Here is a 44,197-nt window from a genome sequence, read left to right as displayed (position 1 = left end):
TTCAACGGGCTATTTTGGTGCGCTAAAATTAGCTGAAATATTGAGTTTTCAAGGAGCAAAATGTGTTTTTGCAGTATTTTTCATGTGGGAAGTTTTAGTTACTAAAAAATCGTTTGTAGCACACCATAACTGTAAGCAACCAAAGCATGATTCCCTACATCAAGAATTATACTTATTAACAACTTGGCTACTCTTGCCAAAATCTTTTATTGTGATATAATAAACGTAAGAGGACAACCGCCCACAAGGTGGTTTGACCGATTAAATGGTGAAAGAATCTCTCCCCTTGAAACCGGGCATAGTTTTAGGGGAGGGATTTCTTTTTATATGGAAATCTTTACTAAATCATCGATTTGATGAAGGTTAGTAACGCCAACAGAAACATTCCAAAAGCCATTAAGTCTTTAAAATCGAAACACTTCATGGGCATCACCTCCTTGCATACAGATGACGATCAAGCCACCCCGCAACACGGTTATCCACGCTGATTATAGCACATATTTACGCATTTGAAAAGCATTTGTTTGAAAATCGCTTTTTCAAATCAAAATTTATTTCACTTAATTTTATTAGGAATATAATCTAAACATAAAAAAGACATCTCTCACAGCATCATCAAACACTGTGAAAGATGTCTAATTTTTTAAGCTAATTCAAATGAACCGCTAATTATGCACGGGAGATGTAGTCGCCGGTGCGGGTATCGATAGCCAGTACGTCGCCTTCGTTGATGAACAGAGGAACTTTTACAACATAACCGGTATCCATGGTAGCGTTCTTGGAACCGCCGGTAGCAGTATCGCCTTTGATGCCGGGTTCGGTTTCAACTACGGTCAGTTCTACGGTGTTCGGCAGGTCAACGCCCAGTACGCGGCCTTCGTAGATCATGATCTTAACGTCCATGTTTTCTTTCAGGAAGTTCAGAGCATTGCCCAGAGTTTCCTTGCTCAGTTCGGTTTGTTCAAAAGTTTCGTTATCCATGAATACGTACATTCCGTCGGATTCATACAGGTATTGCATTTCGCGGCGGTCGATACGAGCTTTCGGCATACGTTCGCCAGCGTTGAAGGTACGTTCAACTACAGCGCCGGTGCACAGGTTACGCATTTTAGCGCGAACGAAAGCAGCACCTTTACCGGGTTTTACGTGTTGGAATTCAACAACTTGCCATGCGTCGCCGTCGATGGTTACAGTTACATTAGTTTTAAATTCGTTGGTAGAAATCATTGGAAGCCCTCCTATAAGTTTTAAAAGTTTTTAAACATGTTCAATAAGCTGCTTTTTGACGCCATTCAGGGCATGCGCCCCCTCCTCCGTCAAAACAACAGTATCTTCTATACGAACCCCGCCTTTGCCGGGAATGTATATACCGGGTTCAATGGTAAAAATCATACCGGTTCGCAGCACTGTATCGCCACGTTTGTTGATGTTAGGCATTTCGTGGATTTCCAAACCCACGCCATGACCTGTGCCATGTACGTAGTAATCGCCATAGCCACAATCGGTAATCACCTTGCGCACCACTGCATCCAGCTCCGCCCCGGTCATTCCCGGGCGTGCTGCCTTCATGCCTTTCAGCTGCGCTTCTTCTACAACAGTGTAGATTTCCCTTTGCCAAGAATTTGCCATACCCAAAACGATGGTACGTGTCATATCGCTGTGATAGCCTTTGAACACAGCACCAAAATCAAAGGTGATGAAATCGCCAACTTCCACTACCTTATCGGAAGCCATACCATGTGGCAGCGCACTGCGTGCACCGCTGGCAACAATGGTATCAAAGGAAGTTTTTTCACTGCCCAAAGAGCGCATATAGTATTCCAAGCGCCCTGCCAGATTTCGCTCCGTGCGACCGGGACGGATATCCTCCAAAAGACGCATGAAAGCCTCGTCGGCAATAGCAGCGGCTTTTACCAAAAGATCCAGTTCCTTCTTATCCTTGATCATACGGATAGCGCTCAAATCCATGCTCTCCATGGGCACTTCCCCCAGAAGTTCATTTAGCGCCACGTAGTCAGTATAGCTATAGGCTGCACCATCAAAGCCCACCACATTAGCGGAAGACTTTAGCGCTAGCTCCGCAGCAGCCTGCCAAATGCTGTTGGCATTGACGGGAATATACTCCAATACCTTGAAGTACTTCATTTCCTCTTTCGCCTGCTGGGTATAGCGGCCATCAGTAATGAGCACGCCTTGCTTCCTGTCTAGATAAAACAAGCTGGAATCACCGGTAAAGCCGGTGAGATAGCGGATTGTGGTAACATCTTTTATAATGACACAATCAATATACAGCTTGGCCATAAGTTCCAAAACTCTGTTAATACGCGTCATCAATCTGCCTCTCTTCCACAAATAGCTGAATATACCTTATAATTTTACCACTCATTGGCAAAACTATCAACAATTTCTACACTAAAAGGCATATTTTCTATAATATCCATAGTGTCGAAATATGTATCAGGGGTAACATAGAACTTGATCAGTCCGGCACTGCCATCCATAGTGCTCACCATGGCAAGGTGTTCGTAGCCTTCCATAATCCAGTTCACATCAGCAATATGCTCAGGTTCAACCTGGGCGTAGATCATACTGTGGGGTTCGAGGGAATTATCGTTCATTATTTGACAACCTTTCTGCGTAATAAGCTAAACTGCATCAACTCCACATCACTGTGGGCGGAAAATTTTTGCTGTGCGTGGGGAGCAACCTCAATGGGCATTCCCTCCTCATCCAGCATTGCGGATAAAACATAGGGCATTACTTCGCCATCAGGCATCAACAGCTCCAAAGGCTCGCCTGCCTTAACATTGTTGCGCTGTTCAAAATAAGCGCGTTTGGCTTCTTTGTCGTAACCAGTCACAATGCCTACAAAGTCATGGGTCTGCTCGTATTTAGAGCTGCTGTAGACTTGGGCGTTGGCATCGGGCTTGCTTACGGCAAAGCCTGTGGTGTATTGGCGGTGGGAAACTTTATTCAGCTCCGTAATCCACTCCTGCGGTACGGAATAATGCTCCCTATCTGCCCAACAAGCATCAATAGCCTTGCGGTATACGCTGACTACTGTTGCCACGTAATGAACGCTCTTCATGCGGCCTTCAATCTTCAAGCTGCACACGCCTGCATCCATCAACTGGGGCAGATATTCGATGAGGCACAAATCCTTGGAGTTCATCACGTAGGTTCCGTGCTCATCTTCCTCCAAATCAAAGTATTCACCGGGACGTTTTTGCTCGCCCAGCTTATACATATTATATTCCCAACGGCACGCTTGGGTGCATGCGCCCCTGTTGCCGTCACGACCTGTTAAATAGCTGCTCAAAAGGCAGCGGCCGGAATAAGAAATGCACATAGCGCCATGGACAAAAGTTTCCAGCTCTACATCGCATTTAGCACTAATAGCAGCAATCTCTGCCAAGGACAGCTCCCTTGCCAGAACTACGCGTTCAGCGCCCAAATCCTGCCACGCCTGCACAGAAGCGTAGTTAGTGGTGTTGGCCTGGGTGCTTACGTGCAGCGCCATCTTAGGCACAACGCGACGGGCAGTAACCCACACGCCCAAATCGCTGATTAGGAGCGCATCGACTTTAGCTGCTTCCAAGCCACGCAGGTAGTCGGGCAGTTTGTCGATGTCTTCGTTATGGGCAAAAATATTCACGGTAACATAGACCTTTTTGCCCAAGGAATGGGCATACTCGGCAATTTCGGCAATTTCCGGCAAATCGAAATTATTGGCAAAAGCACGCAGGCCGAACATCTTGCCACCTAAATAGATAGCGTCCGCACCATAAAGAAGTGCCATTTTGCCCTTTTCCATACTGCCGGCCGGTGCCAAAAGTTCCGGTTTATGTGATAATGTACTCATTAGCTTCCTCCGTTACACGGCTCAGCCTATATCCTTGATCGCCTGCAGATGCTCGCTGTAGGTACGGGTGAAACGGTGGTGTCCGTCCTTTTCCGCCACAAAGTACAAGTAATCAGTCTGCTCAGGCTGCAGCACCGCCTTCAACGCGCTCAGTCCGGGGCTGCCGATCGGTCCGGGAGGCATACCCGGATTTTGGTAAGTGTTATAGGGATTTTGAATCTCGGTATCTGCAAAAGTAATGATTTCCTTCTGCTCACCTAAAATATATTGAATGGTAGTATCTGACTGAATGGGCATACCGATAGCCAAGCGCTTGAGGAAAACACCGGCGATACGGGGCTGTTCTTCCGGAAAAACTGTTTCCAGTTCCACCATAGCCGCCATGTTCACCAAATCGCGGATGCTCATCTTTTGCTCCGCTGCCGCCTTATCTAAGCCTGCGTTCTTCAGCTCCACGTCGAACTGATGCACCATCATGGCCAGCAGCTTATCCTCCCCCACGCCTACAGGGAAGTCGTAGGTAGCAGGAAAAGCGAAACCTTCCGCCTTATAGATAACGTTGCTGTTATCGGTCTGCATATAGTCATAGGGTGCGTAATTTTTGGCAGCGGCGCAGAACTTCGCTGCACTGCCCAAGCCTTCCGCCTCCAGTTTTTTACCAATCTTAGCAATGGTATAGCCTTCAGGCACGGTAAAACGCAGCTGCTTAATGCGACCTTTCGCCATTACGTCCACAATCTGACCGTTGCTCAAGCCGCCTTTGATTTGGTACGGGCCAGCCTGCAGCTTATGAGCCAGGCCTTTAAAGCGCGCCTCCAAACGGAACGCCGCAGGGTCTTTTACAAGCTGCTTTTCGTGGAGCAATTGGGCAATGTCCGCAGTGGTCATCCCTTCTTTGACGATGATCAAATGAGAGCCTGCAGCCGCGAAATCGGCGTTGTTCCCCCGCACGCTCATCATCAACATAAAGCACACCGTAGGCACTGCCACCAAAGCAGGCAGCACATAATACCATTTAGCCTTCAGCCATTGAATTAGCTTTTCTGTATCCATCAACCTACATAAAAAACACCGGACCGCAGCCCGGTGCATTTTTTATTCCTCTTCTTCGCAGTATTGGTCGTACAGGGCAGCGACTGCGTCGTATTCCTCATCGGTGGGACCTACATAAACAGCTTCACCGTTTTCGTCGAAGTCAATGCGGGCGATGATTGCAACATCGTCATCGTCTTCTTCGTCATGGTGATGGCATTCGCATTCTTCGTCTTCGCAGCAGTCATCATCGATGCCTACCAGAATAGCGAAGTTCTTGCCATTGTAAGGAATAATCATTTCTTCCATAAAATAGCTTTCATTGCCTTCTTCGTCGGTCAACACAACTACATCAACTTCTTCTGCTTCTTCTTGCATAGCAGCCAATTCTTCGTTTTTAATATCCTTTTCAGTCATTTGCGCACCTCCAAGTGAATTTTTACATACTCATGTTATTTTATAATAAAAATCATGCTTCTGTCAATTTTTTAGGGGCGAATCCTTAAAATTTTCTTCCTAAATTTGGCGGAAGCTTTTGCTGTCCAAGTAGTTTTGCAAAATAACCACAGCAGCCATCATATCAATGACCTTTTTGCGCTTGTTGCGACGCATATCTGCATCTACAAGAACCTTTTCGGCAGCTACGGTAGAAAGGCGTTCATCCCACAGCACTACCTTCACAGCAGGAAACATTTCTTCCAGCTTGTGCGCCATTGCTTCGCAGGCTTGGGCACGTTCGCCGATGGTACCGTTCATATTTTTGGGATAGCCTACTACCAAGGTGTCTACTTCATGTTCCTTGATCAGTTCGCCAATGCGGGCGTAGTCGCGTTCCTCCGTAGTACGGCGGATAGTCTCTACACCATTGGCAATCATGCCCAGCAAATCACTGACAGCAATGCCGATAGTACGTGTGCCCACGTCCAGGGACATTTTTCTCATGCACATGCTCCTTATTTCTTAATCTGCTGCAGGTAGTTGATAACCATTGCCTCGATCAGCTCATAGCGCTCGTGGCGGCGCAGTTTGGTACGAGCATCATCGTAGCTGGTGATATAGGTGGGGTCGCCGCTGAGCAGATAGCCTGCCAGTTGATCAACAGGGTTATAGCCCTTGGCTTCCAGTGCAGCGTATACTTCTTTTATAGTTTCAGCAACATCCAACTTTTCCGGTTGGCGCTTGAACATCATGGTTTCTTGAGATACTTCTGTCATAATAACACACCCCCTTCAAGTGTATATGGTAATTGTAACATATAATGGGGGAAATTGCTACAGGTTGTCCTTTACTACATCCTTTTTACCATAAAGAGTTTTAAATCGGTCGGGCACACTGTTATACGTAGAAGCTGTTATATCGTTTTCAGCTTCATAAATACTTGGCACTTGAATCTTCATAATTCCCAACATCAGATTAAATAACAAATCATTGGTAAATACCTTCTGTCAAGCAGCCTGCAAGTTCAATATTACATCTTTATTTTCGTCAGCATATTCTTTGCTTAAATATATAAAAAGCGGTATTCTCGCCATCGGCCAAGTAAATTTACTTGCATCATGTCCTAATTTTTCATCAACAGCCTCTGCATGATCAGATAAATAAACCAAGCCCTTAAAATTAGGTATTTTATTTACCTTATCGAATAATAATTGCAAGACCTTATCCGTATAAGCAATACTATTATCGTAAGCATTTACACTTCCTGTATTGCTAAAAACTGAAAAATCTTGCGGATATCTTTGTTCATATGCGCCATGACTTCCCATCAAGTGTATGACTATCAATGTTTTAGAAGCTACTTGAATTTTATCCAATGGCTCCAAAAGTTTAATGTCGTAATAATTGGTTACTGTTGTCTCACCTACATTATGGTTAATCCAGTCTTGCTGATTGGCTTCCGTTGCAATTACTGTTATAGGCGTATCCCAGGCACTATACTTTACCTGATTGCTTAACCATACTGTTTCAAAGCCACTTGTTTCCGCAATCTCCAACAAAGAAACTGCCTCAGCAAGGTTTAATCCATTATATTGATTTTTTGCAGTCAATGCATAAGTAAGTACCGGAACAGTATGTGCATGACAAGAGTATGCATTTTGAAACAAGAAAAAATTTTCTTTACCAATTACACTATCAAGCCAAGGAGTAGTCTTACGCTCATAACCATAAGCACTCATATGATTTTTGTTTTGAGATTCACCTATGACTAAAACGTATACACCATCATTGGAATCTTTTATGTTTTTCAATCCATTTATTAATTGCTTGCGTTGTTCCTTTTTATTCTTAAAGTCATCATATTTAGAAATATTTTGTCTAGCATGAGTAAACACATTCACTACAACATTGTCTCTAGTACGATAGCAACAATAAATGCTCAAAATGGCCATAAAAATGGCAAGTGGAATATAATATTTTTTCTCAGCTTTCAACTCTAATTTGTTAAGTGTTTTATAAATTGATATAGCAACCCCAAACAGGACTATTGTGCAAGCTAATCCCGCAAAAGAAAAATGGTCCTGTATATATTCGTTGGCTTCTCCCATATTGGTTTGCAAAATTGCCAACAAAGCATCTGAGGCAAACCATGCTTTTATAGAAAAGTAATAGTTCCAATATAGCAAAGGTAAAGCAATAACCATACCACAAAGCACTGTATCGGCTATATCGTTTTTGAAAATAACACTAACGATAAGTATCGCACAAGCGAAACATCCTGCAAAAGAAATATACTTTATAGTCGCTAGTCTTGCTGTAGCTGGATTAGCCAAAAGATTGACAATAAGCACAGATACTTCTACAAAAAATATTGCTAGAAATGCTTTGATAAAGTTCCTTTTTACAAAAACATAATCGCTAATCAAAGTAATTAATAAGCTCAAAAGCACTAAGCTTTTAGTATCTCGAAGTGACCAGTTTCCTGTAAAAACCGTAGCAAGGACGTATAGAAACACCAACCACACTAATACTTTAAAAATAATTTTTCCTATGCTATTTATAAGATCTTTGTTCATCGCTATAACCTCCAAAACCATGGAATATTATAGCGGAGTGTCCCCCCCAGTCAAGCAAAAGTGCATCGAGCCCTTTTGCCTGGCAGTGCAAAAAGCACTGCGCGTTCTAAGCGACACGTTTTAAGTAGTAACATTTTATATACTCTTGGCCATATAGAAGCACCTCTTGGAAAACTCATGCAGGATTTCCAATGCTCTGCACCGAATAATATGCATAACGAATTGTTGGCAGACCGTATGCGCGAACTGAAAGGAGGCGGAAAGCCCATGGGTGCTGCATTAGATTTAATTAGAGCCCGTGCAGAAGCACGCGGAAAAATCATTGGTGAGGTCAAAGGTCGTTCTGCAGGAATAGCAGAGGGAAAAATCGAGGCCAATCTTGAAACTGCAACCAATCTCAAACGTATGAAGATCATGGATGACGAAGCCATTGCTAAGGCTACATCCCTTCCTTTAGAACAGGTTAAAGCCATCGCAGTATAAAAGTACTAAGACTTATTCACACACATCTACTAAACAACAATCCCCTTCTCCACCGCAATCACGCAGTGTTGAAGGGGATTTTCATTCTTAATATAAACTTTATTTAGTCTTCGGGCAGAACCACGTTGAGAACGATTGCTACCAAAGCAGCAGGTACGATACCACTGCCACCGAAAATCAGTTTTACAGCAGCAGGTACGTGAGCCAAAACGCCAGGGTTGGCGCCCATGCCGTAGCCTACGCCCAACGCAACAGAAACAATGGTCAAGCGACGAGGAGTAAGTTTTTCTCTGGTAATCAATTGAATACCGCTAACAACGATACTGGAGAACATCATTACTGCTGCGCCACCCAAAACAGATTGAGGCATAATGGAAACCAGCGCGCCCAGCTTAGGAATCAGACCACACAGAATCAAGAACAGTGCGCCCATAGCCAAAGCAAAACGGTTAACAATCTTGGTCATAGCAACCAAGCCTACATTCTGGCTGAAGGAAGTGTTAGGCAGCACGCCGAACAAAGCTGCCACAGAAGAACCTACACCGTCACACATAACACCGCCGGAAAGTTCTTTATCAGTAGCTTCGCGATCCATACCGCCTTCCATTACACCGCTAATATCACCAACAGTTTCAACAGCAGTTACAATGAACATAATCATTACCGGAAGAATGGCGCGAATATCAAAAATAATATCCACAGGCATAAACTCCGGCACAGCAAACCAACCTGCATTAGCAACCTTTTCCCAATGGAGCACCCAAGATTTGGTGTATTCCACGCCGTTAGGGCCTACTGCCGTAGTAGGCAGAACCATACCCATAACAAAGGCAGCAATATAACCTGCGATAATACCGAACAAAATAGAAGAAGAACTCAAGAAACCTTTAACGCCATGCTTGCAGAACAAAATAACTACAAGGACAAAAAGTCCCAAGAGCAAGTTTTCCATGCTGCCGAAGTCCTTAGTCTTAAAGCCACCGCCAAAAGAGTTAATGCCTACGCCGATTAAAGACAGACCAATGGACAGTACGACCGTACCTGTTACGACAGGAGGGAAGAATCTGCGCAAAGGCTTGAGGAAAAATCCCAATACAGTTTCAAAAAGGCCGCCAAGCAGTGACGCACCCATAATCGCGCCATAAGCTGCAATACCGCTACCCATAGTAGCGACAATGCTGCTGAAAACGCCGATGAAACCGGAGCTGGTACCCATGATAATAGGCACCTTGCCACCTACAGGACCAACAGCGTACAATTGCAGCAAAGTAATCAAGCCTGCCATAATCATGGCATTCTGCAACAGGCTTACCTGCAGTTGTTCAAAGCCTGCACCGCCCATAATACCGCAAGCACCACCAATAATCAAAAGTGGTGTCAGATTGCCTACAAACATGGCCAACACGTGCTGCAAGCCCAAAGGAATAGCTTGCTCCAAAGGCAGGCGACCTTCAAATTTATAGGCGTTCTCAGATAAAGATACATATTTTGCCATCAAACACACCTCTAGCTAAAAATAAAAATAGATATTCTTATTTTACCCTATTTAACAGGCTAATGTAAAGATTTTTTTGCAAGAAAAACGCTTTTCCTGTGAAGAATGTCTACTGCGTACTGAACAAAACTGTTTAAAGCAGAAACATCATTCGGAAAAGCGTTGTTATACTATTTTATTTTTGCGCACGCACTTGAATCAACTGCGCCGCGATGCTTACAGCTATCTCCGCCGGAGTTTCGCTACCGATAGCAATGCCGATGGGCGTAGTCACCCGTGCCAATTGAGCAGCAGTAAAGCCTTCTGCTGTCAGCAGTTCCCGCGCCAGCTTTGCTTTCCCCTTGCTGCCCATGATGCCGATATAGCCTGCATCCGTCTGCAAAAGGAAACGTTCGCATTGAGCATCATAGACGTGCCCACGAGTCATTACCACAGCATAATCTGCCACCGTAGGCGCACACGCCTGCTGCAATTTTTGGAAATCCACTGCCTGCACCTGCTCCGCCATGGGGAAAACTGCAGGGTCTGCAAATTCTTCACGGTCATCAAAAACTACGCAGCGAAAGCCCAAATGGCATAAGAGAGGCACCAGCTCCCGCGCCACGTGTCCTGCGCCGAAGACGTAAACAAGTCCGTCGTAACCATACTGCTCGCCGTAGTAAGTGCAGCCATCAAGTTCCACTTTACCGCGATGACCGTCCAAAGGCAGCTTTTGTGCCACCTGCAATGTACCTGCACCCATGGGTAACAACAGCCACCAAGGCTGCCTGCTTCCTACAGCCTGCAGAACACGCTCCGCCAACGCCAAAGTTTCTGCACCGCCCTGCAGGTAGCAGAACTGAACTAGGCAGCTACCGCCGCAAGCCAAGCCTGCTGCAGGAGTCAGATCGTATACTTTGGCAAAATTTTGCGGCGCAGGCTCTGCCAAGGTTTTTTGCGCCAATTGAATCGCTTCGTATTCCATAGCACCGCCGCCAATGGTGCCGGATAAATAGCCGTCCTTGCCTACCAGCATATAGGCACCACTGTTACGGGGCGTGGAGCCTTCGCTTTCCAGCAAAGCAACAAGATAAATATCTGCACCTTGCAATGCATAGGCCTTGATCTGTTGAAATAAATTCTTCATCATTTAGCACCCATAACGTACGCACATACTAATTCCAAAACACTACCTGCAATGCAGCGCGCCTTATCACTAATAGTAAAACAGTTTGCCAGTTCTTCCTTACGCGGGTCAATATCCGCAATCTTAAAGCCTTTGGTTACAGGATAGCCTTCACGAATCATACCGCGGAGAATACCTGTCAATGTAGCGTTTACATCGACTACTGCTCCTTGTGCAGTAGTGATTTGGGCAATAACCTCGCCTTTTTCCACTACGCTGCCAATATCGCGTACCACATGGAGCACACCTGCGCAGGGAGCATGGAGTACGCGTTCTTTGCTATAACCGCCAATGTTACCGGGAACACCGCTGTTGGGTGCGGCGCTGCCTTGGCGGATAATCCTGCCCAAATTATGACCGCGCTTGGTCTCCACAATAGCGTGACAATCTACACCGGCAGTAAACCCAGGACCTAATGCCACAGTTAAAGGCGCCATTTCCATATTCGTCCCAAGATTTTTCTTAGCAATAATCGCATCTATTAAAATGTCAGGCTGATATTCTGCTACGCAGGCAGCATCTTCATCTACCAGCACAGGCACCTTGCCTGCTGCCATTACAGCCTCTACTTCCGCCAGTGACTGCACCAATGCAGCAGTCATGCCTTCCACCGTAGCACTGCCTTGGTAAACCGCTTCGCTGAGAGCCACCTGACGACGTATTGCCGCAGGATGGGCGCACTCCAACACTAAAGGAGTTAAACCTGCACCCCACAGGCGGTGTATTACTCCCGTAGCAAGATCGCCGCCACCGCGGACGATAATCTTCACATTCTTCATATAAATCCTCTACATCTCTACCTCTGCCACACGTTCGATGGTAAAGCGTGCCAGCTGTGCCAGCAAAGGGTCCGCTTCTTCCACAGGTACGCGCCACGCCAAGCCGCAGCCGGAGCTGATTGCCTGAGGCGTAGGGATAAGCCTGCCTGCCAAGCCCTGCTCCGCACAGGCGGATTCTACTGCTAAAGCAGCCTCCGTAGTGGCAAAGGTTAAAACTATATATTTTCGCTTCTGTCTCATTTTCTCCGCATTAAGGTTTAACTACGGAAGCAGCGTTGAGCATTTTTTCACAAATGACATACATATTAGTTACGCCTCCTACAGCAAGCTTTTCTGCCAAGTCATAATGGTTCAAGCAGGTACCGCAGGTGAGGATTTCTACGCCTTGAGCTTCCAAGGATTTCAAATCTTCTAAAGCAGGAGAGCCTTCGCAGGTCCAATGGGCGCCACCGTTATAGCAGAGAATAGTTTCCGGCAGAATATCCTGCTGTGTTAAAGCGAAGATAAAGCCCTTCATTAACAGTTTGCCCAGTACAGGATCGCCTTCGCCCATACATTCGCTGGTAATAGCTACAAGCTTGTGGGAACGAGCGTCTACCAAGCAAGTTTCCTCTTGCGCTTCTTCCTCTACTGCAGGAGCATCGCCTACAGTCATTTCTACTCTATACTTGCCTTCTTCTACCTTAGCGCTGCTAACGCCGTAGCCTTTTTGTTGCGCCATTTTAGTCAAGTTTTGTACAGCGATTTCGTTATCGACGAAAATTTCTACTTGGCCTGCACCTTGCATACCTTTAATAGCGTTTTTAGTTTTTACAACAGGAATCGGGCAAGCATCGCCCATAGCATTTACAGTAATCATGATTATTCCTCCTTATAATTCTCCCCCTGGCAGCAAGCAACACAGTTGCGCAGCTGACTGAGGGAGCTTAAATTATCTTACATAAATTTCTTTTTCTTTTTTGTCTACTACCGTACCGATGATTTGTGCAGGAAGCCCTGCCGCCTGCAGCTGTGCTTCCGCTTGTTCTGCGCATTCCGGCGCCACTGCCACCAGCAATCCACCACTGGTTTGCGGGTCGTACAGCACTTCCTCCATAGCAAAGGGAACATTAGTAAATTCCACTTTGTCCTGCACATAGTTGCGGTTGCGTTGCGCCGCAGCCGTCAGCAGGAACTCGTCTGCGTAAGCCAACGCTTCGGGAAACACAGGGATTTGCTTTTGCTCCAAATTGCAGGACACCTTACCGTCCAGCATTTCATGGAGATGTGCTAACAGGCCGAAACCGGTAACGTCGGTACAGGCGTGCACATCGTACTGCTGCAGAATTTCTGCTGCGTACTTGTTCAACGTAGTCATGGACTTAATAGCTGCAGCCATAGCTTCGACAGAAGCTTCCCCTACGCGGTTAGCGCAGCAAATCAAGCCTACGCCCAAGCGTTTCGTCAAAATCAGCTTATCACCAACGCAAGGAGTGTTGTTTTTATACATCTTTTTGGGGTTGACCACGCCGGTGACGCTCAAGCCGTACTTCACATCGCTATCTGCAATGGAGTGTCCGCCTGCAAGACAGCCACCTGCTTCGTGAACCTTCTCCGCACCGCCACGCATGATTTCACCCAAAATGTTTAAATCCATGGTTTCAGGGAAGCAGACAATATTCAGCGCTGTCTTCACGGTACCGCCCATAGCGTAAATATCGCTGAGAGCGTTGGTTGCCGCCACTTGGCCGAAGATGTAGGGATCTTCCAACATGGGCGGGAAGAAGTCCAAAGTCTGGACAAAGGCGATATCATCGGTCAATTTGTACACAGCAGCATCATCATGGCTGTCATACCCAACTAACAAGTCAGGGTCAGCTGTACCTTTAGGCAAACGCTCCAGCACATGGCTCAAAATGCCTGCCCCCAGTTTTGCCGTGCAACCGCCACCCTTGCAAAACAATTTAGTTTCCGTATGCATCATTTCACCTCTTTATATCCTGCTACCATAACGTAGCCAAATATTTTCTTTGCCTATGCCCTGCTCTATCAACAGAGCACGTAGCCTCTCCAATTTTTCAGGAGCAGCTAGCTCGCATTTATTCAACGCCACGTAAAAAGCACGGGAGCCAACGTCCTTACGGCCGCCTCTCTCATTTGCGATTAACGCAGACATTTTAAACTCATCCATCAGCATATTGCAGGAGCCTGCAAAAATATTCCCCCCCAACTGCCAGCGGAAGCACACTTCATCTAAAGCGCGTCCCAAAGCGTCCATGCCTGCTACAGCAATAACGATATCACATTCAGGCAGCAGTACCGGTTCATCATCCCGCGGAACCTTACAGGGCAAATGCTTTGAGCCATCTGCTTCCACCAGGACGTAATCAGCACAGCGTAGCGCCTGCGCCAAAAGTTCGGGAGCAGGCTGCACCAGCTTGCCCGTACCCGTTTCCACAGCACCAATGGTAGGAACGTAGCTCCGCTCCTGCCACAGCTGCTCTACCTGCGCCCAGGTAGCACAGTAGCCTTGGGCAGGCTGCCAAATATGGGTAGTAGTGGTAGCGACAACCTTACACCCTTGATACAGCAAGTAGGTGCCCAGCTCGTACATAATCGTGGTCTTGCCACCGCCACCCACTAAAGAAACAATGTGTTTTTGCTTATCATGTAAAAAATTCCAAGGACAGTTTTCCATATTGACCGCCTTTATTATAAACTCTTTTTACATTATAACACAAATAGAACAGGGAAAAAACTACTAAAATGTCATAACAAAGACACTTCTTATAGCAAATACATGTATACAGTATCCACTTAATTATGCTATAATATATATAGAAATTGAGTACATCAATGCATAAACCAAATATGAAGGAGGCTCCACTATGGAAAATAAACCCGTTAAAATAGTAGAAACCGTATTACGCGACGGCCATCAATCTTTGGCTGCTACCAGAATGCGTATCACCGATATGCTCCCTGCTTTGGAACAATTGGATGATGCCGGATTTTATGCCTTAGAGGCTTGGGGCGGAGCGACCTTCGACTCCTGCCTGCGTTATTTGAACGAAGATCCTTGGCAACGTCTGCGCACTTTGAAAAAGCACCTGCCGAAAACTCCGATTCAAATGCTGCTCCGTGGCCAAAATATTTTAGGCTACAACCATTACGCCGACGATGTAGTGCGTGAATTTGTTAAACGTTCCGTCGCTAACGGCGTATCCATCATTAGAATTTTCGACGCATTGAACGACACCCGCAATTTGGAATGCGCTATGCGTGCAGCTAAAGAAGCAGGTGCTCATGTTCAAGGCTGTATCGTTTATACCATCAGCCCCTATCACAAAGATAGTGACTTTGTAAAATTAGGTAAAGAATTGGCAGAAATGGGCGCTGACTCCATCTGCATTAAGGACATGGCAGGCCTCTTGCGTCCCTACGCTGCTGAAAGCCTTATCCGCAACCTGAAAACGGAGGTTGGCCTGCCCGTAGACCTGCACACCCACTTTACCAGCGGCATGGGCGACATGACTTATTTGAAGGCTGTAGAAGCAGGCGTTGACATTATCGACACTGCCCTCTCCCCCTTCTCCGAATCTACCAGCCAACCCTGCACCGAATCCATGGTTGCTACCCTGCAAGGTACTGCTTATGACACCGGTATCGACTTGGCAAAGCTGAACCATATTGCCGACCACTTCAAAAAAGTGCGTGCAGATTTAACTGCAGACTTCAATTTGAATGCTAACATTCCTATTGATCCCAAAGTTTTGACCTTCCAAATCCCCGGCGGTATGCTGAGCAACTTGCTGAACCAAATGAAGGAAATGGGCGTTGCTGATAAATATCCGCAACTGTTGGAAGAAATGCCCCGCGTGCGTGCGGAACTAGGCTATCCTCCCCTGGTAACTCCTACCAGCCAGATTGTAGGCTCCATGGCAGTGCTGAACGTAGCACTGGGACGTTATAAGATGATTCCTCGTGAAGTTAAGGATTTGATCTTGGGCAAGTACGGGCGTACTCCTGCTCCCATCGATCCGGAAGTACGCAAGCTCGCTATTGGCGATGCACCCCAAATCGACCATCGCCCTGCAGACGATATTGCACCCCAGCTGAAGAAGATTAAGGAAAAACTGGCGGAAGAAGGTTTCCCCAATGCACCTATTGAGGACGTACTCAGCTACGCATCCTTCCCGGATATCACCCTCAACTTCCTGCGCCACAGCAACATCGGTATGCACTTCCGTGATATGTAAAGAATATAATGTAGCGTAAAGCAAAACGACCTATGTAGGCATCAAAATCTACATAGGTCGTTTTTTACTCTCCACTGCCATTACAAACAGAAAATTCCCCTCTCAGCCTACGCAACGCCATTTGCTACGCACATGGCTGCTTCGGCAGCTCTCCCAAAGGGCGAGCCAAGTTTGCTAGCATTCACTTTACATTCTTGGCTCTCCTTGGGGAGAGCTGGCGCAAAGCGCCTGAGAGGGGAAACATTTCACTTAAAACAGATAGTTAACATTTACGCTGCCGGAAATGCCGTCGCGTTGGCCGCCATAGCCTTGTACGCGAGCATCAACGTTCCACTTGCTGGAAGCTTTGTAGCTGATGCCCAGTTCGCCAAGAATAGTACTGCCGCCCAGGGACGGAGCTGCCAATGCTTCGCTCATGATCTGACCGCGTACATCGCCGTCAAATTCATATTCCCAAGCAAGGCCGTAGTAAACGTTCAGCTTATCGCTGTTTTCTTGGTTTACACGGAAGCCCAAGCGCAAGGTTTCGCTTTCCGTAGCGTCCATTCGGTAGTCATCCCTGCGGAAGTGATAGGTATCACTGTCGTGATGAGTATAGAAGAACTTAGCGTAGGTATCAATGGTTTGACCTTCGCCGTGCAGCTTGCTCACCTTACCAATGCCTACATGACCACCGTAGTAGGTACTCTCGGTATCGTAGCCTACGGGGGTACCTCTATCACTGAGCAAATTGGTAATGCTATTCTTCAAGCGACCCATACGCAGGCTGCCTTCTGCATACCAACCGTTTTCCTTATCCTTGCGGAGGAGGACGCCGCCACCATTGTAGTTGGTGTTGCCGTCGCCACGCAGAGTGCCAAGGTCAGTATGAGAGTTGTAGGTGGTGTAGTTGCCACGACCACCTTCGTAGAATACGCCCCAACTGGTGCCGTCAGCGTTAGCATTGCCCACGCCTACCATGAAGCTGTTACCGTCGATTTCTACATGACTACCTGTTGCAACCTTGCCATGGTTGCCATACATGCCTGCGAAGGTTTGGTAGCCAAGTTCGCCACTGTTAGCAAGAGCGTTAGCCTGTTGAGCTGCCAATTCAGCGCCTTGGTTTACGAAAGCAGTTGCTGCTGCACGGCTTTCGCTGACCATGGTGGTCTGTTCTGCCAACTTGCTGGAACTGATAACCAAGGTAAGACGATCAGTAGTGTCGCCGGGTTTAGCAAAGGCAACGCCTTCCCACGCAGTATTGATTTGATATCTAACTTCAGCATCTTTACTATCAACTTTGTTAGCATCAAAGTACATGTGGTCAACATTGTCACCTTTAGCAATCAAAGTAGTTTCTACTTCATCCTCCAAAGGCTTGTCTACGTCGTTCAAATACAAGGTATTACTCAACTTAATGGTAACGCCACGCATATCAATAGTACCGTTATCTACAACTTGACCATTTTCCACTGCGTTATTGATGGTCAAATATGCTTTTTCATCTTTTACATTAGCAGAAGAACCCAAAGCATAAGGAGCAAGATAGATGTTCTTAAACTCGATAGTATTGAAACCGTCAATGCTGTTGACTGCACCACCGCTCCAACCATCGAAAGTTAAGGTGCCACCAGTGCCACGGAGGTTAGCATGGGTAATGTCTGCGTAAACATTGCCATCACTGTCGGATACATCTCTCATCGCAAACGTCATCATCTTAGATTGTTTCTGCTCAGACTCTTTTTCACAGCTAATGGTGATATTGTTGCCTTTTACTTCAACCTTATTGTCTTCAGTACCAAAAGTACCTGCACTGATATTGACATCCTTGCTAGCACTAATATCGCCAAGGATGATACTTTCCTGACCTTTTACAGTTACATTGGGAGCATCAAGAGTAATCCTGTCATCTACTACATTACCTTCATCGTCTACGTAATTATCCTTTACAATACTGTTTTCAATGGTAATAGATCCATTAGGATTGTCTTTTATATCTACTCCCAAATCACCACATGCTTCACTGCCATCGACAATAAAGTAGTGCTTGGAATCAAGAACACTGTCGCTCTTAACAGTTGAACCGGACATGGTCAAGGTTTCTTGAGCTATGATACTAGACTTGTCCTCAATAACATTTTCATCGCCAATAATTGTAATATGAGTACTATCAATGCTGCCTTTAATAATAGCATTTTCAATGGTTACACTATCACCATGAATTACGCCATAAATGGTAACATCATCAGATATGGTTACATTACTCTTATTGGTACCAACGACTGCATCTTTATTAATGGTAGTATTACCACCGGAAATATCAATCTTATTGCTAAGAATATTAGCATTAACTGTGCCGCCGGTAATAATTACTTCTGCGCCACCAATTACGCCTTGAGTTACGTCCTTACCAACAGAACCTGTAACAACAGCATCATCAATGTGAATATGACTATCAGCACCGCCAACAATGGTATTAGCATCAATATCAACATAACCTGTCAATGTAAAGTCACCACTAATAGTGCCATTGCCTTCAATCATGCCATGCGTACCAGTTTTTTCAGTAGAGCCAGCCACAATAATCTTATCGACATTAGAATTACCGCTAAGTTTCAAGTTCGTTGTAGTTACAACGCCTGCTGCATTACCAGCTTCATCCTTAGTCAACAAAATATGACCATTGTTCAAAGTCAAGTTAGTAGTATTCATAGAAGCTATGCCACTAATCGTGCCACCATTTTGTACTGTGATATCATCGCTACTAATTACACCACCAACGACTTCGGTGTTCTGACCATCAACAGTAATTGTTTCACCTTGCAAAGTACCTTTGTTAGTAGTCGTACCACCGATAACGGAAATATTGCTAGAAGAAGAACCTAAAGTTTTACCTTCATTGATGGTAATGTTTTTAGAAATCTCAATGTTCTTGCTGGTAATATTATTGGTATTGATTGTACCGCCACTAATATTAGTAGTCGTGGAGTTAATCGTACCGCTTACAGTACCGCCTTTAATATTGGTAGTTCCGCTGTTTACAATAGCGCCCTCTGCCAAAGTACCGCCGTTTATGTTCATGGTAGTACCACCAACAGTACCTGTAATCGTACCGGTACCACTCAAGTTAGTAGTAGTGCTGTTAATTGCATTGCTTACAGTGCCACCGCTAACGTTGGTAGTCGCGCCACCAATCGTACCTGTACCTGACACATTACCACTCTCAATATTTATCACGCTATTGTTGTTATTAGCACCCAAAGAAGTATTAAGAACAACATCACCACTGCCAGCGTTTACATTAATCTTGTCACTATTTACAGCAACACCAATAGTTGCACCACCAGTAATATCGGTAGTTCCGCTTGCAATGGAACCATTACCAGTAGTAGTAATAGTTCCTCCGCTAATGGTTGTAACGCTGTTTTGTCCACCTACAGTTCCGTTTAATACTGCACTGTTAGTGATGTTGATTGTAGTACTGGAGATATTACTATTCACAGTACCGCCTGCAATATTAGTAGTAGAAGAATCAATCACTGCATTTAAAGTACCACCGTTAATGTTGGTAGTAGCGGATTTAATGGTTCCATCAACAGTACCACTTGCAATAGTTACGCTGTTAGTAGCATTAATAGTGGCGTTCACAGTGGAATCCACAACTGTGTTATCCGCTTTAGTATATTTATCGATAACAACATCATTAGCAGTAATCGTGGTTGCACTATTTTGGCCAACGTTGCTACCATTAATCGCTACAGTAGTACCTGCCGTAATAACACCATCAACGATACTGTTATTGGCAACAAAAGACTTGGTTGCCGTTACTTCCTTGTCGATAGTTACGCCGGTAACTGTCAAGCTTTGAGAAGAAGTACCACCATTAACTTTTACATTACCATCAATGCTCAACATATCATCAGCAGTAATTTTAGCATCAAGAACTAATTGAGTTGCAGCCGTATTTTTAACAGAAACATTGTAGCCTTCAATATTGCTATAAACCTTATTGCCATTTCCATCAGTAGTTCCAAATTTGCCGCCGGAAACAACAATGTCATAAACACCGCTTGCACTGCTCGTTACGTTGCTAATGACATCACCGGTAATAGTGCCACCGGAAATAGTAATGCTGTTGCCCTTAACATCGTCAACTTTACCACTACCACTAATGTTAATTACATTACCATCAATCTTGCTTGCCACGCTACCTGCAGAAACGGTAACGTTGCCACCAACAGTACCGGAGCCTTCAATCTTAGTTGTAGATTCGTTCACAGTTACAGTGCTGTTAGAACCGCCCAAAGTACCGCTTACGTTTACATTGCCGTGAACATTGATTGTAGTAGTGTCAACTGTGCCTGCAATATCGCTACCACCATTAACTACGGTCGTACCACTGCCGGTAATTGCGGAACCACTTGTTACCCCAATCACGCCCTGAACAGTACCGGTATTGTTCAACACTGCGTTATTAGTAACGTCAATGTCGCTTGTACCATCAGTATTGCCCAAAGTACCGCTTACAGTTGCGTCACCAGTTACGTTAATGTCGCCACTGTTTACAGTACCGCTGATTACACCACCGCTGATATTAGTAACGCCGTTGAAAGGAGCAGAGGGCTTCGCTTGTACCTTACCTGCCATAGTACCGCCTGTAATGTTAGTAACATCGCTAATTACAGTATGACTAATTGTACCTGTTCCACTCAAATTAGTGGTATCACTATTGATGCTAGTTCTTACATCGCCACCACTAACATTGATTTCTTTACCACCGATAGAACCATCACCTGTTACAGTGCCGGCAGTTACATTGATTACGCTATTAGCCCCCACTTCAAAGAGAGTATTGAGTGTCACAGAGTCCTTTATATTAATTGTTCCGCTGTTAATTTCGCATTTAAGCTCACCACCGGTAATTTCGGTAGTTGCACTTTCAATAGAACCAGCTCCATCCACAATACCGCCCTTAATATAGGTAATGCCATTTACATTAGTCTTATCGCCTACAATACCATTAATGATTGCAGAATCTGTTCCGCCTACTTCGCCTATGTAAATCGTGCCACTGTTCACATTGCTATTTACAGTACCGCCGGTAATAGTAGTAGTCGCAGTGTTAATAGTTCCGCCCACAGTACCGCCGGTAATGGTAGCAGCACCGCTTTGAGCAGTTCCTTCCGCGTTGCCGCTAATCGTACCATTACAGGAACCACCATTGATGTACGTATTTGCGCTAGTGATATTACCTGTTACAGTACCATTGTTAATTGTTACACTGTTATTGCTACTGCTATTGACGCCAGTAGTATCAATAGTAGCAGTCACAGTCGGATTACAAGCACTGTTATTCAGCTTACCAATAGTTACTTGATTAGCAGAAATAGATGTATCAGTCGTATTCGTGCCAATATTACCGCTGTTAATAGTTACAGTACCATTGGGGTTATCCGCATTGCCAGCCACAATCGCGCCATCAACCGTACTGCTTGTAATCGTCAAAGATTTATTTACGGTAATACCATTGCCAATGGTTACACCGGAAATATCCATGGAATTTGCTTTAGTATAACCAGCGATGTTAATATTACCATCAAGTTTTAATTCATCATCTGCTACAACGTTGGCATTAACATCGTATACGCCAGTATTGTCATTGGTAATAGATACATTGTAACCATGGATGTTAGCGAGGACATTTTGACCATTCACAGTTTGGCCAAACGCACCACCGGTAATTACAATATCGTACTTACCACTAGTACCGCTTTTCGCATTGCTGATAACTTTATCCTCAACAGTACCGCCACTAATAGTAATAGTATTGTTAGCGTTACCATCGTTACCAAAAACTTCAAAAACGGCACCACCACTAATAGTAACATTATTACCTATGATTTTACTAATATCAGTAGAAGTACCACTAACGTTGATTACATTGCCCCAAACACTTGTTACCGTACCGCCGGTAATAGTAACGTCGGACTTGCCTTCTATACCTGCAGTAGTACTTACAGTGCCACCACTAATGTTGATTATGTCAGTTTTGACATCAATACCAACTATTCCTCCGTTAATCTCGGTCTTATAACCTTGGATAGAAGGAGTCCCACTACCTCCGCCTGGCATCCAACTAAGGGTGCCGCCATTAATAGTAATAGTATGCCCCTTCATAACAGATGCTTCTGAGCCATAAGAAGCATTAGTGAATCTTATGGCGCTACCATCATTAATAGTGATATTGCTACCTTTTTTCTCATCACCACTAGCGTCATAGTAGCCCACAACACCGCTACTAGCGATAGTTAAACCACCATTAACAGTAATTCTATCGGTAGCAACAGTACTATCTACTTGGCTCGCGTTAGTAAATCCAGTATCACCATAAAAAATAGTATGACCGGTGCCTGTTATTTTTGCAGTCTCATTTGATCCCGCTACTTTAATGATGCCCTGCATTACGCCGTCGTTGACTAAGGTTGTGTTTTTAGCGTCGCCTCTGACATTAATTACGCTCAAAGCATTTGTGTCAATGGCTCCTGTTTCGGTGGTAGTTGCATCTTTGCCAAGGACGCCGGTTTCCGCAATAGTTGCATATTTGCCACCAACACCACTTACGTCGATAGCACCGCTTTCCACATTGCCGGAAATAGTGCCACCGGTAATGGTAGTAGTATCGCTAGTAACCTTTACGCCTACATTACCACCATTGATATTGGTAGTACCACCGGTAATTTCACCTGTGCCACCAATAGTGCCACCATCGATAGTAACGTCAAAACCTTTAATTATATTATTAGCAGTAACGTTGCCTTGAGTGATAGTTACAGTACTACCGCTTGCAGCAATTATTGCACCATCACTGCCTGTTGTAGCAGGAGCATAAGTACCAATAGTGCCTTTCAAAGTAATCGCAGTATCAGCAGCAGTACCACTGATATTAATTGTTCCGCTAGTAACGTTGCCGTCGATAATACCGCCATGGATATTAGTGGTTGCGCCGGTAACGTCCACGCCTACAGTACCGCCATTGATTTTGGTAGTATCGCTAACGATTTCGCTATTATTTGCGCTGCTAATAGAACCACCATTGATAGTTACAACTGCACCCTCAGCGGTACCCAAGTTTTGCTGCAGCACAACATTGCCACCATTTACGTTAATAGCAGTACTATCAATGCCAACGTTAATCGTACCGCCTTTAATGTTGGTAGTACCGCTGACAATTTTACTACCATTATCACTGCCAATAGTTGCACCATTAATAGTAACTACTGCGCCATCAGCAGTGCCCAAGTTTTGCTGCAACTCAACAGTACCATCATTTACGTTAATGTTTTTGCTGACAATACCAATATTAATCGTACCACCGTTAATATCGGTAGTTTCGCTAGCAATAGAACCACTGCCACCAACAACACCGCCGTTAATAGTAACGAGGTCTTTGGTGCTATTCAAAGCGTTATTAATAATTACATTTCTGCTTTCGCCTGCTTTACCAAGGATTATAGCACCATCAATAGTGCCAACATCACTTGCAACAGTGCCTTCATAAACATTAAAATTAGTAGCTTTGAGATTGCCGTGCAATTCACTGTTAGCACCATCGAGCGTAACGCTGTTCAAAGTATCGGAGCCTGCGCCCACTTTCAACACGCCTTTGACAGTCAGGTCAACGTCATTAATAGAATCGTAGGTTCCATTAGCATTAAGCCTTTGTGTTTTAATTACACCATCGAGCGTGGCTTTCTCGCCAATAACCAAGTCTCCACCGATGTTGATGGTAGCGCCTTTGATAGTCATGGGAGCTGGGGTTGTAGTGGTAGTTGTTGTATTGTCTGCATTAGTCGTGGTTGTAGTGGTCATACCGCTGATGGTTTGGGTAGCATCTTGGGTGGTGTAATATCTACGACCGGTAGCGTCTTCTTCAATATTACTATTATGACTATAATCAGTAAGTCCAATAGTAGTGATAGTACCACCCAAAATATTTACAGTAGTACCTTCGAGCGTTCCAGCACCACTAAAAGTACCATTCAGATAAATATTAGCAATAGGAGACGTACCATTGGAGCCCTTATAATTATTCAGATTGTTAATTGTAGTAGTGCAACTAACATCTCCAAGATGGTCTTCATTATTAATTAGATAGTTCTCATCTAAAGTATTAGATGCTTTATCATAATTACCAGCATTAATTATAAGCTCATCCGTTTTAACAGTACCATTCGCAGTAATAGTACCTTCGTTAATAACAACACTACCTCCGTCTAAACTATTAAAAGTAATCACATCGGTTGCACCGTCAAAAGCGTCACCTATGTTAATGACATCACTATCAAGGGTACCACCAATAGATACTGCGCCAATAAAATTAATAGCAGTACCAGCCTCAATAGTACCTTGATTGTTTATCTTAGTAGTTTTATACGTTGCCCCCGGAGCGATGTAGTAATTATTATAGTTAGCAATATTTACTGTGTCTAGGATATGCAAAGTCGCATTAGAGGCAATATTACCACCATAAAAATCCGCTTTCTTTGCGTACACATCGGTTTTAATATTAGAATATTTTTCACTACCTATATAGCCATTGCTATAAAGATAAAATTCATCTACATATCCGATTTTTTTATTATCTCCATCTACATTATCGTTACCAATGGTGCCAATAAAATTACCTCTCCAAATCGATACTTCGTGAATAGGTGTACCAGCAGAAGTGCCCTGCACATTAGCATACACAAGACTATCAGCAACTACGTCATCATCAGTCCCCATCACGCCATCAGCACCGGGAAGCTTATTTAAGGAGTTTGAAGCTCCAATTACAAGTTTAGGAGTTTCAATATCCACCTTAGTAGTTTCGTCCATTTTAACAGTGCCAGTGACTTTGTCTAATAATTCCACACCAATTTTGGCACCATCCTCGACCCTTACACCAACATTATAGTATTCAGGAGCAGTTTCTATAGCAGTCAGCTTGCCGCCATAAAGATAGATTTGAGAACCAGTGAATCGGGCATAGTCAGTAGCAATGGTTTTCCCTTCAATAATTTTATTACCATCAGCGTCTGTAACATCAACACCATTTGCATCTTTTTTGAAACCATAATTTTTTATTCTAATGCTGTAATCATCATCCAAGGAATTGTCGTACAGAAAGTGGAACCCTTCATCAACACTGTTCCCGGAGAAGGTAATAGAGCCATTGTTCTCTAAATAAACATCGCGTTTAATGGAATGGTAGTCTTCTATTTGCAATTTCAAACCTTTGGTATTAATGGTGCCATTGTTTTCGAGTGTGCCGCCAAAAACATTAACCATAGTGCTTGGACGAGTGCAATCGATAGTACCATTGTTAATGACGTAGGAACCTGCACCCGTACCTGTACCATACGGATCATAGGCATCATTGTAGCTATGAACATAAGGACCTGTATGTACATCAGGGCTAGCAGGATCATTAGTTGCATGCTCACAAGTAGCACCGCTACTAATAGTGCCGTAAGAGTCAATTAATAAGCTACCTACTGCAAATTTTGCATTTTCACCAATGGTAACCTTACCGTTCATATAGGTCATACCATTGGCACCAACATTTTCAGATTTTCCGGTTGTCGGATTAATAGTTTCAGGACCACTATAATAGTTAAGGAAATCGCCATCGATTACGCTATCATAAACGTACACCCAGCTTCTGGTGCTGGTTGATTCACCGGTAAGCTTGCCCACTGCAGCAACAGTAGTGCCCTCAGCAATATGGCTGTTTACAATATTAATCGCACTGTACTTAGAGTATGTTTCGTTATTATATGTATCTTTACCATAATCGTAGCCTGCAATAATTTTACCGCCATCAATATAGCTATCCATAATGGCAATGTACTGACCATTAACTGTGCCACCAGAGTTTTGCAAATTTACGTTTTTGATAGTTACAATATCGCCTTCATAATTGTATACGTCAGAAACATTATCTTCCTTATTGTACTTACTTACCTATCTGACCGTTATTGATAATTGTGTACCCATACTGTGTTTTATTCGTAATAGGAGCAGTAGCATAATTGTTACCACTGAAAATATACTTCTTCCTTGAAGCAAGATAACTCATAGCACCCGCACTATCACCAATGGTAATATTGTGCGCGCTTAAATCCGCATTAGAGCCAAAAGTACCGCTAGTAATGGTAATCTTGCCGGCATTGGCAATAGCATTGACACCATCAGTGTTTTTAGCTCTATAATCATAGACATCTATCTTAGTGTCAATAGTACCACCGGAAATAGTAACATCGCCAGCTACATTCCCACTACTACCAACTATTACAGCCCCTGTACCATTTATACTACCACCATAAACAGTAAAAGTTTTTCCTTGAATAACACTCGTATTGTTCAGATTAATATTAAAATTATTAGACGCTGAAGCTGAAGAAGTACCAACAAAAATATCAGTATATTTATAGTCACCAATCTCACTTTCAGTACTTTCACTACCAATAGAAATGGTTTGCCCATCAGTACCGGTAAATGTTATGCTTACATCTTTTGCCAACCAATAATCATTGGTGATTATAGTTTGAGGCGCAGTAATAGTAACATCTTTCGCTGCCCATACCGGTGTCGCAAAAAGCATGGTGCCGGCAAGGACGGTCAGCATAATTTTATTTTGTAAGGTTTTAGAGTTCTTTTTCATCATCAAACCTCGCTTTCATAAATATCATAAATAAAAATAATGTATTTTCTTATAAATAGGTGTAGATAGCCCTACTCCCCCATTGTCAAGTTTATCATTTTTGTAGTAAATATACAATACTTTTGTACACTTTGTTTCCGTTAAATTTTTATGACAAAAATGTAAACGGCAAGCAAGATAGTTTTTCCATGCCAACTAAAATCGCCCCTTGCGCTTCGCGCAGGAGCGTTGTATAATATAACTAAAGAAGGTGCTACCGATAGACGGTTGCAGCCCTCGGGTTTATTTAGAAATAACCGCTGAGTTTGCAGACAGGGCGGTTATTTTTTTGCGATTTTACCAATAATATAACCAAATTTAACACATGCCAAACCATAGCTCAGCAACGCGATAACTTCTAGTATCGTCATTGGCATCACCCCCCTTTAACAGAGAACACTTGCTAAACGCAAGTGTTTTTGTGTTTTAGAGGGTCGCTCATCTCGCAAGAGTAACCGCCTACCGTTTCAGTAGCACCATGTTCATTATAACACTTCTTTTTATTTATATAAATATATTTTCGCCTAGTGATATATCTAAACAAAAAGACTTACGCAGACGTTTAAATCTACGTAAGTCTTTATTATTTTGCTAATATTTATTATTTCAGCATGCCTTCGATAATGCCTGCTGCTGCTGCCAAAGCTTCGTCCAGCTTAGCAACATCTTTAGCACCTGCTTGTGCCATGTCGGGACGACCGCCGCCGCCACCGCCGCACAGCTTAGCAACTGCTTTAACGATATTGCCGGAGTGAGCGCCTTTAGCAACTGCATCTTTAGTAGCCATGGTCAGGATAGATACCTTTTCGCCCATAACGGCAGCCAGTACAACTACGCCGCCAATCTTATCGCGCATTTGGTCGCCCAAATTACGCAGAGCGTCAACGCTGTCAGCCTGCACCTTTTGTACCAGTACGGGTACGCCTTTGATTTCCTGTACTTGGTCAGCAACATTGGAAACTTGAGCTTTAGCAATTTCTGCAGCCAGTTCGTCTGCTTTCTTTTGTGCAGCTTTCAGTTCAGCATGGAGCTGTTCCAAACGGCTGGGAACATCGCTGGGACGGCATTTCAGGCTTGTAGCCAAACCTTTTACCATCTCTTCTACATCGTTAACGTGAGCAACTGCACCATGACCGGTTACAGCTTCAATACGGCGTACGCCTGCACCGCTGGAGCCTTCGCTAACAATCTTGAACATACCGATTTGCGCAGTGTTTTCTACATGGCTGCCACCGCAGAATTCCATGGAGAAACCGGGAACGGTTACTACGCGGACAATCTTGCCATATTTTTCACCAAAGAGTGCCATTGCGCCTTTTTTCTTAGCTTCTTCAATAGGCAGTTCTTCGATTTCTACAGCTTTGCCAGCCAAAATTTGTTCGTTGACAATAGCTTCAACTTCTTTCAGTTCAGCCTCAGTTACTTGGGAGAAATGGGAGAAGTCGAAACGCAGACGGTCAGGGCCAACATAGCTGCCTGCTTGGTTTACATGGCTGCCCAAAACTTGTTTCAATGCAGCATGGAGCAAGTGTGTTGCAGTGTGGTTGCGGGCAATATCCATTTTGCGGGATTTTTCTACAGCAAATTCTACTGCATCGCCAACAGCAACAGTACCTTCGGTAACTTCGCCAATCATGATTACTGCGCCATCGGGCAGTTTCTTAGTAAGAGTTACATTGATTACGCCGGTAGGAGCGGTAATGGTGCCGATATCGCCCAATTGGCCGCCGCCTTCAGCGTGGAATGCGGTTACATCGCAGATTACAGCAACTTCGGTGCCGTCTTCTGCAGTTTCAATAGGCATTGCATCATGAGCAGGATACATCTTCACGATAGTAGCCTTGGTTGTAGCTTCGTCAACTTTCAAAGAAGCAACGTCCACACCGTTGGTATTATAAACAACGGGACGACCTTCCTTGTCGTTACGAGCATCACGTGCCATTTGACGTTGTACTTCCAAAGCAGCGTCAAAACCTGCTTTGTCCATGGTCATGCCTTGTTCTTCCAAAATTTCTTCGGTCAATTCCCAAGGGAAGCCAAAGGTATCGTTCAGTTTGAAAGCAGTTGCACCGTCTAATTCGGTCTTGCCTGCTTCCTTCAGTTTAGCAATTTCTTCGTTCAGCAATTCGCTGCCTTGTTTCAAAGTACGCAGGAAGCTGGTTTCTTCCATGTCGATAACTTTTTGAATGTAGTCGCGTTTTTCAGCCAGGTTGGTATATACATGACCGAACATGCCGATTACAACATCAACAGCGCCAGCCAAGAATTTTTCGCTGATGCCGATCAAACGACCATGACGAACTGCACGGCGCAGAATGCGGCGCAGTACATAGCCACGACCTTCGTTGGAGGGCAGAATGCCGTCGCCAATCATAAAGGTCATGCTGCGAGCATGGTCAGCAATAACTTTCAGGGATACGTCGGTATCCTTGTCCTTGCCATATTCCACACCTGCAACCTTGCAAGCGTATTCAATAATGGGGAACATCAAATCGGTTTCAAAGTTGGAAGGCTTGCCTTGGATTACGCTGGCAAGACGTTCCAAACCTGCGCCGGTATCAATGTTTTTGCTCTTCAACGGCGGATAAGTGCCATCGGGCATTTGGTTATATTGGGTGAATACCAGGTTCCACAGTTCCAAGAAACGGTCGCAGTCGCAGCCGGGACCGCAGTCAGGTTTGCCGCAACCGCGTTCGGGACCAAGATCGATATGGATTTCGCTATCAGGACCGCAGGGACCGCTACCGATTTCCCACCAGTTGTCTGCCAAGCGTACAATGCGTTCTTCCGGAACGCCAACGCTCTTCCACAGTTCGAAAGCTTCATCATCCTCAGTATGGATGGTGATATACAGTTTATCAGCAGGCAGTTCCAATTCTTTGGTCAAGAACTCCCAGCTCCAAGGAATAATCTCTTTTTTGAAGTAATCGCCAAAGGAGAAGTTGCCCAACATTTCAAAGTAGGTATGGTGGCGGGCAGTACGGCCAACATTTTCAATATCGCCGGTACGTACGCATTTTTGGCAAGTAGTGATACGCGGAGAAGGCGGTTTCATCTTGCCGGTGAAGAAAGGTTTAAAGGGTGCCATGCCTGCACCGATGATCAACAGGGTAGGATCGTCCTGAGGAATCAAGGATGCGCTAGGCAGCATCAGATGACCTCTATCCTGGAAAAATTTCAAGAACTTTTCGCGGATTTCATTACCAGTCATGTATTTCATAATGGTTTCTCGCTCCTTCATGGAATATTTTTTGAATGATTAGCAGGAAAGAAGGATTGCTCCCCTTCCCTACAATATACAGTAACACATATTAAAAATTATATAATTTTTGCTTGCTAAAGTCAATGCTAAAAGCACATGAAAACAGCCTGACAAAGGCGCCAGGCTGTTTTCCGCTATTCAGTTTTTATTATGCCTGCTTATGTTCAGCGATAATCTTTTCAGCCATCTTAGCGGGAACATCTTCGTAATGGTCAAATTTCATTTCGAAGGTGCCTTGGCCTTGAGTGATGGCACGCAGGTCAACAGCATATTCTGTAATTTCTGCATAGGGAACTTGGGCCGTTACAACGCTCAGACCCTCTTCCACACTTTGCATGCCTAAGATACGACCGCGTTTTTGATTCAGATCGCCGATAACATCACCCATCATAGAATCAGCACAGGTTACGTTTAAGCTGTAAATAGGCTCAAGCAGTACGGGCTTGCATTGTTCCATTGCTTTCTTGAAGGCGATATTAGAAGCAGTCTTAAATGCCATTTCAGAGGAATCGACAGTATGATAAGAACCATCCAACAGGGTGATGCGCATATCAACTACAGGATAACCGGCGAGGATGCCTTTTTCCATGGATTCACGCATACCTTTTTCAACAGCGGGAATGTATTGACGGGGAACAGCGCCACCGAAGATCTTATCAACAAACTCGAAACCGCCTCCGGGGGGCAAGGGTTCCATCTTGATTACAACGTGACCATATTGGCCGTGACCGCCGGATTGTTTCTTATGTTTGCCTTCTACTTCAGCACTGCTGCGGATGGTTTCACGGTACTCGATAATCGGAGCTTTCAGCAGAGCTTCTACACCGAATTTACGTTGCATACGTTCCATAATAATTTCGATGTGTTGATCGCCCATGCCGGAAATCAAGGTCTCTTTAGTTACCGGGTTCTTGATTACGATAATAGTAGGATCTTCGTCCATCAGACGAGTCAAAGCAGACATAATCTTGTCTTCGTCGCCCTTCTTCTTCGGATAGATTGCTCTGGTGTACATGGGCAGCGGGAATTCGATGGGCGGGAATTCTACTTCTGCAGCGTTCTTGTCGCACAGGGTATCGCCGGTGCAAGTGTATTGCAGCTTAGCGCATACGCCGATGTCGCCTGCTACTACTTGTTTCATGGGGATTTGGGTCTTGCCGCGCATGGTGAATACGTTAGCAATACGCTCGTCCTGTTCACGTCTGGAGTTAAATACTACGCTGTCTGCTTTAATGGAGCCGGAGAATACACGGAAGAAGCTCAGACGGCCTACGAAGGGGTCGGAGGTGGTCTTGAATACTAATGCTGCCGTAGGAGCATTGGCATCGCGAATTTCTTCTTCGCCGGTTTCTTTATCCATTACGATGTAGTCATTCAAAATTGCCGGATAGGTGAAGTCAATGATAGCGTTCATCAGACGACCTAAGCCGATATCTTTATAAGCACTGCCGCACAGCATCGGATAGATGATAGCTTGGCGGATGCCTTTAATGAGGCATTTCATGATTTCTTCGTCGCTGATGGTCTCGCCATCCAAATAACGCATCATGCAATCATCGTCAGCTTCAACTGCTGCTTCTACCATTTTCTCATGAGCAGCCTGTGCAGCTTCCATGTATTCTTCCGGAATATCTATTTCATCGGAGCCGTTACCGTTGGCACGGTATGCTTTCATCTTATACAGGTCGATAATGCCTTGGAAGTTATCTTCTTTACCCAAAGGCAGTTGCAAGGGCAGAACGTGTTTGCCGAACTTGCCGCGCAGATTATCTAAAATGCTGTCGAAATCTGCATTTTCACGATCCATCTTGTTAACAAAGATAATGCGGGGCAGACCTGCTTCTTCAGCCAACTTCCAGCACTGTTCGGTACCAACCTGTACGCCGCTGGTTGCACAAACAACGATTAAAGCGCTGTCCACTGCTCTGAAAGCGCCTTTAACTTCTGCAACGAAGTCAGCGAAGCCCGGAGTATCAATAAAGTTGATTTTGCTGTCGCGCCATTCAACTGGTGCCAGGGTAGCGTTTACGGAAACCTTACGTTTAATTTCCTCGGGTTCATAGTCAGTGGTGGTAGCACCGTCTTCAACCTTGCACATTCTGCTGATTGCTCCGCTGCGGTACAGCAGGGCTTCGGTTACGGACGTGGTTCCTGCTCCACCATGGCCCACAATAGCCACGTTTCTGATTTTGTCACCGGTATACTCTTTCATACTAAATCCCCCTTACGGCATTTATTTTGATGCTACGTATTTCGCTGAATTTACTAATTATTCCTGCAAGAAGGGGAAAAATTTACTTTTATTTTTCAAGTTCAACTTTTTCTGTTACGGATATTACAATTTTAATTTAGCAACTTCCGCCGTAATATCATCCGCAGCCAAAATGCCGCTAATAATAGCAGCTCCGTTGGCGCCTGTCGCCCGCACTTGGGCATAATTAGAAGCGTTAATACCACCAATACCTACTATGGGTACGCGCACAGCTTGACGGATAGCACGCAGGTTGGTAAGTCCCAGTTCGGCAACGCCAGCCTTGGACGTAGTGCCGAAGACAGCACCACAGCCCAAATAATCAGCACCATCAGCCACTGCCTGCACTGCCTCCGCAGGATTGTGGGCGGATACGCCGATAACGTAGTCCTCACCCATCAGCTTGCGTGCCACTGCGCATGGCAAGTCGTCCTGCCCCAGATGGACGCCTGCAGCGCCCACTGCCATAGCCAAGTCAACCCTATCGTTAATAATCAAGGGTACGTTATATTTATCGCAGAGAGCTTTCAGTGCCACTGCTTCCGTATACATGGGGCCGCCATCTTTGTACTTGCTGCGGTACTGTACCAAGGTTACGCCACCCTGCAGTGCCTGTTCCACACAGGTCAGCAAATGGCGTCCTTTGAGGCAGGTATCGTCCGTCAGCAGATAGATGCTGTAGTCGATCACAGGCTTGCTCATGATACTTTTTCTTCCGGTTTCAGGTTCACCAGATTCCACTTGGTAGTTACATGGTATACGCAGTCCATCAGGCGCACTTTGAACATACCGGGGCCGTCCTTCTTCTCCAAGAAGTTGGCTGCCAGTTCCGCGCTTTGCCCCATGATGACTACACCCAAAGCTGCAGCTACCAGCATATCCTTAGTAATAGCTGCGCAACAAGCTACCAAGGTGCTGGTCATGCAGCCACTGCCGGTGATGTCCTGCAGCAAGGGATGGCCGTTGTTCAGCACTACGGCTTGTTTACCGTTGGAAATATTGTCCACAGCGCCGGTTACAGCGAAAACGCAGTTGAATTTGCTTGCTGCGTCCTTCGCCAAGCGCAGGGCCTGGCCTTCATCCGTAGTTTCGTCTAAATTATCCACTCCATGACCGCCTGTTTTGCCCAAAAGCAAAGCATTACATTCGCTGTAGTTACCGCGGACGATGGAGATTACACCTTTATTCAACAATTGCAAAGCAAAGTTCAAACGCATGGTGGAAGTCATAACGCCTACAGGATCGAGGATAACAGGTATGCCCTTCTTTGCAGCTACAGCTACAGCGCGTTCCATAGCAATCTGCTTGTTGAAAGAAATAGTACCTAAATTCAGCACCAAAGCGTCTGCACCTGCAGTAATTTCTTCCACTTCTTCAGGTTCATCCGCCATCACCGGGGAAGCACCTGCAGCCAAAGCCACATCTGCGCAGCTTTCAGCAGTTACGTAATTAGTTATTTCATGAATGACAGGACGCTGGCGGCGCAGTTTGTCCACCAGTTCGCCAAATGTATTTTTCAAGTCCATTATTCTAAAATACCAGCCTTTCTGTATAAATCAACAAAATGATGGGTAGGGCCGCAACCGCTGCCCAAAGGAATACCGTAGCGGATGGCTTCGGTTACATAAGCTTTGGAGGCAGCCACTGCCTCTTCCAAAGTCAAGCCTTTAGCAAGGTTGGCAGCCAAGCTGCTGCTTAAAGTACAGCCTGTACCGTGGGTATTTTTAGTATCAATGCGCTCCCCTGCAAACCAAATTTCCTTCTCGCCATCAAAAAGCAGATCGTCCGCAGTATCGCTCAAATGTCCTCCCTTTACCAAGACAGCTTTCGCGCCTAAGGAAATAATCTTTTCTGCCACAGGACGCATTTCTTCCTTCTTGGTAACGTGCATACCGCTAATAGCCTCTGCTTCCGGCAGGTTGGGGGTAAGCAGTGTCGCCAAAGGCAGCAGTTCGCTAATCAGCGTTGCACATGCCTCCGGTGCCAGTAAAGGATAACCGCTTTTAGAAATCATTACCGGGTCCACCACAATAATTTTCGGTGCGTATTTGCGCAGGCAGGTTGCAATAGTTTTAATAATCTCCGGGCGGGACACCATACCGATTTTCACAGCATCCACACGCACATCGTCAAAAACTGCCTCGATTTGCGCCTGCACTACATCGCAGTCAATGTCCTGTACTTTAGTAACACCGCAAGTGTTTTGGGCAGTAACTGCTGTAATAACGCTCATACCAAAGGTACCATGAGCAGCAAAGGTTTTCAAATCAGCTTGAATACCGGCGCCGCCGCTGCTGTCGCTACCGGCAATAGTAAGTAAATGTTTTAACATGGGAATCACTCCCCCTTTATCTTGAATTTAGATGAATAGTTTATACACTAAATTTTACCACATTTCCCTGCATAGAGCAAAGAAACCTCCATGCGCATACTTAAACGCCCGCATCTTGATGCGATGCGGGCGCTTGCTAAATTATGCCAAAGCCTGGGTTGCGTTGATTTCGAAACTTTTAATGATTGTTACCAGATCCTTGCGCTGTTGTTGGTCAAAAGCTTTCATAAAGGGTACACCCGTAGAGAATGGCGGCTTCATCAACTGCCCTAATTCGCTGATGTAACCATTATCACGAATGTAGTTTATCAAGCGTTCTACAAACTCCATTTGATAGCTGTTAAGCTGGTACTTGTTGGCGAAGGAAGCAAAAGCTCCCTTAACTGCCTCTCTATCCATAGTCGCCAACTTGCGGATAGTTATTCCCAAAGCAGTTTCCTTGAACTCCTTCTTGTAGTCTTCCTCCGTACCCAAATCGTGCAAGAAAATAAGCTGCAAATCTTTCAACTCCGACTCCGTTAAAGGCGTATTATGAGTCAGCTTGAAAATTGCAAGATTATCAGGATTTTCCTCGATATACTTATTCACACGCTTACGGTAATCGGCAAAATCATTACTGCTATCCAAAGGATCACCTTCGGTAATACCTTCCGTAGGGTCTGTCAAATCGACAATAACATCAGGATAATACTTTCTCTCAATGAACTTCATCAATCCTCGTAAATCCTTACGTGTTTGCTCAAAAAGAGTAATGTCGTTGGCATCCCAATAGGCATCTGTGCCAACCAGTTTTATGGCAGGTTCTTTATCCTTAATTTGGGGAATATTAGTTTTGTGCAAAAGCAAATCCCCCGTTTTGATCAACTTGGATTTAGACCTGCCTATGGTTTTACCTTGGGTAATATGGGCAAGCATCAAGCCGTACATAAGGTTATCAAAGTTTTTAGCGTACTCATCTTCGTCAGGATTATATACAAGGGTTCCCAAATGCTCGCACAGGTCGGCAACGTCGCTCTTGCTGAGGGATTGGAAGCGTGCTATAGGTTTATAGCGTTCCACGTACTCCCGTTCCAAACGCACCCTGCTGTTTTCCATATTCAACTGGTTAATCTGCTCATTGCAAAACTCTACCATACTTTGACGTAAATCCTGATATTTTTGTTCTGCAAAAGCAGGTGCCTGCAACGCTTCAATCAAAGCAATTTGTTTTCTAAAGATACTTTCCGTCAGGCTCATTTGGGCACTGCCTTCTATGCCGTTGACATTAGTACGGAAGAATTCAAAATTACCGCAGTAGTCAAAAATATAGAAATGCTTTTTATCGGCATAGGTTTCTCTATCCACGCAGTTTAAATTTTTGCACAACCGCGTGCCTCTGCCAATCATCTGCCAAAACTTCGTCTTACTGAATACTTCCTTAAAAAAGACCAAATTGACGCACTCAGGCACATCCACACCTGTATCAAGCATATCCACGGACACTGCAATCACAGGATCGCTATCCGATACTTTAAACTTGTCAATTAGATCTTGAGCATAAGCATCATCACAAACAACTCTGCGGGCAAAAGTGCCTTTGTAGCGCGGAAAGAGCTTGTCAAAACGTTCCACGATAATCCGTGCGTGTTCTTTGTTTTGAGCGAAAATAATAGTTTTGCCCAAACGGTCGCCACCTTTAACCTTTATGCCCCACTCCATAAGATTATTTAAAACAGTATCGATGGTATCAAGATTAAAGATGTGCTTATTAAGCTTGTTGGAAGGAATATAGTCGGGAATTTCGCCATCGTCACCGGCAAAAGCTTCTTCATAACGCTTTTTGTCTGCTTCCGAAAGTTCATCGTAACGAATTCCTTCGTGGAGAAATTTTGTCTGCACTTCAAAATTCTTGTAAGGCACCAAATATCCGTCTCTAATGGCTTCGTCATACTCGTAGCCTGCAGTTGGGATATTATCCTCTAGCTCAAAAAATTCATAGGTATTGTGGTCCACATCCGTTTTAGGCGTAGCAGTGAGCCCCAGCAGCATCGCATCAAAGTATTGGAAAATAGCACGATATTTTTTGAATATACTGCGATGCGCCTCGTCAATAATGATGAGATCAAAGTGGGCAGGCGTAAAAATACGCTGCTTATCGTTGTCACGTACATCATCAATGGCGTTGAGAATAGTAGGATACGTGGAAAAGACAATACGCGCATTGTAATCTTGTTTATTGGTGCACAAATTGCACAGGCTCATATCAGGCAGATATTCATGAAAAGCATCCCGTGCCTGTTTTACCAAAGCTGTTCTATCTGCCAAAAAGAGAACGTTAGTAATATTATTGCTACGTGCCAAAACATCCACAGCACTGGCAGCGGTACGTGTTTTGCCACTGCCTGTTGCCATAACGAAAAGGAATTTACGCCTTTTTTCGCGAAAAGCGTCACACATAGCACGAATTGCTTTAATTTGGTAATCACGTCCCGTAATATTTTCGTCAATCACCTGCAGTCCGGGGTCTTTGCACAGCTCACGTCTGTTAATAATGCGTTCCAAATCGCTCTTACTAAAAACGCTGCTGACGATACGTGGCGGTGCTGTCTGTATATCCCAAAAGTATGTAGTGAAACCATTGGTATAGAAAATGCAAGGCATACGGTTATATTTCCTGTTAAGAGCCTCTGCGTACAGTTGGGCTTGGTTTTTACCAACATTGGGGTCCTTGCTGGTGCGCTTGGCTTCCACCACCGCCAAAGGCAAGCCATCCCTGCCCCACAGTACGTAATCTACAAAGCCTTGTTGTCCTTGAATGCCGCCCATGTCGTCCACAGGGAACTCCTCGCTAACATCGCCGCTCCCATCGCCTATAAAGGCAGGAATACTCCACCCTTGGATACGCAAATCCAAGTCAATGTAACGTTTGCGGGTTTCATATTCGCTAATGTCTTCAGCATTGAAGTTTTGATTTTTGCTTTGGTGCAGTTCTGCGTTCAGTTGTTTTTGTTTGGCAAGTTCTGCCTGCATTGCTTGCAGCTGCTGTTCCATGTTCGTAAGCTTATCTTGTTGCTCAGCCAGCAAACTTTGCTGCTTACGGATTCTTTCTGCATCTAGGGCTACTTGTGCTTTGGGAATAGCATTTTCATCGAAGGTACGTTCTGCGTAATCTTCGCCATAGCAATAATCTATCCATTGGATAAATTCAAACAAAGCGCGCAAGGAAGCAAGTGCTTCCCCTGCTTTGATACTTTGAGTAGTGTGGACGGAAAAATTACCCAAACGCACAATGTAAGGCAACTTCTTCCATGTTTTTTCTTCCAAGAGATCATGGAAATCCGGATTATGGATAAGGGAAGAAAGATTATTGTTATAGGGAGTTACTAAATCGCGTTCCACTTTGTAAATCCACTTCACTGCCATTTCCAACGCTTTGCGGCAGCCAATCGCACACATGGAGTAACTGGTGTTGTACACCCTTTCCGCCTCCATTGCAGACTCCGCAAAAATGGCGTACTGCTTTATGCTTTTTAAATAATCGAAATTAGCCATGAGGATGCCTCCCAACTAGCCAAAATTTGTATTAGGAATTTCTTTAAAGTCTTCAACAGGTCAATACTTTGTTTAACAACCTTATTTTCTAGTGCATAAACTTTTCTGCCTGTATTTATACGTATACCTAAATTATAGTAACTTCTATCGCTACTGTCAAAAATAACTCTGCAGTAATACTAAAATATATTCTACAATAGTACATTTTTTATACTCATCAGAGTGCAGTAAATTATTTGGAATTATCTGATTATTCTTGCAAAATTGATATTTGCGTGTTATACTGTTAGCAGTGAATAAAGCGCTTTACTCGTCAAATATTCATGAAAGGACGACTGCATTTGAACACTGCTAATTTAACAACACTCTCAGATGATGAGCTGAACAACTTAGTTTCGAAAGAACTCCGTAACGACTCTACACTTATGGACGATCATGTTATGAAAGACGTTTTTTCTGACAAAAAGCCTACGCAATTAGTTCTCAATATTCTTATGCAACGAACTGATTTGATCGTAGAGTCAGTCCGTACAAATTACGAATTAAAGAACTACAACAGGCGTGAAGTATTCCTTGATATTTTAGCAAAGGATAATAAAGGAAAAATATACAATATCGAAATCCAAAACGATCCTCGTGGTGCTAGTGCCAAGCGCGGACGTTATCATAGCAGCAATATTGATACGCACATACTAGACAAAGGGAAAGATTTTCAAGATTTGCCGGAAACGTATGTAATTTTCATCACTAAGTACGACGTCATGAAGGCAGGCTTGCCCATTTACTATGTGGACAGAGTATATACTAACTTAAAACATACGCCTTACAATGATGCTGCTCACATTTGGTATGTAAACGGAACTTATCAAGCAGATGATGATATAGGCAAATTGATGCAGGATTTTCAATGTTCTGTGCCGAATAAAATGCACTATGGAGAGTTGGCTAATTGTTTGCGTGAATATAAAGGAGGTTGTTTTGCTATGGGTCCGGCATTACAAGAAATGGAAAGACGTTATACAGAACGTGGAGAAGCGCGTGGCGAAGCTCGCGGTGAAGCTCGTGGCAAAGTTGAAGGTATGCTGCAAAAAGCGTTGGATATTGCTACCAATCTCAAACGGAGTACAAACATGAGTGACGAAGCTATCGCAGAAGTTACTTCCCTCACCCTTGAGCAAGTAAAATCTATTTCTATCTAAGCTGCTACAACTTTATATTTCAACTTTTAGTTAAAAATTCAGCGTCCGTATCGTGATTTGATGCGGACGCTTTTCTTATGCAATCATTAGTTCCTTTTGAACACGATTCCCTAACCTACCAAAAATACTCTCGTACCAAAAACTCCTTTAAAATTTCCAGCTCGTCAATACTTTTTCTACTGCTACTGCCAAAATTTTGATTTGTCGACCTGTGCAACAAAGTCGTAATAGTAATTCTGAATTTCAACAGGTGGTTTAATAATATTAAAGTTAGAAACAATCGGAACATTAAGATTTGGCATTGTTTGTCCTACTGCCATATCTTCTATACTCTTTTTAAAGGATGGGAAAGAAATAATTTTTTGCAAATAATCAGCGGTTACTTGTCCTTTAGAACGGATAATCAAACTACCTGTACCACACAACAAATCGTCACTATATACAACAGCACAACGCCCCATTTCTCCTCTTCTACCAAGAACAACATCACCGTTCCTTAATTGATACTGTCTTAATTCTTGGTACTTATCATCAGAAATAGTTAATTTATGGTCATATATAATCTTACCATCCACTATGTGCGATGGATTTACAAGAGGATGTCCATCTTCAATATAATCTTCTTTATGTAATAATGAACCGAATGGTCCTATTTTTATTTCAGCTAAATCTTTTAACGGAACTTTTTCCCATCCCATCGGATTGCTAACGGGATCCCCAAACATCTCTATAAATCGGGATTTGAATCAGCCAATGAATTTTCTATGAGATATTTTCACGTTATTTTGATTTACCATAGCATATTGCATGGTAGTATCTATTTGTGCGTGTCCCAAAAGACGTTGCACCTGTTCTATAGGCATTCCCTTATCAATCGCTTTCGTGGCCAACGTTCTCCTGAACTTATGAGGATGCACTTTGTTAATTCCCAACTCACGCCCCAACTTGCGTAAGCGAATCTCCACCCCACTAATCTCTAAACGATTATATGGATGAACCAAGGAAACAAACAGCGCTTGATTACTATCATTACGAGAAGCTAAGTAATTTTTCAAGTGTATTTTAGTTCTAGCATCAAAGTAAACAGGTCGCTCCTTATTACCTTTTCCCAGAACAACACACTCTCTATTTTCAAAGTCTATATCATCCCTATTTAAACGCACCAGTTCGCCAACACGCATACCGGTAGAAGCAAGTAAATCAATAATCGCCAAGTCCCTTAAACACCTGCACTTATCACGCATAATCTCTAATGCTTCATCAGTATAAGTTTCTTTTACAGTCTTACTTGTTTTGATTTTTCGAATACGTCTTACAGGACTTTTGATAATATAGGATTCATCTTCCAACCAAGAAAAGAAGGTTGATAAAATACGACGAATATTGTCTATATTATTTTTACTGCACTTCCGTTCCTGCTCATAGTTGGACAAATAGCTGCGTAAATCATCTGTAGTAACAACTGCTACGCTGTGCTTAATAGTCGATAGCAAACGCGTAATCGTGACACTGTAATAGCGCAATGTTTTTTCACTGCAACCCTCTACTCGCTTGGCAGATATAAATCTAGCCAAGTATTCAGCATTACTAACAGCATCCTCTAATTTATCATTTTCAGATACGACTTCTAAGTGCATCCCGCTCAAACAATCTAGTAATACGTTTTTGAGTTTATCTAGTTGTGCAACATCTAGATAGCTTGCCATTTTCAGAGTAACTTGGGTTATAAATTTACTAGTCATGTTGGTATACCTCTCTTTTGAACATAATACCAACATTTTACTTTAAATCTTACCCAAAATACTCCTGCATCAGAGATTTCTTCAAAGTTTCCAGCTCGTCAATACTCTTTTGCACTGCCAATTTTGATTTGTCAACCTGCGCTACGAAATCTGCGAATTGGTTTTGGAGGTCGAGAGGAGGAACGACAATTTTAGTCTGTTCTAATTGAGCTTTAGTTATAGCCTCCCTCGTAGCACCACCAGCCCCACCTAATGCTAACAAGTAATTTTTAAAAGGTTTACAAAGAAACTGATGGTTTAAAAAGAAAGCATTGATTTCACTCTTTAAAGGTCTAATTATTGCTACGTGTTGATTTACTCTTGCAGGTAACACATCTTTAGGAACAACACAACTTCTAGCCACAGATGCCCCAGTAATGTTAACAAAAACATCATAAGGCTCTACGCATACATTGTCTAAAGCTGTAGCTTGGCTAGTATCCAAATAAGCTAATTCCTTATAAACAAATTTGCCATCATGAACATTCATGCTTCTGATAAAACTGATACCTTCTCGTAAGTATGAGGACTTTCCTCCCTTGGGTGTCGCTCCTGAACCAATTTTTGAAGTAACATCTTTCAGAAATGATTGTCGCCATTGTCTGTCATTCCTAACAGGATCCCCAAACATCTCTATAAATCGGGATTTGACAAGCTGGTCAAGGAGAGTGAGCTGTTCCTTGCGTTTGTCAACAATTTGATTATAAAGGTCTAATGCACAAATAACTTCTCGTTGTTTTGATAAGCTTGGTAAATCTAAAACAGCATCTGTTAAATTGCCTAACTTTATATATTTTATTACCCCACCTATTGATTGTTTCCTTAGAACTTCAACATATGCATCTAAAAAATAATACAAATAGCGAGGCAATAATCTGTCACCTGCAATAACTTCTATTATGTAAGTCCGTTGATACGCATCGAATTTTCCATTATAGTATTTTACATTTAAGTCACCATTACCAGCAACTAACACGCACTCACAATCATAAGAATATTTATTAATTTTTAGTGGTTCTTTAGAACAAGTAAAAAAAGGGTACAATCCATCCACATCAGCTGCATTAGCATCTAATTTGCCTGTCTTTATTTTAGTTAGCTCCCCAAGTTTTACTCTCATAGCATTCTCCCCAACTCATCCAACCCTTGGGCAATCTCCTCATTCAGTTGGTTAATCTTCGCAAGGATCTCCCTTGTCGGCGGATACTCCACCTTCTCATACTCCACTTGCTTGTACTTGTTAATGGAAAGGTCATAATCATTAGCAACGATTTCTTCTTTAGGCACAAAGAAGCTCTTTTCCGTCCTCGCTCTGCCTTCTTCCCCTTCCAAATTGTGGAAACGCGCAATAATATCCGGAATATCATTCTCCTTAATCGGCGTACGCTTGTCATCAAGGCTACGTCCATCCGCCTGCATATCGTAGAACCACACCTTCTTAGTGCTGTTCTCCGCCCCAACCTTGGTGAAAATCAAAACCGCAGTGCTAACACCTGCGTAGGGCTTGAACACACCACTGGGCATAGAAATAACCGCCTGCAGCATGTGGTTCTCCACTAATTCCTTGCGTACAGCCTTGTGTCCCTTGCTGCTGCCAAAAAGCACGCCATCAGGCACAATGCAGGCGCAACGTCCACCTTTTTGCAGCATCCGTAAGAACAGCGCCACAAAAAGCAGCTCCGTCTTTTTGGCATTGGCCGCCACTGCTTTCAAATCAGGACTTACAATCTCGTTGTCCACACTTCCCTTGAACGGAGGATTAGCCAAGCACAAAGTAAATTTTTCCTTAATCTCGTTCTGCTTAGACACACTATCCATATAGCGCAAATCAGGACGGGAAATAGAGTGCAGCATCAAATTCATAGCACTGATACGCAACATAGTGGAATCAATCTCGAAACCGGTAAACATAGGCCCATAAAAATTGTTCCATTGCTCCTGGCTCATCTTATCGCCATGCATCCTATGAATATATTGCGCCGCAGACACAAGGAAGCCCGCCGTACCACAGGCAGGGTCGCAAATAAGATCGTCCGCAGTAGGCGCCATCAACTCCACCATCATCTCGCGAATCTGCTTAGGCGTGCGGAACTGTCCGTTAGTACCTGCAGTAGTAAGCTTGCTCAGCATGTGCTCATATAAATCGCCTTGAATATCAACATTAGTCAAATCATGCTCATATAAATCTTCCAGCCCGGTAATCAACTTCTCCAAAACATAGCCATTGGGAATAATAAAGGCTGCATCCTTCATAAAATTAGAAAAAGCGCTTTCCAAATCATCATCTGCGCCCTTATCCGCTACCACAACAGGAACCAAGTTGCCATCCTTGTCGAAATCAGGCAGCTGTCCGTGCTTCATCTCCTTAATAGCAGGGAAAACACGGCTTTGGATGGTAGCAAAAATAGTGTCAGCATGCAAATCCTTGAACTTGCTCCAACGCATAGCTTGGGCAGTAGGAGTTTTAGCAAAAATATGTGTTACCTTATCGCCCCAGCTTTCCATCTCCTCCAGTTCCTGCTCCTTTTGATCCAAAGAACGGATAAACATCAAATATGTTAACTGCTCAATAACGGACAAAGGGTTGGTAATGCCACCAGTCCACAAAGTCTCCCAAATTTTATCAATCTTATTCTTAATTTCACCGGTAATCATGGTCTCATCCTTTCGGCATGTGCTTATACGTATAGATAAAATTATAGTAATTTTCACCGCCGCTGTCAAAGTTATATGTAAAATTAATGATCAGATGTTATGGTCTTGAATACTTGAGAGAAACGGCTCCCAAAATATTTTCACTATAAAAAATTCTAGAATTACCAAAGACCGCCTACCTTATGAAGGAAGACGGTCTTTTATCATGTCAAACAACTATATCAGCTTTACTCATCTACTGCGTCATACAGCTGTGCTACCGTAGCATCTACAAGAGCACCGATGCTGGAAACGCTGCGTTCCTGCGGCAGTCCGGAAGCATCGTAACCCAGAGGCAGTTCTGTGCAAGCGGTCATTACCGGCACATCATGCTCCTGCCACAATTCTTCCACCAG

At 44.0% G+C, this 44,197-nt stretch carries 32 protein-coding genes; 4 read left to right on the top strand and 28 right to left on the bottom strand.

Annotated elements, in window-relative coordinates:
* Positions 1 to 220, top strand: a 220-nt coding sequence (locus tag ACJMM4_RS07800) for a hypothetical protein (RefSeq protein ID WP_405383883.1), incomplete at its 5' end; no start/stop codon positions are given.
* A 449-nt stretch (positions 221 to 669) separates the two neighbouring features.
* Here ACJMM4_RS07800 and efp read toward each other — a convergent pair.
* The 9 genes from efp to ACJMM4_RS07755 form a co-directional block, all read right to left on the bottom strand.
* The gene (gene efp, locus ACJMM4_RS07795) at positions 670 to 1,227 is read right to left on the bottom strand and encodes an elongation factor P (protein ID WP_405381551.1); all 558 of its coding nucleotides are present in this window, start codon (positions 1,225 to 1,227) and stop codon (positions 670 to 672) included.
* A 30-nt stretch (positions 1,228 to 1,257) separates the two neighbouring features.
* The gene (locus ACJMM4_RS07790) at positions 1,258 to 2,331 is read right to left on the bottom strand and encodes an aminopeptidase P family protein (protein WP_405383881.1); all 1,074 of its coding nucleotides are present in this window, start codon (positions 2,329 to 2,331) and stop codon (positions 1,258 to 1,260) included.
* Between the two features lie 44 nt (positions 2,332 to 2,375).
* Entirely contained in the window at positions 2,376 to 2,618 is a 243-nt protein-coding gene (locus ACJMM4_RS07785) for a DUF4911 domain-containing protein (protein WP_405381555.1), read from the bottom strand.
* Positions 2,618 to 3,862, bottom strand: a complete 1,245-nt coding sequence (locus ACJMM4_RS07780) for a U32 family peptidase (protein WP_405383879.1) — start codon at positions 3,860 to 3,862, stop codon at positions 2,618 to 2,620. Before ACJMM4_RS07780 ends, ACJMM4_RS07785 begins: the two co-directional genes overlap by 1 nt.
* A gap of 21 nt (positions 3,863 to 3,883) precedes the next feature.
* On the bottom strand, positions 3,884 to 4,915 hold the full coding sequence (mltG, locus tag ACJMM4_RS07775; protein ID WP_405383877.1) for an endolytic transglycosylase MltG: 1,032 nt from the start codon (positions 4,913 to 4,915) through the stop codon (positions 3,884 to 3,886).
* Positions 4,916 to 4,957: 42 nt separating this feature from the next.
* Complete coding sequence (locus ACJMM4_RS07770) at positions 4,958 to 5,311, bottom strand: DUF1292 domain-containing protein (protein WP_405381559.1); 354 nt, start codon at positions 5,309 to 5,311, stop codon at positions 4,958 to 4,960.
* A gap of 99 nt (positions 5,312 to 5,410) precedes the next feature.
* Complete coding sequence (ruvX, locus tag ACJMM4_RS07765) at positions 5,411 to 5,836, bottom strand: Holliday junction resolvase RuvX (protein ID WP_405383875.1); 426 nt, start codon at positions 5,834 to 5,836, stop codon at positions 5,411 to 5,413.
* A gap of 11 nt (positions 5,837 to 5,847) precedes the next feature.
* Positions 5,848 to 6,108 carry an IreB family regulatory phosphoprotein gene (locus tag ACJMM4_RS07760; protein ID WP_405381563.1) on the bottom strand — a complete coding sequence of 87 codons (261 nt, stop codon included), beginning with the start codon at positions 6,106 to 6,108 and terminating at the stop codon, positions 5,848 to 5,850.
* A gap of 231 nt (positions 6,109 to 6,339) precedes the next feature.
* On the bottom strand, positions 6,340 to 7,908 hold the full coding sequence (locus tag ACJMM4_RS07755; protein WP_405383873.1) for a phosphoethanolamine transferase: 1,569 nt from the start codon (positions 7,906 to 7,908) through the stop codon (positions 6,340 to 6,342).
* 177 nt (positions 7,909 to 8,085) lie between these two features.
* Here ACJMM4_RS07755 and ACJMM4_RS07750 point away from each other — a divergent pair, with 177 nt between their 5' ends.
* Positions 8,086 to 8,391 (top strand): hypothetical protein, encoded by a 306-nt coding sequence (locus ACJMM4_RS07750; protein WP_405383871.1) that lies wholly within the window; start codon positions 8,086 to 8,088, stop codon positions 8,389 to 8,391.
* Between the two features lie 103 nt (positions 8,392 to 8,494).
* On the opposite strand, the gene ACJMM4_RS07745 is transcribed toward ACJMM4_RS07750, so the two are convergent.
* The 7 genes from ACJMM4_RS07745 to yqeC form a co-directional block, all read right to left on the bottom strand.
* Positions 8,495 to 9,886, bottom strand: coding sequence for a uracil-xanthine permease family protein (locus tag ACJMM4_RS07745; RefSeq protein ID WP_405381380.1), 1,392 nt, complete (start codon positions 9,884 to 9,886; stop codon positions 8,495 to 8,497).
* A gap of 175 nt (positions 9,887 to 10,061) precedes the next feature.
* On the bottom strand, positions 10,062 to 11,015 hold the full coding sequence (xdhC, locus tag ACJMM4_RS07740) for a xanthine dehydrogenase accessory protein XdhC (RefSeq protein WP_405381378.1): 954 nt from the start codon (positions 11,013 to 11,015) through the stop codon (positions 10,062 to 10,064).
* On the bottom strand, positions 11,012 to 11,830 hold the full coding sequence (gene yqeB, locus ACJMM4_RS07735; protein WP_405381375.1) for a selenium-dependent molybdenum cofactor biosynthesis protein YqeB: 819 nt from the start codon (positions 11,828 to 11,830) through the stop codon (positions 11,012 to 11,014). The genes xdhC and yqeB overlap by 4 nt, the downstream gene beginning before the upstream one ends.
* Before the next feature lie 9 nt (positions 11,831 to 11,839).
* Positions 11,840 to 12,070, bottom strand: coding sequence for a DUF3343 domain-containing protein (locus ACJMM4_RS07730; RefSeq protein ID WP_405381373.1), 231 nt, complete (start codon positions 12,068 to 12,070; stop codon positions 11,840 to 11,842).
* 10 nt (positions 12,071 to 12,080) lie between these two features.
* The gene (yedF, locus tag ACJMM4_RS07725) at positions 12,081 to 12,689 is read right to left on the bottom strand and encodes a sulfurtransferase-like selenium metabolism protein YedF (RefSeq protein ID WP_405381371.1); all 609 of its coding nucleotides are present in this window, start codon (positions 12,687 to 12,689) and stop codon (positions 12,081 to 12,083) included.
* A gap of 72 nt (positions 12,690 to 12,761) precedes the next feature.
* Positions 12,762 to 13,790 carry a selenide, water dikinase SelD gene (selD, locus tag ACJMM4_RS07720; RefSeq protein WP_405381391.1) on the bottom strand — a complete coding sequence of 343 codons (1,029 nt, stop codon included), beginning with the start codon at positions 13,788 to 13,790 and terminating at the stop codon, positions 12,762 to 12,764.
* 12 nt (positions 13,791 to 13,802) lie between these two features.
* Positions 13,803 to 14,507, bottom strand: coding sequence for a selenium cofactor biosynthesis protein YqeC (gene yqeC, locus ACJMM4_RS07715; RefSeq protein ID WP_405381369.1), 705 nt, complete (start codon positions 14,505 to 14,507; stop codon positions 13,803 to 13,805).
* Positions 14,508 to 14,697: 190 nt separating this feature from the next.
* On the opposite strand from yqeC, the gene ACJMM4_RS07710 reads away from it, so the two are divergent.
* Positions 14,698 to 16,068 carry a pyruvate carboxylase subunit B gene (locus tag ACJMM4_RS07710; RefSeq protein ID WP_405381367.1) on the top strand — a complete coding sequence of 457 codons (1,371 nt, stop codon included), beginning with the start codon at positions 14,698 to 14,700 and terminating at the stop codon, positions 16,066 to 16,068.
* A 249-nt stretch (positions 16,069 to 16,317) separates the two neighbouring features.
* On the opposite strand, the gene ACJMM4_RS07705 is transcribed toward ACJMM4_RS07710, so the two are convergent.
* The 8 genes from ACJMM4_RS07705 to ACJMM4_RS07670 all read right to left on the bottom strand — a co-directional run bounded on the left by ACJMM4_RS07705 (position 16,318) and on the right by ACJMM4_RS07670 (position 38,167).
* Positions 16,318 to 25,971, bottom strand: a complete 9,654-nt coding sequence (locus ACJMM4_RS07705) for a hypothetical protein (RefSeq protein WP_405383869.1) — start codon at positions 25,969 to 25,971, stop codon at positions 16,318 to 16,320.
* A 73-nt stretch (positions 25,972 to 26,044) separates the two neighbouring features.
* The gene (locus tag ACJMM4_RS07700; protein WP_405383867.1) at positions 26,045 to 26,755 is read right to left on the bottom strand and encodes a hypothetical protein; all 711 of its coding nucleotides are present in this window, start codon (positions 26,753 to 26,755) and stop codon (positions 26,045 to 26,047) included.
* A gap of 637 nt (positions 26,756 to 27,392) precedes the next feature.
* A complete protein-coding gene (gene alaS, locus ACJMM4_RS07695) occupies positions 27,393 to 30,011 on the bottom strand; it encodes an alanine--tRNA ligase (RefSeq protein ID WP_405381388.1) in 2,619 nt (872 codons plus the stop codon).
* A gap of 190 nt (positions 30,012 to 30,201) precedes the next feature.
* Positions 30,202 to 32,265, bottom strand: coding sequence for an elongation factor G (fusA, locus tag ACJMM4_RS07690; protein ID WP_405383865.1), 2,064 nt, complete (start codon positions 32,263 to 32,265; stop codon positions 30,202 to 30,204).
* A gap of 123 nt (positions 32,266 to 32,388) precedes the next feature.
* A complete protein-coding gene (gene thiE / locus ACJMM4_RS07685; protein ID WP_405383863.1) occupies positions 32,389 to 33,006 on the bottom strand; it encodes a thiamine phosphate synthase in 618 nt (205 codons plus the stop codon).
* Positions 33,003 to 33,830, bottom strand: a complete 828-nt coding sequence (gene thiM / locus ACJMM4_RS07680) for a hydroxyethylthiazole kinase (protein ID WP_405383861.1) — start codon at positions 33,828 to 33,830, stop codon at positions 33,003 to 33,005. Before thiM ends, thiE begins: the two co-directional genes overlap by 4 nt.
* Positions 33,830 to 34,636: a bifunctional hydroxymethylpyrimidine kinase/phosphomethylpyrimidine kinase gene (gene thiD, locus ACJMM4_RS07675; protein ID WP_405383859.1), complete on the bottom strand. Its 807-nt coding sequence runs from the start codon at positions 34,634 to 34,636 to the stop codon at positions 33,830 to 33,832. Before thiD ends, thiM begins: the two co-directional genes overlap by 1 nt.
* 141 nt (positions 34,637 to 34,777) lie before the next feature.
* Entirely contained in the window at positions 34,778 to 38,167 is a 3,390-nt protein-coding gene (locus ACJMM4_RS07670) for a DEAD/DEAH box helicase family protein (protein WP_405383857.1), read from the bottom strand.
* A gap of 341 nt (positions 38,168 to 38,508) precedes the next feature.
* Here ACJMM4_RS07670 and ACJMM4_RS07665 point away from each other — a divergent pair, with 341 nt between their 5' ends.
* Entirely contained in the window at positions 38,509 to 39,366 is an 858-nt protein-coding gene (locus tag ACJMM4_RS07665; protein ID WP_405383855.1) for a PD-(D/E)XK nuclease family transposase, read from the top strand.
* Between the two features lie 182 nt (positions 39,367 to 39,548).
* Here ACJMM4_RS07665 and ACJMM4_RS07660 read toward each other — a convergent pair whose 3' ends face one another.
* From ACJMM4_RS07660 to ACJMM4_RS07645, 4 genes are read right to left on the bottom strand one after another with little or no spacing between them, the layout of a single operon-like run.
* Entirely contained in the window at positions 39,549 to 40,091 is a 543-nt protein-coding gene (locus ACJMM4_RS07660; protein WP_405383853.1) for a restriction endonuclease subunit S, read from the bottom strand.
* A gap of 21 nt (positions 40,092 to 40,112) precedes the next feature.
* Positions 40,113 to 41,108 carry a site-specific tyrosine recombinase/integron integrase gene (gene xerA, locus ACJMM4_RS07655; protein WP_405381345.1) on the bottom strand — a complete coding sequence of 332 codons (996 nt, stop codon included), beginning with the start codon at positions 41,106 to 41,108 and terminating at the stop codon, positions 40,113 to 40,115.
* A gap of 49 nt (positions 41,109 to 41,157) precedes the next feature.
* Complete coding sequence (locus ACJMM4_RS07650) at positions 41,158 to 42,267, bottom strand: restriction endonuclease subunit S (protein ID WP_405383851.1); 1,110 nt, start codon at positions 42,265 to 42,267, stop codon at positions 41,158 to 41,160.
* Positions 42,264 to 43,802 carry an N-6 DNA methylase gene (locus tag ACJMM4_RS07645; protein ID WP_405383849.1) on the bottom strand — a complete coding sequence of 513 codons (1,539 nt, stop codon included), beginning with the start codon at positions 43,800 to 43,802 and terminating at the stop codon, positions 42,264 to 42,266. Before ACJMM4_RS07645 ends, ACJMM4_RS07650 begins: the two co-directional genes overlap by 4 nt.
* Positions 43,803 to 44,197: the final 395 nt, after the last annotated feature.

This window comes from Phascolarctobacterium sp. (assembly GCF_045124115.1).
Taxonomy (GTDB): domain Bacteria; phylum Bacillota; class Negativicutes; order Acidaminococcales; family Acidaminococcaceae; genus Phascolarctobacterium_A.
Note: the sequence above shows the minus strand (reverse complement) of the source record. Positions and strands in the feature narration are given on the sequence as shown.

Coding starts and splice junctions, on each gene's coding strand:
- ACJMM4_RS07785 (WP_405381555.1), bottom strand. CDS start 2,618: ATGAACGATAATTCCCTCGAACCCCACAGTATGATCTACGCCCAGGTT.
- ACJMM4_RS07645 (WP_405383849.1), bottom strand. CDS start 43,802: ATGATTACCGGTGAAATTAAGAATAAGATTGATAAAATTTGGGAGACT.
- ACJMM4_RS07700 (WP_405383867.1), bottom strand. CDS start 26,755: ATGATGAAAAAGAACTCTAAAACCTTACAAAATAAAATTATGCTGACC.
- yedF (WP_405381371.1), bottom strand. CDS start 12,689: ATGATTACTGTAAATGCTATGGGCGATGCTTGCCCGATTCCTGTTGTA.
- selD (WP_405381391.1), bottom strand. CDS start 13,790: ATGCATACGGAAACTAAATTGTTTTGCAAGGGTGGCGGTTGCACGGCA.
- ACJMM4_RS07660 (WP_405383853.1), bottom strand. CDS start 40,091: ATGTTTGGGGATCCCGTTAGCAATCCGATGGGATGGGAAAAAGTTCCG.
- ACJMM4_RS07650 (WP_405383851.1), bottom strand. CDS start 42,267: ATGAGAGTAAAACTTGGGGAGCTAACTAAAATAAAGACAGGCAAATTA.
- efp (WP_405381551.1), bottom strand. CDS start 1,227: ATGATTTCTACCAACGAATTTAAAACTAATGTAACTGTAACCATCGAC.
- thiE (WP_405383863.1), bottom strand. CDS start 33,006: ATGAGCAAGCCTGTGATCGACTACAGCATCTATCTGCTGACGGACGAT.
- ACJMM4_RS07730 (WP_405381373.1), bottom strand. CDS start 12,070: ATGAGACAGAAGCGAAAATATATAGTTTTAACCTTTGCCACTACGGAG.
- thiD (WP_405383859.1), bottom strand. CDS start 34,636: ATGTTAAAACATTTACTTACTATTGCCGGTAGCGACAGCAGCGGCGGC.
- yqeB (WP_405381375.1), bottom strand. CDS start 11,830: ATGAAGAATGTGAAGATTATCGTCCGCGGTGGCGGCGATCTTGCTACG.
- alaS (WP_405381388.1), bottom strand. CDS start 30,011: ATGAAATACATGACTGGTAATGAAATCCGCGAAAAGTTCTTGAAATTT.
- fusA (WP_405383865.1), bottom strand. CDS start 32,265: ATGAAAGAGTATACCGGTGACAAAATCAGAAACGTGGCTATTGTGGGC.
- ACJMM4_RS07760 (WP_405381563.1), bottom strand. CDS start 6,108: ATGACAGAAGTATCTCAAGAAACCATGATGTTCAAGCGCCAACCGGAA.
- ACJMM4_RS07790 (WP_405383881.1), bottom strand. CDS start 2,331: ATGACGCGTATTAACAGAGTTTTGGAACTTATGGCCAAGCTGTATATT.
- ACJMM4_RS07755 (WP_405383873.1), bottom strand. CDS start 7,908: ATGAACAAAGATCTTATAAATAGCATAGGAAAAATTATTTTTAAAGTA.
- thiM (WP_405383861.1), bottom strand. CDS start 33,830: ATGGACTTGAAAAATACATTTGGCGAACTGGTGGACAAACTGCGCCGC.
- ACJMM4_RS07750 (WP_405383871.1), top strand. CDS start 8,086: ATGCAGGATTTCCAATGCTCTGCACCGAATAATATGCATAACGAATTG.
- ACJMM4_RS07710 (WP_405381367.1), top strand. CDS start 14,698: ATGGAAAATAAACCCGTTAAAATAGTAGAAACCGTATTACGCGACGGC.
- ACJMM4_RS07745 (WP_405381380.1), bottom strand. CDS start 9,886: ATGGCAAAATATGTATCTTTATCTGAGAACGCCTATAAATTTGAAGGT.
- ACJMM4_RS07780 (WP_405383879.1), bottom strand. CDS start 3,862: ATGAGTACATTATCACATAAACCGGAACTTTTGGCACCGGCCGGCAGT.
- ruvX (WP_405383875.1), bottom strand. CDS start 5,836: ATGAGAAAAATGTCCCTGGACGTGGGCACACGTACTATCGGCATTGCT.
- xerA (WP_405381345.1), bottom strand. CDS start 41,108: ATGACTAGTAAATTTATAACCCAAGTTACTCTGAAAATGGCAAGCTAT.
- ACJMM4_RS07670 (WP_405383857.1), bottom strand. CDS start 38,167: ATGGCTAATTTCGATTATTTAAAAAGCATAAAGCAGTACGCCATTTTT.
- mltG (WP_405383877.1), bottom strand. CDS start 4,915: ATGGATACAGAAAAGCTAATTCAATGGCTGAAGGCTAAATGGTATTAT.
- yqeC (WP_405381369.1), bottom strand. CDS start 14,507: ATGGAAAACTGTCCTTGGAATTTTTTACATGATAAGCAAAAACACATT.
- ACJMM4_RS07770 (WP_405381559.1), bottom strand. CDS start 5,311: ATGACTGAAAAGGATATTAAAAACGAAGAATTGGCTGCTATGCAAGAA.
- xdhC (WP_405381378.1), bottom strand. CDS start 11,015: ATGATGAAGAATTTATTTCAACAGATCAAGGCCTATGCATTGCAAGGT.